The organism is Sagittula sp., assembly GCF_052825245.1.
Map to the genome: position 1 here is coordinate 1 of NZ_JBRBWD010000002.1, position 56559 is coordinate 56559.

General features: G+C 66.7%; 51 protein-coding genes (1 of these 51 only partly in view). 23 read left to right on the plus strand and 28 right to left on the minus strand.

What is annotated here, in order from left to right:
• Positions 1–282: 282 nt before the first annotated feature.
• From ACU0DV_RS00095 to ACU0DV_RS00105, 3 genes are all read right to left on the minus strand, one after another.
• Entirely contained in the window at positions 283–1191 is a 909-nt protein-coding gene (locus tag ACU0DV_RS00095) for a LysR family transcriptional regulator (protein WP_446240520.1), read from the minus strand.
• A gap of 102 nt (positions 1192–1293) precedes the next feature.
• The gene (locus tag ACU0DV_RS00100) at positions 1294–2571 is read right to left on the minus strand and encodes an NAD(P)/FAD-dependent oxidoreductase (RefSeq protein WP_446240521.1); all 1278 of its coding nucleotides are present in this window, start codon (positions 2569–2571) and stop codon (positions 1294–1296) included.
• Positions 2568–2804: a hypothetical protein gene (locus ACU0DV_RS00105; protein WP_446240522.1), complete on the minus strand. Its 237-nt coding sequence runs from the start codon at positions 2802–2804 to the stop codon at positions 2568–2570. The genes ACU0DV_RS00100 and ACU0DV_RS00105 overlap by 4 nt, the downstream gene beginning before the upstream one ends.
• 95 nt (positions 2805–2899) lie before the next feature.
• Here ACU0DV_RS00105 and ACU0DV_RS00110 point away from each other — a divergent pair, with 95 nt between their 5' ends.
• The 8 genes from ACU0DV_RS00110 to ACU0DV_RS00145 all read left to right on the plus strand — a co-directional run bounded on the left by ACU0DV_RS00110 (position 2900) and on the right by ACU0DV_RS00145 (position 11287).
• Positions 2900–3805, plus strand: coding sequence for a LysR substrate-binding domain-containing protein (locus ACU0DV_RS00110; RefSeq protein ID WP_446240523.1), 906 nt, complete (start codon positions 2900–2902; stop codon positions 3803–3805).
• Between the two features lie 546 nt (positions 3806–4351).
• Positions 4352–5851, plus strand: a complete 1500-nt coding sequence (locus ACU0DV_RS00115) for an ABC transporter substrate-binding protein (RefSeq protein WP_446240524.1) — start codon at positions 4352–4354, stop codon at positions 5849–5851.
• A gap of 56 nt (positions 5852–5907) precedes the next feature.
• A complete protein-coding gene (locus tag ACU0DV_RS00120; protein WP_446240525.1) occupies positions 5908–6849 on the plus strand; it encodes an ABC transporter permease in 942 nt (313 codons plus the stop codon).
• Positions 6849–7709 (plus strand): ABC transporter permease, encoded by an 861-nt coding sequence (locus ACU0DV_RS00125; RefSeq protein ID WP_100931551.1) that lies wholly within the window; start codon positions 6849–6851, stop codon positions 7707–7709. Before ACU0DV_RS00120 ends, ACU0DV_RS00125 begins: the two co-directional genes overlap by 1 nt.
• A gap of 3 nt (positions 7710–7712) precedes the next feature.
• Positions 7713–8828 (plus strand): amidohydrolase/deacetylase family metallohydrolase, encoded by a 1116-nt coding sequence (locus ACU0DV_RS00130; protein WP_446240526.1) that lies wholly within the window; start codon positions 7713–7715, stop codon positions 8826–8828.
• Complete coding sequence (locus ACU0DV_RS00135) at positions 8825–9820, plus strand: ABC transporter ATP-binding protein (RefSeq protein ID WP_446240527.1); 996 nt, start codon at positions 8825–8827, stop codon at positions 9818–9820. Before ACU0DV_RS00130 ends, ACU0DV_RS00135 begins: the two co-directional genes overlap by 4 nt.
• The gene (locus ACU0DV_RS00140; RefSeq protein WP_446240528.1) at positions 9817–10776 is read left to right on the plus strand and encodes an ABC transporter ATP-binding protein; all 960 of its coding nucleotides are present in this window, start codon (positions 9817–9819) and stop codon (positions 10774–10776) included. Before ACU0DV_RS00135 ends, ACU0DV_RS00140 begins: the two co-directional genes overlap by 4 nt.
• The gene (locus tag ACU0DV_RS00145; RefSeq protein ID WP_100931555.1) at positions 10766–11287 is read left to right on the plus strand and encodes a RidA family protein; all 522 of its coding nucleotides are present in this window, start codon (positions 10766–10768) and stop codon (positions 11285–11287) included. The genes ACU0DV_RS00140 and ACU0DV_RS00145 overlap by 11 nt, the downstream gene beginning before the upstream one ends.
• On the opposite strand, the gene ACU0DV_RS00150 is transcribed toward ACU0DV_RS00145, so the two are convergent.
• On the minus strand, positions 11278–12060 hold the full coding sequence (locus tag ACU0DV_RS00150; RefSeq protein WP_254698524.1) for an IclR family transcriptional regulator: 783 nt from the start codon (positions 12058–12060) through the stop codon (positions 11278–11280). The two genes, ACU0DV_RS00145 and ACU0DV_RS00150, sit on opposite strands and share 10 nt — an antisense overlap.
• Before the next feature lie 68 nt (positions 12061–12128).
• Here ACU0DV_RS00150 and ACU0DV_RS00155 point away from each other — a divergent pair, with 68 nt between their 5' ends.
• A complete protein-coding gene (locus ACU0DV_RS00155) occupies positions 12129–13346 on the plus strand; it encodes an aminotransferase class V-fold PLP-dependent enzyme (RefSeq protein WP_446240529.1) in 1218 nt (405 codons plus the stop codon).
• Between the two features lie 164 nt (positions 13347–13510).
• Here ACU0DV_RS00155 and ACU0DV_RS00160 read toward each other — a convergent pair whose 3' ends face one another.
• The 4 genes from ACU0DV_RS00160 to ACU0DV_RS00175 form a co-directional block, all read right to left on the minus strand.
• Positions 13511–14278, minus strand: a complete 768-nt coding sequence (locus ACU0DV_RS00160) for an IclR family transcriptional regulator (RefSeq protein WP_370314014.1) — start codon at positions 14276–14278, stop codon at positions 13511–13513.
• Positions 14279–14408: 130 nt separating this feature from the next.
• The gene (locus ACU0DV_RS00165) at positions 14409–15494 is read right to left on the minus strand and encodes an extracellular solute-binding protein (protein WP_446240530.1); all 1086 of its coding nucleotides are present in this window, start codon (positions 15492–15494) and stop codon (positions 14409–14411) included.
• Between the two features lie 47 nt (positions 15495–15541).
• Complete coding sequence (locus ACU0DV_RS00170) at positions 15542–17317, minus strand: ABC transporter permease subunit (RefSeq protein WP_446240531.1); 1776 nt, start codon at positions 17315–17317, stop codon at positions 15542–15544.
• Complete coding sequence (locus ACU0DV_RS00175; protein ID WP_446273440.1) at positions 17314–18450, minus strand: ABC transporter ATP-binding protein; 1137 nt, start codon at positions 18448–18450, stop codon at positions 17314–17316. Before ACU0DV_RS00175 ends, ACU0DV_RS00170 begins: the two co-directional genes overlap by 4 nt.
• A gap of 229 nt (positions 18451–18679) precedes the next feature.
• Between ACU0DV_RS00175 and ACU0DV_RS00180 the strand changes: the two genes are divergently transcribed.
• The 9 genes from ACU0DV_RS00180 to ACU0DV_RS00220 are packed head-to-tail and all read left to right on the plus strand — an operon-like array spanning position 18680 to position 29242.
• On the plus strand, positions 18680–19501 hold the full coding sequence (locus tag ACU0DV_RS00180) for a CoA transferase subunit A (RefSeq protein WP_446240533.1): 822 nt from the start codon (positions 18680–18682) through the stop codon (positions 19499–19501).
• Positions 19498–20259: a CoA-transferase gene (locus tag ACU0DV_RS00185; RefSeq protein ID WP_446240534.1), complete on the plus strand. Its 762-nt coding sequence runs from the start codon at positions 19498–19500 to the stop codon at positions 20257–20259. Before ACU0DV_RS00180 ends, ACU0DV_RS00185 begins: the two co-directional genes overlap by 4 nt.
• A 25-nt stretch (positions 20260–20284) precedes the next feature.
• A complete protein-coding gene (locus ACU0DV_RS00190; RefSeq protein ID WP_446240535.1) occupies positions 20285–21481 on the plus strand; it encodes a CaiB/BaiF CoA transferase family protein in 1197 nt (398 codons plus the stop codon).
• A gap of 3 nt (positions 21482–21484) precedes the next feature.
• Positions 21485–22558 (plus strand): 2-hydroxyacid dehydrogenase, encoded by a 1074-nt coding sequence (locus tag ACU0DV_RS00195; RefSeq protein ID WP_446240536.1) that lies wholly within the window; start codon positions 21485–21487, stop codon positions 22556–22558.
• Between the two features lie 11 nt (positions 22559–22569).
• On the plus strand, positions 22570–23247 hold the full coding sequence (locus tag ACU0DV_RS00200; RefSeq protein WP_446269824.1) for a class II aldolase/adducin family protein: 678 nt from the start codon (positions 22570–22572) through the stop codon (positions 23245–23247).
• Between the two features lie 4 nt (positions 23248–23251).
• A complete protein-coding gene (locus tag ACU0DV_RS00205) occupies positions 23252–24769 on the plus strand; it encodes an FGGY family carbohydrate kinase (protein WP_446240538.1) in 1518 nt (505 codons plus the stop codon).
• Positions 24766–26337, plus strand: a complete 1572-nt coding sequence (locus tag ACU0DV_RS00210) for an acetolactate synthase large subunit (protein WP_446240539.1) — start codon at positions 24766–24768, stop codon at positions 26335–26337. Before ACU0DV_RS00205 ends, ACU0DV_RS00210 begins: the two co-directional genes overlap by 4 nt.
• 7 nt (positions 26338–26344) lie before the next feature.
• Positions 26345–28648: a molybdopterin-dependent oxidoreductase gene (locus tag ACU0DV_RS00215; protein ID WP_446240540.1), complete on the plus strand. Its 2304-nt coding sequence runs from the start codon at positions 26345–26347 to the stop codon at positions 28646–28648.
• Between the two features lie 24 nt (positions 28649–28672).
• Complete coding sequence (locus ACU0DV_RS00220; RefSeq protein WP_446240541.1) at positions 28673–29242, plus strand: peroxidase-related enzyme; 570 nt, start codon at positions 28673–28675, stop codon at positions 29240–29242.
• A gap of 182 nt (positions 29243–29424) precedes the next feature.
• Here the strand turns inward: ACU0DV_RS00220 and ACU0DV_RS00225 are convergent, their stop codons facing one another.
• The 10 genes from ACU0DV_RS00225 to ACU0DV_RS00270 form a co-directional block, all read right to left on the minus strand.
• Positions 29425–30111: a GntR family transcriptional regulator gene (locus ACU0DV_RS00225; RefSeq protein WP_446240542.1), complete on the minus strand. Its 687-nt coding sequence runs from the start codon at positions 30109–30111 to the stop codon at positions 29425–29427.
• 77 nt (positions 30112–30188) lie between these two features.
• On the minus strand, positions 30189–31010 hold the full coding sequence (locus ACU0DV_RS00230; RefSeq protein ID WP_100931569.1) for an HpcH/HpaI aldolase family protein: 822 nt from the start codon (positions 31008–31010) through the stop codon (positions 30189–30191).
• Positions 31007–32422 carry an FAD-binding oxidoreductase gene (locus tag ACU0DV_RS00235; protein ID WP_446240543.1) on the minus strand — a complete coding sequence of 472 codons (1416 nt, stop codon included), beginning with the start codon at positions 32420–32422 and terminating at the stop codon, positions 31007–31009. The genes ACU0DV_RS00230 and ACU0DV_RS00235 overlap by 4 nt, the downstream gene beginning before the upstream one ends.
• A 71-nt stretch (positions 32423–32493) precedes the next feature.
• Positions 32494–33498: a DctP family TRAP transporter solute-binding subunit gene (locus ACU0DV_RS00240; protein ID WP_283983671.1), complete on the minus strand. Its 1005-nt coding sequence runs from the start codon at positions 33496–33498 to the stop codon at positions 32494–32496.
• Positions 33499–33553: 55 nt separating this feature from the next.
• Positions 33554–34831, minus strand: coding sequence for a TRAP transporter large permease (locus ACU0DV_RS00245; RefSeq protein WP_100931484.1), 1278 nt, complete (start codon positions 34829–34831; stop codon positions 33554–33556).
• The gene (locus tag ACU0DV_RS00250; protein WP_446240544.1) at positions 34828–35328 is read right to left on the minus strand and encodes a TRAP transporter small permease; all 501 of its coding nucleotides are present in this window, start codon (positions 35326–35328) and stop codon (positions 34828–34830) included. Before ACU0DV_RS00250 ends, ACU0DV_RS00245 begins: the two co-directional genes overlap by 4 nt.
• Positions 35325–36032, minus strand: coding sequence for an SDR family NAD(P)-dependent oxidoreductase (locus ACU0DV_RS00255; protein WP_446240545.1), 708 nt, complete (start codon positions 36030–36032; stop codon positions 35325–35327). The genes ACU0DV_RS00250 and ACU0DV_RS00255 overlap by 4 nt, the downstream gene beginning before the upstream one ends.
• Positions 36029–36886, minus strand: a complete 858-nt coding sequence (locus tag ACU0DV_RS00260; RefSeq protein WP_446240546.1) for an isocitrate lyase/PEP mutase family protein — start codon at positions 36884–36886, stop codon at positions 36029–36031. The genes ACU0DV_RS00255 and ACU0DV_RS00260 overlap by 4 nt, the downstream gene beginning before the upstream one ends.
• A gap of 456 nt (positions 36887–37342) precedes the next feature.
• Positions 37343–38386 (minus strand): L-idonate 5-dehydrogenase, encoded by a 1044-nt coding sequence (locus tag ACU0DV_RS00265; RefSeq protein ID WP_446240547.1) that lies wholly within the window; start codon positions 38384–38386, stop codon positions 37343–37345.
• A 256-nt stretch (positions 38387–38642) separates the two neighbouring features.
• Positions 38643–39404, minus strand: coding sequence for a class I SAM-dependent methyltransferase (locus ACU0DV_RS00270; protein ID WP_446240548.1), 762 nt, complete (start codon positions 39402–39404; stop codon positions 38643–38645).
• 123 nt (positions 39405–39527) lie between these two features.
• Here ACU0DV_RS00270 and ACU0DV_RS00275 point away from each other — a divergent pair, with 123 nt between their 5' ends.
• Genes ACU0DV_RS00275 through ACU0DV_RS00285 form a run of 3 tightly spaced genes read left to right on the plus strand, consistent with a single transcriptional unit; the run spans position 39528 to position 42550 of the window.
• Positions 39528–40661, plus strand: coding sequence for an ABC transporter substrate-binding protein (locus tag ACU0DV_RS00275; RefSeq protein WP_283983667.1), 1134 nt, complete (start codon positions 39528–39530; stop codon positions 40659–40661).
• Between the two features lie 45 nt (positions 40662–40706).
• A complete protein-coding gene (locus tag ACU0DV_RS00280; protein WP_446240549.1) occupies positions 40707–41768 on the plus strand; it encodes a FecCD family ABC transporter permease in 1062 nt (353 codons plus the stop codon).
• Positions 41762–42550, plus strand: coding sequence for an ABC transporter ATP-binding protein (locus tag ACU0DV_RS00285; RefSeq protein WP_446240550.1), 789 nt, complete (start codon positions 41762–41764; stop codon positions 42548–42550). The genes ACU0DV_RS00280 and ACU0DV_RS00285 overlap by 7 nt, the downstream gene beginning before the upstream one ends.
• 140 nt (positions 42551–42690) lie before the next feature.
• On the opposite strand, the gene ACU0DV_RS00290 is transcribed toward ACU0DV_RS00285, so the two are convergent.
• Positions 42691–44223: an ABC transporter substrate-binding protein gene (locus tag ACU0DV_RS00290; protein ID WP_446240551.1), complete on the minus strand. Its 1533-nt coding sequence runs from the start codon at positions 44221–44223 to the stop codon at positions 42691–42693.
• 136 nt (positions 44224–44359) lie between these two features.
• Here ACU0DV_RS00290 and ACU0DV_RS00295 point away from each other — a divergent pair, with 136 nt between their 5' ends.
• Positions 44360–45289, plus strand: coding sequence for a LysR substrate-binding domain-containing protein (locus ACU0DV_RS00295; protein ID WP_446240552.1), 930 nt, complete (start codon positions 44360–44362; stop codon positions 45287–45289).
• Here the strand turns inward: ACU0DV_RS00295 and ACU0DV_RS00300 are convergent.
• The 9 genes from ACU0DV_RS00300 to ACU0DV_RS00340 form a co-directional block, all read right to left on the minus strand.
• Positions 45273–46655, minus strand: a complete 1383-nt coding sequence (locus tag ACU0DV_RS00300; protein WP_446240553.1) for a lyase family protein — start codon at positions 46653–46655, stop codon at positions 45273–45275. The genes ACU0DV_RS00295 and ACU0DV_RS00300 overlap by 17 nt on opposite strands.
• Positions 46652–48478: a dipeptide ABC transporter ATP-binding protein gene (locus ACU0DV_RS00305; protein ID WP_446240554.1), complete on the minus strand. Its 1827-nt coding sequence runs from the start codon at positions 48476–48478 to the stop codon at positions 46652–46654. Before ACU0DV_RS00305 ends, ACU0DV_RS00300 begins: the two co-directional genes overlap by 4 nt.
• Positions 48475–49392, minus strand: coding sequence for an ABC transporter permease (locus ACU0DV_RS00310; RefSeq protein WP_283983660.1), 918 nt, complete (start codon positions 49390–49392; stop codon positions 48475–48477). The genes ACU0DV_RS00305 and ACU0DV_RS00310 overlap by 4 nt, the downstream gene beginning before the upstream one ends.
• Positions 49389–50306 (minus strand): ABC transporter permease, encoded by a 918-nt coding sequence (locus ACU0DV_RS00315; RefSeq protein WP_100931497.1) that lies wholly within the window; start codon positions 50304–50306, stop codon positions 49389–49391. Before ACU0DV_RS00315 ends, ACU0DV_RS00310 begins: the two co-directional genes overlap by 4 nt.
• A gap of 56 nt (positions 50307–50362) precedes the next feature.
• Positions 50363–51853, minus strand: a complete 1491-nt coding sequence (locus ACU0DV_RS00320; RefSeq protein ID WP_446240555.1) for an ABC transporter substrate-binding protein — start codon at positions 51851–51853, stop codon at positions 50363–50365.
• Between the two features lie 355 nt (positions 51854–52208).
• Positions 52209–53315, minus strand: coding sequence for an N-acetylglucosamine-6-phosphate deacetylase (gene nagA, locus ACU0DV_RS00325; RefSeq protein WP_446240556.1), 1107 nt, complete (start codon positions 53313–53315; stop codon positions 52209–52211).
• Positions 53315–54340, minus strand: coding sequence for an SIS domain-containing protein (locus ACU0DV_RS00330; RefSeq protein WP_446240557.1), 1026 nt, complete (start codon positions 54338–54340; stop codon positions 53315–53317). Before ACU0DV_RS00330 ends, nagA begins: the two co-directional genes overlap by 1 nt.
• Complete coding sequence (locus ACU0DV_RS00335) at positions 54337–55101, minus strand: GntR family transcriptional regulator (RefSeq protein WP_100931501.1); 765 nt, start codon at positions 55099–55101, stop codon at positions 54337–54339. The genes ACU0DV_RS00330 and ACU0DV_RS00335 overlap by 4 nt, the downstream gene beginning before the upstream one ends.
• On the minus strand, positions 55098–55961 hold the full coding sequence (locus ACU0DV_RS00340; protein ID WP_446240558.1) for a BadF/BadG/BcrA/BcrD ATPase family protein: 864 nt from the start codon (positions 55959–55961) through the stop codon (positions 55098–55100). Before ACU0DV_RS00340 ends, ACU0DV_RS00335 begins: the two co-directional genes overlap by 4 nt.
• Positions 55962–56124: 163 nt before the next feature.
• On the opposite strand from ACU0DV_RS00340, the gene ACU0DV_RS00345 reads away from it, so the two are divergent.
• A protein-coding gene (locus ACU0DV_RS00345) for an N-acetylmuramic acid 6-phosphate etherase (protein ID WP_446240559.1) crosses the window boundary here: on the plus strand, positions 56125–56559 show its 5' portion. 432 nt of this gene lie beyond the right edge of the window; 435 of the gene's 867 nt are visible here — the first part of the coding sequence; the start codon lies at positions 56125–56127; the stop codon falls past the right edge of the window.

The window sequence follows — 56559 nt, forward strand, 5'->3', positions numbered from 1 at the left end:
ACGCCGCTCCAAGGAGGCCCGCAAAGCCAGCCAGGGCTGCGATACATGAGGTCTCCGCCCTGTCAGGCTTTGCTTCCCTCAGCGCCCAGGTGGGACATTTCTACTTTGCGGAACAAGAGACATTTCAACTTGGTTGCAACAGCGCCCCCTCAGCGGCGCATTCAAATTTGGGTTGGGACATCTCCGCTGTCTTGCTGGAAACAACGAGAACGGAGATGCCCCACACAGAGCTGGATTTGCGTGCAAAGCGCACCATCGAAGACCCGTTGGCCGGTTTGGGCACTACCCTCGGGCCAGCGGGCGGAACTGGACCTGTTCCACAAGCCAGTCGCAGAACGGCTTTACCTTTTCCTCGCGCCCTTCAGGGATCACCATGTGGTAGGCTTTCTGCGTTGCATGGGGCGCATCCAGAACGACCTTCAGCTCGCCGTCGGCGAGCTCCTTCTCGATGAGGTATCGGGGCAGAAGCGCATACCCGAGACCGGCCTTCGCCGCCTCAATGGTGAGCGTGAACTGGTCGAAGGTATGAGCGATGCGCGTAAGGGGCGCGTCGACCCCGCAGCGCCCGAACCAGTCCGACCAGAGGTTTGGGCGTTCCGACAGAACCAGTTTGGGCGCTTCGATCAGGTCTTCGGGCGCGGAGTCATGCGTCTGCCGCAGTGCGCCGCCCACGACCGGAACGACGATTTCGCTGCACAGGTAGATGCACCGGGCCCCCGGCCAGTTCGGGTCGCCGAAGTGTATCGCGAGGTCGCATTGCTCGGCGGCCAGGTTGAACAGGCCCTTTCTCGTGGTGATGTCGAAGCTCGTGTTCGGGGCCTTGCCGATGTAGTCGGCCAGACGCGGCGCAAGCCATCGCTGGGCAAAGGTCGGCAGAGCGTTGATGGTCAGCAGCGTGTGGCCCGCGTCGGCGGCCTTGGCGTGACGCATGGTGACCTCGGCCATGCGCAGAAGCTGTGTGACCTCCCGAAGAAACGTCTCGCCGGTCGGTGTCATGATGACCCGGCCACGGACCCGCTCGAACAGGGGATGGCCGATCTGCTCTTCCAGTTCGCGGACCTGACGGCTGACAGCGCTTTGCGTCAGGGCGAGCTCGTCTGCGGCGCGGGTGAAGTTGCCGTGGCGCGCGGCGCTCTCGAACGTCTGCAACAGGCGCATGTCGGGAAGCTCCCGCCGAGAAAGGGTGGTCATGTCCGCTGCTCCGTCTGACTGGAAGCGCCTTGGCAACACGGGCGCCGTTCCCGTCATACCTCGAAACCTACCCGATGGAGGAATGCAAGCGTCACGATGGGCTCACCCCATGAGGCCGGGCCGGGTTGCATGGGTCAGCGACGCACCGAATTCGTAATAGGCGCCCATCAACTTCTTGAAGCGTTCGGCGTACTTGCGGACAACCGGCAACGGCAGTGCGTCGGGACCTTCCCCCAGAAGCGCCTTGGCCGCAGCCGTGCCGATGACGGTGCCGGGGCAAATGCCCCGTCCGGAGTAGCCGAAGACGGCGTAGGCGTCGGGGCCGAACTCGACGACCTTCGGAATATGGTCCCGGGTCATCGCGATTTTGCCCCGCCAGTGGTGCTCGAATGGGACGTCGCCCAGATCGGGGTACAGGCGTTGCAACTTGCGGCGCGCCCATCGGGCATGGATCTGCGCGGCTGGGCCGTCGGTGTTTCCCATGCCTCCAACGATGAGCCGGCCGCTTTCGTCCGTGCGGATCGACGACATGACCAGTGCGGTGTCCCAGCATCCCTCGCGCCCGGGCAGGACCTTTGCCCGCTGCGCTTCGGTCAGCGGTGCCGTGGCGAATTGACAGTAGTTCACCACGACGTATTCCGGCGCATAAGCGCCTTCGGCCAGCGTGTGGTAGGCGTTCGTCGCAAGAAGCAGGCGCGGCGCGGTGACCACCTCGCCATTGGCATGGACCCGCCAGGACTTCCCTGCGCGTTCGACCCGGGTGACCGGGCTGTTCTGGTAGATCTGCGCCCCCAGTCCGAGGGCGGCCCGGGCCAGACCGTTGCAATAGGCCCGGGGCTGCACCGTGCCCGCCCTCGGATCCAGAAGCGCGCCGTGAAATTCGGTGCTGCCCGTGCGCCGGATCGTTTCGTCCCGATCGAGGAGCTGCAGAGGCGCCCCGAAGCGGTTGCCCTGTCGAAAGCGGTTCTCGAGGTCGCGGAAACCGCCGGGTGCATGCGCCAGATGCAGGGTGCCGTTCTGAACGGCTTCACAGGCGATCGCGAATTCCTGCACGAGGGAAAAGACCGTCGCGGGGCCTTGGCCCAACTCTTCGATCAGCCGCGTGCCCGCAGCCTCACCCATCGTTGCCACGACATCGTCCGGCGGCAGCCACAGCCCGGCATTCACCAGACCGACGTTGCGGCCGGAGCCGCCATGGGCAATCGTTTCGGCTTCGAGCACGATCACCGACGCACCTGACCGCGCGGCCTGAAGCGCGGCCGAGCAGCCGGTGAAGCCGCCACCGATCACCACGAGATCGGCCTCTTTGCCGGACGATAGCCGGGTCTCGGGGATGCCCTCGCCGTTCGTGTGTTCCCAAAGAATTCCTGCCGTGCTCATTGGGCTGTTCCCTTTGCCAGCGGCTGTTTCTGATCGACGGCCGGTTTCACGGCAGTCAGGCGAAATCGGTTGTCCATGTCGCAGGGCAGGACCACCGACGTGCTGTTGCACAAAAGGACGGTGTTCTGTCCCGAGGCGCTCAGCTTTGCGGCGCGGTCCGAAAGCTGAACGATTTCGGAAATCTCCAACGAATGAGTTCTCTGCGCGCGGCGGAACGTCGGAACAGTCTGCATCAGAGCAAGTCTCCCATGGGATTTCATGAGAAAGTGCCGTACGGAGGCGCGTCCGAAAAGTGATTTGTGCGCACGAACCTTGGAGCTTTTGTCACATGTCGATCCCGAGACGCTTTCTTCCGACGATCAGCAGCCTGCGTGCGCTTGAGGCCGTGGATCGCCTCGGGACCGCTGTCGCGGCGGCGCGGGACCTCGACCTGACGCATTCGGCAGTGAGCCGTCAGCTGAAGAGCCTGGAGGATCAGCTGGGCGTGAAACTTCTGATCCGCGAAGGCAAGGGGCTGCGCCTGACCTCGGCGGGGCGCAGCTACGCACGGTCCGTGCGGGACTGTCTGGCCGACCTCGCGCAGGCCAGCTTGCAGCTGCGTGCCGCGGGCGACCGAAATGCCCTGAGCCTGGCGATCCCGCTGACCTTCGGGCTCTATTGGCTCGATCCGCATCTGGGGGCGTTCCTGCAAGCGCACCCGGAGGTGCACATCAACCGGACCACGCGGAACAGCCCGTTCGATTTCGCCGCGGAGAAATTCGACGCGGCGATTCATTTCGGCACCGCGGACTGGCCGGGGGTCGAATTTCTTCCGCTCGCGCGCAATCGCCTTGTGCCGGTCGCGCGCCCGGACACGGCCCTGCCCGATACGGTGACCCCCGCCGATCTCCTCCGGATGCCCTTGCTGCACCTGTCGAGCCGGCCGGGCGCCTGGGAAAGCTGGTTCCTGCAGCAGGACGTGGCGCCGGGCCACCTGCGCGGCGCGCTGTTCGACCAGTTCCTGTCGCTTGCCAACGCGGCGACGTCGGGCCTTGGCGTGGCGCTCCTGCCGGATTTCCTCGCCGACCGGGAGCTTCAGTGCGGCCGGCTGGTGCAGGTGGGTCCGGCCTTCGAAGATCCGGGGAGCTTTTACTACCTTGTCTGGCCCCAGGAGGCCGAGCCAAGTGGCGAGCTGAGGTTGCTGATCGAGTTCCTGCGGCGGCGCAGCGATGTTCGGCCTGCCGAGAGCGCCTGAAACACGTATTGTGATGGGCCGGAATTTTTGAAGCGCGCCCGGATTGAGGTTCCCCTGAGAGAGGGCCGTTTCCCTCACGACTGCACCTGACGCGACCTGCAGCGGCACCTGGTCCGGGGCAATCCCGCTCTGTCGAGGCGGTGCTGATCTTTCGGCGCTTTTCGGGATGGGACGGTGTCGTCGGGCGGCTTCAACAGCGAAGGTTGTTGGCGAGAGTCGGCTTTCGAGATGGGTCAGAAGCTGTCCGTCGGTCTGAATGAACGGCAGATCGCCGCGTCCGACAGGGCCCGGGAAGCCGGGACGTCAGGGCGCCACGAAGAGCGCGGGCCAGTGGCGCAAAACAACGTGGTTCGATCAATAAACCAAGGCCTTTCATCCGCGGCATACAACCTCGATGGTCATCCTTGGCTGATGTTGGCCGCACCTGTTTTCTGGTTCGCCCAATCCCGCTATGATCTCCAGTTATGGAGTATAGTTGACTGCTGTGTACTGATTCCGACCTTATGAGGGGACAAGAACAAATCAAACAACCCAGGGAAAAACGTCATGATCCACCGTTCCAGACTCTTCCTGACCGCCGCTGCCACGGCGCTTCTTGCCGCGCCGCTGAGCGCCGAGACGCTCGATGTGGCCATCATCGGTGAGCCGGATACATTCGATCCGATGGTGTCCACGAAGGACGTCGTCAGCATCGTCACGCAGCACTTCGTGGAAACGCTCTTTACCTTCGACGACACATGGTCGGTCGTGCCTCTGCTGGCCGCCGACATGCCGGAGATCAGCGAGGACGGCCTGACCTACGTGATCCCGCTGCGCGAAGGCGTGACCTTCCATGACGGGTCTTCCATGGACAGCGCCGACGTGAAGGCGTCGCTCGACCGCTGGCTCGAAGTGGCGAGCCGGGGCAAGGGCATCGCCGACAAGGTCTCTTCCGTCGAGGCGACCGGGCCGAACGAGATCACCCTGACGCTCTCGACGCCCTATGCGCCCTTGATGTCGCTCTTGGCCTTCTCGAACTCTGCCGCCGCGATCTACCCCGAAGAGATCATCGCGCCCGAGATCGAGACCGTGATCGGCACCGGCCCCTACAAGCTGGAGGCGCATCAGCCCGACCAGTACACCCAGCTCGTCCGCTTTGACGGCTACACCCAGCCGACCGGGGCCGCCGAGCGCGCGCAGACGCCGGACGAGATCCGCTTCATCCCGGTGCCGGATGGCAACACCCGCGTCGAGGGTCTGCTCTCCGGGCAGTTTGCCTATGCCGACGGGCTGTCGACCGAGGCCTACGACCGCATCGCGGAGTCGGAAGGCGCGGAGCCGGTGCTGCTGGAGCCCTTCGGCTGGCCGGTCTTTGCGATCAACCACAAGAAAGGCCTGATGACGGACCTCACGATCCGCAAGGCCGTGCAGGCCGCCCTGCCCTTCGACGACATGCTGTTTGCCGCCTTCGGCGACGAAAAGTTCTTCCAGACCGACGGCGCGATGTACCCAGAGGGCTGGGCGTGGCGGTCGGATGCCGGTGTCGAGCTGTACAACCAGAACGACCAGGAGAAGGCCAAGGGTTACCTCGAAGAGGCGGGCTATGACGGTGCGCCGCTGCGCATCCTGACCTCGCGCCAGTACGAGTTCCACTACCAGATGGCCGAAGTCGCCCGCATGGCGCTTGAGATGGCTGGCTTCACCGTCCAGATGGACGTGGTGGACTGGGCGACGCTGGCGCAGAACCGCGACAACCCGGACCTGTGGGACATCTACATCACCCACTCGCCCTTCCTGCCGGAACCGGCGCTGACCTCCTCCTTCTTCGCCACAGCGCGTGAGGGCTGGAACAACCCGGACAAGAACGCGATCCTCGACCGCTTCACTTCGGAAAGCGATCCGGAGAAGCGCAAGGCAGTCTTTGCAGAGCTGCAGCAGATCGTGCTGGAAGACGTGGGCCTGATCAAGGTCGGCAACTTCAACGCGCTGCAGGGCAAGGCAGCGGGTCTGGAAGGCGTCGCGCCCTCGCCGTGGCCGGCCTTCTGGAACGCGAAGATGGCCGAGTGACCTGACAATCGGCCGGTCCCTTGCGGGGCCGGCCATTCCAGCCGGAACAAGAACACATGCGCAGATATCTGGCCAACCGCTTCGCAGGCATGATCGTGGTGATCTTTCTCGTGCTCACCATCGCCTTCGTGCTCGTCCGTCTCGCCCCGGGCGATCCGGCAAGCCTCATGCTCGGCCCCGATGCCACGCCCGAGGAAGTCGACGACCTGCGCGTCCGGCTTGGCCTCGACCGTCCGATCACGGTGCAATACTTCACCTTCCTCGCCAACGCCATGCAGGGCGACCTCGGCACCTCGCTGTTCTTCGACCAGCCGGTGGTGCAGGTGCTGGCGGACCGTGCGGAGCCTTCGATCTTCCTCGCGCTCTTCTCCCTCGTGGTGGCGCTGGTCATCGCGGCACCCATCGGCATCTGGGCCGCCTACCGGCGCGGGTCGGCCGGGGACCAGATATCGGTGACGTCTGCCATGCTTGCGGCCTCGGTCCCGTCCTTCCTGACCGGCCTGCTGTTCCAGCGGTTCCTGGCGACCGACCTCGGCTGGTTCCCGGTCTCGGGCTATGGCGGACCGGAGGCGGATTTCGCGACCCGCATGGGCCACCTGGTCCTGCCGGCCATCACGCTCGGCATCACCAATTCCGCGCTGATCCTGCGGTTCACCCGTGCCTCGATGCTGGACATTCTGGGCGAGGATTACGTGCGTACCGCCCGCGCCAAGGGCATGACCGAGCGCCGCGTGGTCCTGCGTCACGCGCTGAAGAATGCGGGCATCCCCATCATCACCGTGGTCGGCCTGACCTTTGCTCTGCTGGTGTCGGGTGCCGTGGTGACGGAGCGGGTGTTCAACCTGCCGGGCATGGGCAATCTCGTGGTCAACGCGGTGCTGCGGCGCGACTACCCGGTGATCCAGGGGACGCTGATCGTGGTCGCGGCGCTTTATGTGCTGGTGAACCTCGCCACCGATCTTCTTTACCTCGTCGTCGACAAACGGGTGAAATACTGATGAGCGGTTCCCTCTCCGAAGCGCCCCCGGGGCTCATGCGGCAACTCTCGGCGCGTCCCTCCGTCATGGGTGCGCTGGTGGTGTTCGTCCTGATCGTGCTCGCCTGTTTCCTTTTGCCCACGCTCGGGATCACCGAGATCGGCGGCATGTCCGTGCGCAGCCGCCTCTCGGCGCCCGGAACCGGCGGATACGTCCTTGGCGCCGATGCCTTCGGACGCGATCTGCTGGGCCGGCTGCTTGTCGCCGGCCAGACCTCGCTCATGATCGGCCTCGGTGTCGCGGTCCTGTCCACGCTGCTTGGCGTGATCCTAGGGCTTGTCGCCGGGTTCTTCCGCAAGCTGGACACCGCGCTGTCCCGGCTGATCGACGCGATGATGGCCTTCCCCGACATCCTGCTTGCGCTGTCGCTCGTGGCGATCTTCGGCGGCACCATGGGCAACGTCATCCTCGCGCTCTCCGTCGTCTACACGCCGCGCATCGCCCGTATCGTGCGGGCCTCCACCCTCGTCATCCGCGAACTGCCCTTCGTGGAGGCGGCCCGCGCCCTTGGCACCGGGACGCCCGCGATCATGCTGACCCACGTGCTGCGCAACATCCTCTCGCCGATCCTCGTGCAGGCCACCTTCATCTTCGCCTATGCCATGCTGGCGGAGGCGGGCCTCAGCTTCCTCGGCGTTGGTGTCGATCCCAAGACGCCGACCTGGGGCATCATGGTCAACGAAGGGCGGCAGTTCATCGACAACGCCTTCTTCCTCATCCTCTTCCCGGGCATCGCCATCGCGCTTTCCGTCCTGTCGCTCCAGATCGTCGGAGACGGCCTGCGCGATGCGCTCGATCCCAGACTTGCCAAGGAGACCTGACTTATGGCGCTCACCCTGACCAACTTCCGGGCCACCGGTTTCGACCGGGTGCCGGAGGCGATCCATGTCGCCGATGACGGCACCGTGGCGGCTTCTGCCATTGCTGACGCCGAGGTGCTCGACCTGAACGGCGCGTATCTCTCGCCGGGCTGGTGCGACCTGCACGTGCACGTCTGGCACGGTGGCACGGACATCTCCATCCGCGCGTCGGAGGCAGGCCGCCCCACCGGGGTCACCGCCATGGCCGACGCAGGGTCGGCGGGCGAGGCGAGCTTCCACGGGCTGCGCGAATACGTGATCGAGCCGCAGTCCGAGACCATCAAGGCCTTCCTCAACATCGGCTCCATCGGGCTTGTCGCCTGCAACCGCGTGCCGGAACTGATCGACTGGCGGTCGATCGACATCGACCGGACGCTGGAGGTGATCGAGGCCAACCGCGACGTGATCTGCGGTATCAAGGTGCGCGCGTCGGGCGTCATCGTGGGCAGCTGGGGCATCACCCCCGCCAAGATCGCCAAGCGCGTGGCCGAGATGACCAACCTGCCGCTCATGGTGCACGTGGGCGAGCCGCCCCCGCTGATCGACGAGGTGTTCGAGATCCTCTCGCCCGGCGACATCGTCACCCACTGTTTCAACGGCAAGCCCGCCGGGTCGATCCGCGACACCGAAGCGCTGTTCCGCATGGCGCAGGACCTCGCGGCGCGCGGCATCCTCATGGACATCGGCCACGGCGGCGCGTCGTTCAACTTCAAGACCGCCCGCGATTCCATCGCCGACGGCCTGCGGCCCTTCTCGATCTCGACCGACCTGCACAAGCATTCGATGGCGAGCCCGGTCTACGACATGGCGACGACGCTCTCGAAACTGCTGGCCGTGGGGCTTCCGTTCGATGACGTGATCGAGGCCTCGACCAACGCGCCGCGCTCCGTGCTGGGCCTGTCGGGCAAGGACGGGCTGACCCCGGGGATGCGCGCGGACTTCACCGTCTTCGACCTCGAGGACTGCGCCATCGACGTGCTGGACAGCCAAGGCAATGCCATGGTGATGGACAAGGTCTTCGAACCGCGCGGCACCGTGCTGGGCTGCGATTTCCAGCAGGCGGCGCGCAGGCTCCCATGACCGAACCGATCCTGACTGTCGACGGGCTCACCGTCGCCTTCGGCAAGGGGCGCCGCGAACTGACCGCCCTGCGCGACGTCAGCTTCAGCCTCGCGCGGGGGCAGACGCTGGCGCTGGTGGGCGAAAGCGGTTCGGGGAAGTCGGTGACCTCGCTGGCGCTGATGGGTCTGCTGCCGCCCTCGGGCCGGGTCGTGTCGGGCGACATGCGGTTCACCACGCGGGACGGGGTGAACCACGACCTGAACAGGCTCAGCCAGGCAGAGCGCCGGGCCCTGCGCGGTCCCGGCATGTCGATGATCTTCCAGGAGCCGATGAGTTCGCTCAACCCGCTGTTCACCGTCGGCGACCAGGTGGGGGAGATGCTGCTTCTGCACGAGGATCTCGACAGCAAGGCGATCCGCAAGCGGACCATCGAGATGCTGGACCTCGTGGAGATCCCCGGCGCGGCGCAGCGGGTGGATTCCTACGCGCACGAGCTTTCGGGCGGGATGCGGCAGCGCGTGATGATCGCCATGGCGATGATCTGCAACCCGGCGCTGCTGATCGCGGATGAGCCGACCACCGCGCTCGACGTGACGATCCAGGCGCAGATCCTCGACCTGATGCGACGCCTGCAGAAGGACATGGACATGACGATCCTGTTCATCACCCACGACATGGGCGTCGTTGCGGAAATGGCGGACGAGGTAGCCGTTATGTACTCGGGCACGGTGGTCGAACAGGCGGGCGTGGATGCGCTCTTCGATGCGCCGCGTCATCCTTACACGCAAGGGCTGCTGCACTCGATCCCGCACCCCGACCCGAGGGTTCAGGACCGTCTCGTGCCGATCCCCGGTTCGGTGCCGCCGCTCTCCGCCCGCCCGCCCGGCTGTGCCTTTGCGCCACGCTGCGCCTTTGCCCAGGACGCCTGCATGTCTCCGGTCCCGCTGGAGACCAAGGCCCCCGGCCACCGGTCCGCCTGCATCTTAGACCACGCGGGAGAAGCCGCATGAACCCGCTTGTCAGCCTGCGCAACCTCACGAAGCGGTTCCAGACCGGCTCCGGCACCGTCCACGCGGTCGAGGACGTGTCGCTGGACATCCCGAAGGGCGCGATCATGGGCCTCGTCGGCGAGAGCGGTTCCGGCAAGACCACGCTGGGCCGGACATTGCTGCGCCTTGTGGAACCGACCTCCGGGCAGGTGATCTTTGACGGGCAGGACATCACCGCCCTGCCCCCGCGCGAGATGCGCGAGATGCGCCGCCGGATGCAGATCATCTTCCAGGACCCGGTGTCCTCGCTCAACCCACGCCTCAAGGTCGGCGACCTCGTTGCCGAAGGGCTGAAGGCCTTCGATATCGGCACGCGGCGCGAACGGCGCGACCGTGTAGCCGCCCTGCTGGAGGAGGTTGGCCTGTCGGCCGACCACATGGACCGCTATCCTCATGCCTTCTCAGGCGGTCAGCGCCAGCGCATCGGCCTTGCCCGCACGCTCGCGCTCGAACCGGAGTTCATCGTGGCCGACGAAAGCGTCTCTGCGCTCGACGTCTCGATCCAGGCGCAGGTGCTGAACCTGCTGCTCGACCTGCGGGAAAAGCGCAACCTGACCATGCTGTTCATCGCCCACGACCTGTCCGTGGTGAATTACCTCTGCGACCAGGTGGCGGTGATGTATCTCGGGCGGCTGATGGAGGTGGGTCCGGTAACCGACGTGCACCGCGCCTCCGGCCATCCCTATACCCGCGCGCTCAATTCCGCGATTCCGCTGCCCGATCCGCGCGCGCCGCGCGACCGCGTGGCACTGCAGGGCGATATCCCGAGCCCGCTCTCGCCGCCCTCTGGCTGCGTCTTCCGCACGCGCTGTGCCTTTGCCGAAGAGAGCTGCGCGCGCGGAACGCCCGAGGCCCATGCGCTCGCCCCAGATCACCTGACCTATTGCAAGATTCCCGAGGTACGACATGTCCAGTGAACCCGCCACCCTCTCTGAAACCCCGGGCGCGGAGACACCGGAAGCGCGTCTGCACAGCCTGAACCTCGGCCTGCCTTCGCGTGCACCTACGCCCATCGGCGCCTTCACCAATGTGCGCGTGGCGGCGGGGCTCATCTATGTATCGGGCCAGGGCCCGGTGGAGGCGGACGGGACGCTCCGGCGCGGCAAGGTCGGCTCCGAAGTCACGGCTGAGGAGGCGCGGACCCATGCCCGCCTCGTCGCCATCAACATTCTCGCCGCGTTGCGCGACCACCTGGGATCGCTCGACCGGGTCAAGGGTGTGGTGAAACTGCTCGGCATGGTGAATGCCGATCCGGATTTCGAACGCCATCCCTTCGTGATCGACGGCGCATCAGACCTGCTTGGCGAGGTTTTCGGCGCTTCGGGCGTGCATTCGCGTTCCGCTTTCGGCGTGGGATCTCTGCCCAACCGCATCACGGTCGAGGTTGAGGCGATCTTCGAACTGGCCCCCGAGCAGGGTCAGCCGTGACGCAGGCCAAGCGCCTTTTCGACGTCCCGGGCCGCCGCCCGCACCTCGCGGGCCACCATCTCGAACTTCTCTTCCACCCGGTGCTTGGGCATCACCACGGAGAGGGTCAGCCGGCATTCGCCGTCGAAGTCCCGGATCGGCGCGGCGATGCAGGCGACCTGGTCTTCCGACGTGTCGATCTGCACCGAGAGTCCGTCGAGGAAGTCCTTGCGGCTGATCTCCGACAGGCGCTGCGGGTCGGTTTCGGCAAGCCCGGTGGACGACGGCCGCGCGCAGGCACGGAATACCTCGAGCCGCTTGGCGTCGGGCAGGTGCCCGATCAGGAGCCGTCCGGAGGCCGTCCAGTTCAGCGGAACCCGGGTGCCGACGTCGGAGGTGACGCGGAAAGGTCCGGCGGAGCCTTCGGCCATGGCAACGACCTGCATCATGCCCTCGTCGCGGGCGCATATCTGGACCATCTCGCGGACGCGTTCGTTCAGCGCGAACATCGCGCGTTCCGCCTCGCCAAACGCGTTCATCCGGGCGCGGTAGGTCAGCCCGTAACGCATCAGCCGCGGTCCGAGCCAGACGCGATCGTCCGAGGTGCGCGTCAGCATCGCCCGCTCGATCAGTTCGTCCACGATCTTGTAGACCGTCGAGGGCGGCGCGCCGCTGGCCTTCGCCAGTTCGTAGCCCGTCATCGGCCCGTGCCGCTCGGTCAGGATGTCGAGGATCTGCAGCGCGCGGTCGAGGCCGCTGGTGCGTGTGCGGCGGGGTTCGGGCGTGTCGCTCATACGGATCTCCATGATTGGGGATCATAAATCATAACTATGGAATACTGCGCAAGCTGAAAGGGTGTCCCATGCGGAAGAACGAAGAATACGGGGTGGACTGGAGCTGGCACGATGCCAACGGGCTGGGCCGCGTGGTCAATGTCTCGGGGACGATGACCTCGCTTGGCGGTTCGGTGACGAGCAAGAGGGTGGCCGAGGCTACGGCGGCGGTCATGCCGCGCTTCGTCAAGATGCATGAACTGCAGGCGCGGGCGTCCGAGGTGATCGCACGGCTGACCGGCGCCGAGGCGGGTTTCCTGACGGCCTCCGCCAGCGCGGGGATCACTCTTGCCATCGCCGGGTGCCTGACCGGGCTCGACCCTGCGAAAGTCGAGGCGCTGCCGCTGGAGCCGGGCCCGGACAATGGCGTGGCGGTGCAGATGGGGCATCTGTGCGAATACGGTGCGCCGGTGGCGCAGGCCGTGGCACTGGCTGGCGGCAAGCTGCATATCGTCGGTCAATCGACCCTGACCCGCGATTACCAGCTCGAAGCGGCGCTCGAAGGCGCCTGTGCCGCGCTCTACGTTGTCTCGCATCACGTGGTCGATTACGGGATGATGCCGCTCGACCGCTTCGTGGAGATCTGCCACGCAAAGGGCGTGCCGGTGATCGTCGATGCGGCCTCCGAATACGACCTGACCGGGATGCTGGCCAAGGGCGCGGACATCGCGATCTACTCCGGGCACAAGTTCCTCGGCGGTCCGACCTCGGGCATCGTCGCCGGGCGGCGGGATCTGGTGCGCGCGGCCTACCTGCAGAACATCGGGATCGGGCGCGGGATGAAGATCGGCAAGGAGAGCATCGCCGGCGCCATCGCCGCGATGGAGCAATGGCTGGAGCGCGACCATGCCGCCGTCCGGGCCGAGGAGACCCGGGCGCTGGAGATGTGGCAGGCGGCCTGCGCCCTGCCCGGCATCACAGCCCTGCCCCTGCCGGATCCCACCGACAACCCGCTCGAACGGCTGCGGGTTTTCGTCGATCCTGCAAAGGCGGGCGCCTCGGCCGCACAGTTCGCGGTGGCCTTCGGCCGGCTCGATCCGCCCATCGTGGTTCGGGGGCACGAGGTCGAGAAAGGTTACTTCGACCTCGATCCCTGCAACCTCACGCCGGGCCAGGCCGAGCTGGTGCGCGATGCGCTGCCCCGCGTCCTTTCGGCCCCGGAAGAGGCGTCGGCAATCGATGCGCGCGCCGCACATTCGGACACGCGCAACGGCGGCACGCAGTCCTATCTGGACTGGCTCTCCTGAGCCGGTTGCGGACAGCCGCTGGCGGTCTGCGCATGTGACGGCGGTGGAGGCATGGCGTGTCGAAATACGCGCCATGCCGAAGAAAGACCGAAGGGGTTGTCTAGCAGGGCGCCGGCGCTCGGCAATGCGGTTTGCCAATAGCCAGGCCCGCCAGCCGACCTTGGTCAACTCGTCGACCGGTCCGGTTCGATGTAGCCCAATGCCGCCGAAATCTTGCGGGCGGCCTCCACGACATGGGGGGCGAAGGCGTCAAGCTTCTCCTGGGTCATGCGCAGATCCGGGCCGGACACGCCGACCGCGCCCGCAAGATCGCCCTGCGGGCCGAGAACGGCGCAGGCGCAGGCCGCGATGCCCTCGCGCCATTCTCCGTGCGGGACCTGCGCAAATCCGGCGCGCCTCACCTCGTCGACGGAGCGGTACAGCGCGTCCATCGTGGTGATGGTGGTCGGGGTGAACGCCTCCAGCTTGTAGCGGAAGCGTTCAAGGTAGGAGTCCGGCATCTGGGCCAGCATCGCCTTGCCGGTGGCCATCGTGTAGGCGGGCGCCCTTTGCCCGACGTGGGTGTGCGCCCGGATGTGATGGCTGCTTTCGATCTTGTCGAGGTAGACGACATCGGTCTCGTCCAGGGTCGACAGGTGCACCGTCTCGCCGGTCAGCGCGGCCAGCCGTTCCATGGCGGGACGTGCGACACTGGTCAGGTCGATGCGACGGATCACCTGGCTGCCGAGCTCCCAGATCTTGGTCGTCAGCTCGTAACCGGAATGCCTGGGGTCCTGCCGCACGTAGCCGTGCATGGACAGCGTGGTCAGGAGCCTGTGGACGTTGCTCTTGGTCAGCTCGAGCTCTGCAGCCAGTTCCGTCACGCCGCGCGGTCCGTCGCTGTAGGCCAGTGCCTCGATCAGCCGAAGCCCCTTGATGAATGCCTTGTCCATGTCCCCCACTTCGTCTTCTGGCCGGTCCCTGTCGGGCAGGTGTCCGGTCCGCAGCACCATGCCAGCAGGCGGCCTTGCAAGGCAACGGCCGCAGTTTCACCCGCGGCCGCCCTATTGCCGTGGCCTTTGCCTACTGCGCAAGCAGCGCGTTCAGCTGTTCCTGGCCGTATTCCTCGTTGGTCATGTCGCCGTGACCCGAGGCGGCGCCCCAGTATTCCGGGCTCCACTCGATGGCCTTCTCCATGTTCTCGGGACGGTTGGCCCAGTAGCGGCTGATCTCCGGGTCGGCCTTTTCGTAGACCAGCGAAGAGGGCAGCGCGACCGGGTAAGTCGAGGTCAGTTCCGCCGCACGTTCCGCATCAAGCCGCCAGGACAGCAGCTTCAGCGCATTCTCGTAGTTCGGAGCGCCCTTCGGGATCGAGAAGAAGTCGTAGTACACGAAACCCTCGTTCCACTCCACTTCGATCGGCGCGCCTTCGAGCGCGAGGATCGAGGTCGAGCCGGTGTAGGCCATGCACATGTCCGCCTCGCCATCCAGCAGAAGCTGCGGCGACTGCGCCGAGGTGGTCCACCACTTCGTCACATGCGGCTTGATTTCCTCCAGCTTGGCGAGCGCCCTGTCCATGTCGAGCGGATAGAGGTCTTCCTTCGCCACGCCATCGGCCATCAGCGCCGCTTCCATGTTGAAACGCGGCCATGCAGGCATGCAGCGCTTGCCCGGGAAGGCTTCGACATCCCAGAAGTCCGCCCAGCTGTCGGGCACGTTGTCGCCGCTGTAGACGTCGGTGTTGTAGACCAGCCCGACACCGATGACCTGCAGGGCCACGCCCTTGGGGCGCTTGAGGTTGTCAGGCATCGTCGCCAGCGTTTCCTTCGCCTCGTCGGAGAGCGCGTCATAGTCGATGTCGGCAAGGCAGCAGTCGCCCAGCAGCTTGGTCTCCTGGTCGAAGATGAAGGTCAAGTCCCACTCGGCCTTTCCGGCTTCGACCTGCGCCTTGATCCGCGGGCCGGAGCGGGCTTCCTGGACGGTGATCACGTCGATGCCGGTCTCGTCCTCGAAGCTGTCGTACATCACCGAGCGCAGGGCGTCGCCGTAGCTGCCGCCGGGGTCCTGCATGATCACCTCGTCCGCCGTGGCGGTCTGGACAGAGACCCCCAGCAGGGCCGTGATCGCCAGCGCCGAGGCGCCCGTCCGTCTCCAGTTGTTACCAGTCATGTCTTCTCCTCCTTCATTGATCGTTGTGGTCTTGTCGTTGTCGGTCTTCAGCGGGCCCGGGTCAGAACCGGGCGCGCCAGGATGATGCCGCCGACCACCAGCAGGACCTCGAGGGTCGAGACCACGGCGAGGACCGGGTTGAGCTGGTAGTTGATGTCCCCCCAGAGCATCAGCGGCAGGGTCTTCATCCGCGGGCTGGACAGGAACAGCGTCAGGACCAGCTCGTCGAAGGAATGCAGGAAGGCAAAGAACACCGCGGCCCCGATCCCCGGCGCGATGGCCGGGAGCGTCACGGTGCGGAACACCGTCAGGGGAGAGGCGCCATGCACCGCGGCGCTCTGTTCGAGCTGGCGGTCGACACCCTGCAGCGAGGCCGCGACGATCACCACCACGATGGGAATGCCGTTGATCGAGTGTGCGGCGGCAAGGCCCCAGTAGGTGCCCACCATGTCGAACTTCAGGAACAGGCTGTAGAGCGACAGGCCCAGCACCACGGGCGGCACGATCATCGGGCTGACAAGCAGCAGCATCAGGGTCGACTTGTGCCGGATCGTGCTGCGGACGATCCCCATGGCCGCGGCCGCGCCCAGCGTGACCGAGATCCCGGCCGAGATCACCGCGATCCCGAGGGAGTTCCAGAAGGCCGACATCCAGTTGCGGTCGGAGAAGAACTTCTCGTACCAGCGCAGCGAATAGTCGGGTGGCGGGAAGGTCAGGTAGCTGGCCTTGCTGAACGAGATGATCATGACCACGACAATCGGCAGGACCAGCGTCGCCACGATCAGGCCGCCGACGATCCGGACCGTCCAGGCTCCCCAGCGCGCATTCAGATGCCCCATCAGGCGCAGGACCGGCCAGCCGATGCGGTCGGCGGCGGTTGCCCGCAGACCTCGGGGGCGTTTCCCGGGGGTGCGGATGTGCTTGAGCTTCGGCGCGGGCTGACGGTTGCCGCCCCAGATGAACTCGAAGCCAAGGAACCGGCCCGCGACGGCCACCGTGATCAGCGTGATGACCAGAAGCACCACGGCCAGTGCCTGCAGGAAACCTTCGCCGGTGATCGTGTCTGCCTGCTGCGTGATGTGCATGGCGAACATCATGTCGCCGGGCCCACCCAGCAGGGTCGGCGTGATGAAGAATCCCAGCGCCTGGACAAAGACCAGCAGGAAGCCCGCCCCGATCCCGGGCAGGGTCAGCGGCAGAAGCACGCGCCAGAAGGCGGCCAATGGTCCCGCCCCGTTCGCCAGCGCCGCACGCAGCAGCGCAGGGTCGAGGCGCGACAGGCTGGAATAGATGCTCAGCACCATGATCGGCAGAAGCACCGCCGACATCCCCAGGAGAACGCTGCCCCGGTTGAACAGCAGTCCCAGCGGCTCGTCGAAGGCGCCGATCCAGACCGCGAACTTGTTGATCGGGCCGTTCCGTCCCAGCAGCACCATCCAGGCGTATGTGCGGATCAGGATGGCGATGAAATACGGCAGGATGATCGCCGTCGCGACGAGAACCTGGGTGATCCCCTTGGTCCGCTGGATCAGCAGCGCCGCGGGCAATCCGAAGATCGCGCAAAGCAGCGCCACGGTGAAGGCGATACGCATCGTGCGCACGAGCGAGTCGAGGTAGAGCGGCGTCGAGAAGACCCGGGCAAGGTCGGCCCACCAGGGCGCGCCTTCGACACTGGTCCGCACCAGGTCGACAAGCGGCATCAGGTACATGAAGCCCAGGAAGGCCAGGGCCGGGACCAGCAGCATGGCAGGGTCGGTCAGCCGCGCCTTCACCCGCTCGGCGACCGGGCGGCGCGGAAAGGCAGAGGCGGAAAGATCGGTCATGCGATCACCCAGCCGTCTTCGGCGCCCCAGCTGACATGCTGCACGCTGCCGATTGCCGGCAGGGCATGGCCCGCGCGGTCGGGGCATCGCACCAGAAGCAGCTCGCCGCTGTCCAGTTCGATCTCGATCCGCAAAACCTCGCCCAGAAACAGCGCCGAGACGACCCGCGCGGGGATCGTGCCCGGTCCCGAGGTGTCGGTCAGGCGCAGACGTTCTGGCCGCACGAGCACGGTGACATTGCGGCCCGTGACCTCATCCCGCGATTCCGCGCGGAACTGGTGGCCGGTGCGGGTCCGCAGCGTCAGGGCCCCCCCTTCGCGGCGCAGGATCTCGGCCTCGATCAGGTTGCTTTCACCGACGAAGCCCGCGACGAAGCGGTTGCGCGGGCGGCGGTAGATCTCTTCCGGCGAAGCGACCTGCACGATCTTGCCCTGCTCCATCACCGCGATGCGATCCGACATGGTCAGCGCCTCGCTCTGGTCGTGGGTCACGAAGAGGAACGTGCTGCCGATGGCCTGGTGCAGGGCGCGGATCTCGATCTGGATCTCTTCGCGCAGGCGGCGATCCAGCGCGCTCAGCGGCTCGTCCATCAGCACGACCTTCGGCCGCATCACGATGGCGCGCGCGATGGCGACACGCTGCTGCTGCCCGCCCGACATCTCGGAGGGCTGTTTGGACGCGTGTTCGGACAGGCGCATCATGTCCAGCGTCTCGGCCACGCGGCGATCGCTCTCGGCGCGGTTCACGCCCGCCATGCGCATCGGGAAGGCCACGTTCTGGGCGACGGTCATGTTCGGGAACAGCGCGTAGCTCTGGAAGACCATGCCGAAGCCGCGCTTGTGCACCGGCACGCCATGGATCGGCTTGCCGTCGACGACGATCCCGCCGCTGTCGATCGACTGGAACCCGGCAAGGAGGTTCAGCAGCGTGGTCTTGCCGCTGCCGGAGGGGCCGAGGAGCGTCACGAATTCCCCCGGTTCGATGTCGAGCGATATACGGTCCGCTGCCGTGAAGGCCCCGTATCGCTTGGTCACCTCGCGGATGGAAATGCTGGATCCGATTGCGCTTGAACTCATGGGTCCTGCCGCCGGCGGGTCGAGAGCCGCGATTTCTTCCTGCTGAGCCAGGGTCACCTTCACCTCCTCCGTGTTCCAAATTATAGAACATTGTATTGCCAAATATCATTCGTTCGGATTCTCGATCTGTCAATGTCTGATTTCAGGCCAAGATTTCGGGGAGAGACGGCATGTTCCGGGCCATTGACACGCCACCTGACGCCGGTCTACCTTTATTTCCGGATTACTGTTCTGAATTGTGGAACATCTTGCGCTGCGGCGCGGCAATATCGGAGAAGGGCGCCCCATGCTGAACGATCTGAAGGACATGGCGCTGCGGCTGCGCAGCGGAATGCGCATAGCCTTGCCCGTCGATTACGCCGGCGTTGCCATGGCGATGACGCGCCCGATGATCGACAGCGGCCTGCGCGACCTGCGGCTTGTCTGCGTGCCGACGGGCGGTCTGCAGGTGGATATGCTGATCGGTGCCGGCTGCGTGGCCGAGGTGGAGACCAGTGCCGTCAGCCTTGGCGAAGCGGGCGGTGCGCCCCGCTTCAATGCTGCCGTTAAGGCGGGCAGCCTCAGGGTCATCGACGCCACGTGTCCCGCGGTCCACGCGGGCCTGATCGCCGCGCAGAAGGGGGCGCCGTTCCTGTCCATCCGCGGCCTCATCGGGTCTGACGTCCTGAAGAACCGGCCCGACTGGAAGGTCATCGACAACCCCTTTTCGGACAAGCCCGACCCCGTGACGCTGATTCCGGCGATCCATCCGGACGTGGCTATCTTTCACGCCCCCATGGCTGATCGGTACGGCAACGTCTGGATCGGGCGGCGGCGCGAACTCGCAACGATGGCCTACGCCTCGGCAGAGAGCCTCGTGACCGTCGACCGCATCTACGAGGGCAACCTGCTGGAGGATGAAACCCTCGCCGCCGGAGTGCTTCCCGCCCTCTATGTGGCCGCGATCGCGCATGTGCCGCGCGGCACATGGCCTTACGGGCTGTGGGGCGAATACCCGACCGACACCGAGTCGCTGATGTCCTACGCAGCAGCCGCGCGGACGCAGGAGGGGTTCGACGCATGGATGGCAGAGCCCGCCAACTGGCAGCGAAAGGAGGTCACCGCATGACTGCCCTCCCCCGCGAAACCCTGATCTTCACCATCGCGCGCCTGCTGGAAGGCGTCCGTCATGTCGCCGTGGGCGCGTCCTCGCCAATTCCCGCAGCGGGCGCGATGTTGTGCCGGGCCCTGGCAGAGCTGGAGCGCCATGTGCGGCTTTCGATCCTCGGCTCGGCCGAGCACAACTTCTTCACCAACGGATCATGCGAACTGTTCGACTGCGCGGGCCAGGGGCGTATCGACGCGTTCTTTCTCGGCGGCGGTCAGATCGACGGGCAGGCCAACGTCAACCTAGTGGGTGTCGGCGATTATCCAACGACGAAGGTGCGCTGGCCGGGGTCCTTCGGGTCCGCCTACCTCTATTACGTGGTGCCGCGCGTCATCCTCTTCCGCGAGGAACACAGTCCCCGGGTTCTGGTCGACAAGGTCGATTTCGTCTCGGCCCCGGGCACCAGCCCGGAAGACGTCTACAGGCCCGGCGGTCCGGTCGCCCTGCTGACCAGCAAGGCGCTGTTCTCCTTCGACAAGGCGCAGGCCCGCTTTTCCCTGCAATCGGCCCACGAAGGGGAGAGCGCCGACAGCATCCGCGCCGAGACCGGGTTCGACTACGACGCGGCGGAACGGACGCCCCGGACCTCCACCCCGGATGCGCAGACGCTCGCGCTGCTGCGGGGGCGGGTGCTGGACGAGGTGTCGGAAACCTACCCCGCGTTCGCCGCCGCATGGCGGCAGGACATCGATGCACAGGCGCACTTGCAAGATGCGTGACCACGAAACGACCACGGAGACCCCGATGCAGCCACACAGTTCCCTTTCCGGCCTTCGGGTCATCGATGCCAGCCGGGTCCTGGGTGGGCCGTACTGCGGACAGATCCTCGCCGACCACGGCGCCGACGTGATCAAGCTGGAGCCGCCCGCCGGGGACGAAACGCGCGGCTGGGGGCCGCCCTTCCGCGACGGGGCGGCCAGCTATTTCCACGGGCTGAACCGGAACAAGCGCGGCATCTCCGTCGACCTGTCGCAAGAGGCCGGCCGGGAGCTTCTGCTGGAGCTGCTGGCCGACGCCGATGTGTTCATCGAGAACTTCAAGACCGGCACGCTGGAACGCTGGGGGCTGGGCACCGATGAGCTGCAGGCCCGCTTTCCCCGGCTGATCCATGCGCGTGTCTCCGGTTTCGGCGCGGACGGACCGATGGGCGGCCTGCCCGGCTACGATGCGGCGATCCAGGCGGTCTGCGGCATCATGAGCGTCAACGGAGAGGCGGGCGGCACACCGCTGCGCGCCGGTCTGCCCGTGGTCGACATGGTGACCGGCCTGAATGCGGCGCTGGGAATCTGCATGGCGCTGCACGAACGCAATGGCAGCGGCAAAGGCCAGTTCGTCGAAACCACGCTGTATGACTGCGGGGTCTCGCTGCTGCATCCCCACCTGCCCAACTATTACATGTCCGGAAAGGTGGCGCAGCCCACTGGCAATGCGCATCCCAACATCTGCCCCTATGACACCTACGCGACCGGGAGCGATCCGATCTTCCTCGCCGTGGGCAACAACCGGCAGTTCGTGAAGCTGTGCCAGACCGTCGGGGCGCCGGAGATCGCGGACGATCCGCGCTTTGCCAGCAACGCCGACCGGCTGGCCCATGCCGCGGCCCTGAAAGAGGCGCTGGAAAAGGAGATGTCGGCGCATGACGGCGAGACGCTGGCCCAGACGCTGATCCGCGCCGGGGTGCCCTGCGGTGCGGTCCGCAGCATCGATCAGGTGGTCGACGATCCCCATACGCGGCACCGGGAAATGGTCGTCGACATCGGCGCCTATCGCGGCACCGGCAGTCCGGTGAAACTGTCCCGCACGCCGGTTCGGTACCATTCCGCCCCGCCCCGCTTTGCCCAGCACACCGCCGAAGTCCTGACAGAGCGCGGCATTGACCCGGAACGCTTCCGCTCCGTGTTGCCAGGGCTGAGCGACAGCCGCACCGCCGAGGAGGTCTGAGCCATGACGACCCTGACGTCTCCCCGTCCGCAGACGAAGCCGCTGACCATCGGCGTGATCGGCGACGGCTTCATGAAGCCCGAGCAGTTCCGCACAGCTCTTGCGGCGCGCCTTTCCGACACCCCGACCGAGTTCCGGCAGATGGAGCTGGACTGGCCGCTGAAGCTGAAGTCGACCAAGCACGACCCCTCCCTGCCCGTGGCGGAATTCGTTGGAAGGCCAGAGGATTACTTCTCTTTCCTCGAAGGGCTCGACATCCTCGTCACCCATCTGGCGCCCATCACCGCCGACAGCCTGAAACATGCGCCGGACCTGCGGCTGATCGCCGTGTCGCGCGGCGGCCCGGTGAACATCGAGATGCCGGCAGCCCGGGCGCGCGGCATCACCGTGGTGAACACCCCCGGACGGAACGCCTCTGCCGTTGCGGAATTCACCGTTGCCTCGCTTTTGGCCGAGACGCGCAACCTCGTGCGTGGGCACATGGCGGTGCGCAACGGCAGCTTCAGCCGGGACTATTACCACTACGACAACGCCGGACCGGAACTTTGCGAGCTGACCGTGGGTATCGTGGGCTTCGGCGACATCGGCACCCGCGTCGCGAAGCTGTTGCAGCCCTTCGGTTGCGGCATCCTGATCTACGATCCCTTCAAGGACCTGACCCCCGAGGAACAGGCTGCCGGGTTGCGCAAGCTGCCGCTGGACGACCTCATGGCGCAGGCCGACGTGGTCACCCTGCACCCGCGCGTCACGCCCGAGACCATGGGCATGATCAGCCGCGAGCGGATCGCGGCGATGAAACCCGGCGGCTACATCGTGAACACCACGAGGGGTCAGGTGCTCGACTACGACGCGCTCTACGATGCGCTCCGCTCGGGCCATCTGCGCGGCGCGGCGCTGGACACCTTCACCCCTGAACCGCCGCCTGCCGACATGCCCCTGTTGCAACTGCCGAACGTCACTCTGTCCCCGCATATCGCCGGCGCATCGCGCTTCTCCGCGACGAAGGCGGCGACGATGATCGCCGAGGACGTGGCACGCTTTCTCGCGGGGGACCGCCCGCATCACCTGTGTACCTGAAGGACCATCCGATGACCGACGAAGAGCTGAACCTGCGTACCGAGCTGATCGAAGCCTGCCGCGCCATGAATGGCCTCGGCATCAACAAGGGGACCTCCGGCAACATCAGCGTGCGCCATGGCGACGGCTTCCTGATCTCGCCCACGGGCATTCCCTACGACCAGCTTCGGCCGGAGCATGTCGTGGCGATGAACTGGGATGCCTCCTACGAGGGGGACGTGCTGCCGTCGAGCGAGTGGCGCTTTCACCGCGACATCCTGCAGGCGCGGTCTGACCTGAACGCCGTGGTGCACACCCATTCGACCCATGCCACCAGCGTGTCGATCCTTGGCCGGGACATTCCCGCTATCCACTACGTGATCGCCGCGGCGGGGGGCGAAAGCATCCGCTGCGCGCCCTACGAGCTGTTCGGCACACAGGAGCTGGCGGACCGGGTTGTCGAAGCCTTGGAGGGCCGCCGCGCCTGCCTGATGGCGCACCACGGGGTCATCGCCGGGCACATCAACATCGCCAAGGCCCTGTCGCTGGCCGTCACGGTTGAGGAGCTCGCCCACCAGTACCTGCTGCTGCTGCCGAACGGCGAGCCTCCGGTCCTGTCGAGCGCGCAGATCGCCGAGGTGCTGGAGAAATTCAAGACTTACGGCCAGCAGAGCAAGTCCGCTGAAGCCGCCCTGCGCAAGGCGTCCTGACACCATGCGACCGCGCATCATCTTCTGTCTCGACAGCGGCACCACCTCGGTCAAGGCGGCGGCCTTCGACCTTTCGGGCCGCCTTGTGGCGGAGGTCGAACGTCCCAACGATGCGATGCGGCGGCAGGGCGACCGGGTGGAGCAGGACATGCCCCGGACGCTTGCCCTGGCGTGGGATGTGCTGCGCAGCTGCGCCAAGAAGGCAGAGGGCAGTCCGGAAGGGCTGGTTCTGACCGGTCAGGGCGACGGCCTGTGGGCGCTGGATGCCGCTGGCGCGCCCGTCGGGCCAGCCCTGACATGGCTGGACGGAAGGGCGCGCGGGATGGTGGCGGAGCTGGAGAAGGCCGTCGACCGGGTCGAGGCCATCACCGCCTCGCGCCCGACGGCCGCCGCTCAGAGCCTGCAACTGCTCTGGCTGCAGCGCCACGAACCGGACCGGCTGGCGCGTATCCACCATGCCTTGCGCCTGAAGGAATGGCTGTTCCACGAACTGACCGGACAGCTCGTCGGAGAGCCCACCGTCGTCTTGCCGCTCTGGGGCAACTGGCGCACCGGCGCCTTGTCCAGGGACGTGCAGGATGCCCTGGGGCTGGACCGCGGAATCGAACTGCTGCCCGAGATGAAGGCGGTCGGCGAGGCGCGCGCACCGCTGACCTCCGCTGCCGCCGCGCTGACGGGTCTGCCTGACGGCCTGCCCGTCCTGATGGGACCGGGCGACGTGCAGGCCACCCTGATCGGCATCGGGCTGGGCACGCGAAAGGAAGTGTCGAACGCCTCGGTCTTCGGCACGTCCGCCATCCATGCCTGCCTGCGCGCCGACCCTGACGGAATGCCGGAAACGCCGCGCGGAGCAATGATCCAGAAGTTCGTGATCGGTGAAGGTTACCTTTGCGTCCATCCGTGTTTCAACGGCGCAAGCCTGTTGTCACACCTCGCGGATCGCTTCGCGAACCTGCCCGAGCGCGTGGCGCCGACGCGTTCGGGGATTGTCCTGCACCCCTTCATGGCCCCGGGCGGAGAGCGCACGCCATGGACCGAACCGCAGGCCAGCACAGCGATCTTCGGCCTGACCTCCGCCACGACGCCCGAACAGATCGCCTGGGCCGGGCGGGAGGCGCTCTCCTTCGCCGCGCGCACCAGCCACGACATGATGGGCACGGGTGAAGGCGCGCTGGCGCTTGGCGGCGGGCTCGCCCGGGATGCGGCCTTTGCCGGGTTCCTTGCCACCGTGACAGGCCGCACGGTCCTGCGCAGTCCGACCTCCCACGCGGGTCCGCGCGGACTGGCCGCCGTGGCGGCGAAACATCTGCTGGGGGCCTCGAACGACGACATCGCCGACCTTTGGATTGGCGCTCCGGAAGAACGCGTGCAACCGGCAACCGGGCCGGAGGCGGACTATGCCCGGGCCAAATTCGACCTGTTCCGCGACACGCTCGCGGATGCCGCGCGTCACTGGACACGGCTGGCGGCGCTTGGTGCAATGAACGACCCAGACACAGAGAACGACAGGGAAATCGCATGACCATCGATACCGGCATCACCGCCAGCACCACCGGGGCGGACATTCTCTGCGAGACGCTGCTGGCCAACGGCATCGACACCTGCTTTGCCAACCCGGGCACGTCCGAAATGCACTTCGTTGCCGCGCTGGACCGGCAGCCCGCGATGCGCTGCGTGCTGGGCCTGTTCGAAGGCGTGGTGACCGGCGCGGCGGATGGCTATGCGCGCATGGCCGACAAGCCCGCGGCGACGCTGCTGCACCTCGGGCCCGGTCTGGCCAATGCGCTGGCCAACATCCACAATGCGAAGCGGGCGGGCACGGCGATGGTCAACGTGGTGGGCGATCACGCCAGCCATCACCTTGCGCTGGACGCGCCGCTGACCTCCGACATCGAAAGTCTCGCGCGCCCGATGTCCCACTGGGTCGGACGCGCCGACGCGGATTCCCTGAAGACAAAGACCGAAGAGGCCATCCAGGCCGCCCGTTCCGGCAACGGCCAGATCGCAACGCTGATCCTGCCCGCCGATGCGGCATGGTCTGAAACTGCGCCGGTTCCGGCGGTCGTGCTCGCACCGCCCTCGCCCGCCAAACCCGATCCGGATCGTATCCGCGCGGCGGCAGAGGCGCTGCGTGCCGGGCGCGAGACGACGATCCTCGTGTCCGGCAGGGCGCTCCGTGCGGACATTCTGGACATCCTCGACCGCATTGCGCAGGCAAGCGGTGCGCGGCTGATGGCCCAGCAATCCAACGGCCGGATGCAACGCGGCGCGGGGCGCATCGCGCTGGACCGCGTGCCCTACAAGGTCGACGACGCGCTGGCCTGCTTTGCCACGACGGAGCAGGTCATCCTGATCGGTGCCAAGGCGCCTGTGGCCTTCTTTGCCTACCCCGGCAAGCCCGGAAAGATGCTGCCCGAGACCTGCAAGGTGATCGACATGGCCGATGCGGCCACCGATCTGGCCGCCGCCGTTGACGCCCTCGGGCAGGAGGTCGGCATGGCCCCTGCCCCTCGCCACGTGGCGCGTGACGCCGCCCCCCTGGCCACGGGCAAACTGACGCCGGAGGCCATCGCCCTGGCGCTGGCGCATCACATGCCGGAGCAGGCGATCATCTGCGACGAGTCCGTCTCGTCGGGTCGCGACTTCTTCCGCCACGCCTATGGCGCCGCGCCCCACGAGTTCCTGCAACTGACCGGCGGCGCCATCGGCCTCGGCCTGCCCATGGCAACCGGCGCAGCCGTCGCCTGCCCGGATCGCAAGGTGGTCAGCCTGCAGGCGGACGGATCGGGCATGTATACGGTCCAGGCGCTCTGGACCCAGGCGCGCGAGGCGCTGGACGTGGTGACCATCGTCTTTGCCAATCGTCGCTACGCGATCCTGCACGGCGAACTGAAGAACGTCGGCGCCGGTGTTGCGGGCGAAAACGCCCGGAAGATGCTGGACCTCGACAATCCCGCGCTCGACTGGGTGGGCATGTCCCGCGCCATGGGGGTGGAGGCCGCAAGGGCCGAAAGCGCCGAGAGCTTCGCCGACCTGCTCAAGACGGCCTGCTCCCGCCGCGGTCCATTTCTCATCGAAGCCGTGATCTGAGACCGCGATGACCATCCGACGCATTCCGCACTGCAGCCACTGGGGCGCCTACACGCTGCTGGTGGAAGAGGACCGCATCATCGGCGTGGAGCCGTTGCCGCAGGATCCCGCCCCCTCTCCGATCATCCACTCCGTCCCGGAATGGGCCAAACCGGACCGCCGCGTCCTGCGCCCGATGGTGCGCGAGGGCTGGCTTGAGCACGGGCCGGGTTCAACCGGCAGGGCGCGTGGTTCGGACCGGCTGATCCCCGTGTCCTGGGATCAAGCCCTGGACCTCGTGAGCAAGGAGATCACGCGGGTTTCGAAGCAACATGGAAACGAGTCGATCTTTGCCGGATCCTACGGCTGGACAAGCTGCGGGCGCTTCCATCACGCCTCTTCCCTGCTGAAACGGCTGATGAACCTCGTCGGCGGCTACACCGGTCATGTGGATACCTATTCCATTGCCGCCGGGCCGGTGATCCTGCGTCACGTTCTGGGGGACGACGGCGCCTGCGGTGGCGAGGCCAACACGCTGGAAAGCATCGCCGCGCATACGGAAACGCTCGTGGTGTTCGGCGCGCTCAGCCCGCGCACCGCGCAGAACGAGGCGGGCGGCATCGGCACGCACCGGCTTGAGGACAGCCTGCGTGCTATCCGCGACCGGGGGGTGAAGGTGGTTGTCGTCTCGCCTCTGCGCGATGACATGCCCGGCTGGATGGACGTGGACTGGTGGCCGATCCGCCCGAACACGGACACGGCGCTGATGCTGGGACTGGCGGGCGAGCTTCTGGCTGCCGGGCGGCACGATGCGGGCTTCCTGTCGACATACACCAGCGGGGCAGACGAATTTCTCGCCTACCTGTCCGGTGATACCGACGGGCAGCGCAAGGACGCGGACTGGGCAGCGCAGATCACGGGACTGGACGCCGGGCGGATACGTGCCCTGGCGCGGCAGATGCCGGACACGCGGACCATGCTCACCGTCAGCTGGAGCCTCCAGCGCGCGCACCACGGCGAACAGCCGTTCTGGGCAGCGCTCGGGCTGGCTGCGATGCTCGGCCAGATCGGTCTGCCCGGGGGTGGTGTCGGCTATGGCTACGGATCGCTCGGCGGCGTCGGCGCGGCGATGTCCGCAGGCAAGTCACCCGCCATGAGCAAGGGGCGCGACGTTCTGCGCAGCTTCATCCCCGTGGCACGGATCGCGGACATGCTGCTGAACCCCGGCGCGTCCTATACCTACGAAGGCAAGACGCGGCGCTATCCCGATGCGCGGCTGGTCTACTGGGCCGGCGGCAACCCCTTCCACCACCACCAGGACCTGAACCGCCTGTCCGAAGCGTGGACGCGGCCCGAAACGATCATCGTCCAGGACCCGATGATGACCGCGACGGCCCGCCGCGCCGACATCCTCCTCCCCGCCTCGACCTCGATCGAGCGCAACGACATCGCGGGCAACAAGCGATCCGACCTCGTGCTGGCGATGCAGCAGGCCATCGACCCACTTGGCGAGGCGAAATCCGACTTCGACATCTTCTGCCTGCTGGCCGACCGGCTGGGCGTCCGCGATGCCTTTGACGAGGGCCGGGACGAGATGGGCTGGCTGCGCCACATCTACGATCTGACCCGGAGGGACGCGGCCGACAGGCTGGGCTTCGACATGCCCCCCTTCGAGGACTTCTGGACCAAGGGGCATGCGCCCTGCCCCCGGCGTCCGGACGTGCCGCACCTTTCCGACTTCCGGGCGGAGCCGGAGGCGAACCGCCTGAATACGGAAAGCGGGCGCATCGTCCTTGGCAGCCGGCAGCTCGGCCAGCTCGCGCTGCCCGATTGTCCGGCGCATCCCGCATGGCAGCCGCCTGCCGAATGGCTGGGCGGGGCGGCCGAGGACGAACTCCACCTCGTTTCTCACCAGCCGCAGGGGCGCCTTCACAGCCAGCTTGAAACCGGAGGCAGCAGCCGGGCGGAAAAGCGGAATGGCCGTGAACAGGTGCGCCTTCACCCCGAGGATGCCGCAAAGCGCGGCATCACGGACGGCGCGACGGTGCGCCTGTGGAACGCCCGGGGGGCCTGCCTTGCGACCGCCCGGGTGACGGACACGCAGCGACCGGGCGTCGCCGTCCTGCCCACCGGTGCCTGGCTGACAGGGGACGCAGACGGCACGGACCTGTCCGGCAATCCAAATGTGCTGACCCTGGACATCGGCAGTTCCGCTTTCGGGCAGGGCTGCGCGGCGCACACGTGCCTCGTCCGCATCGATCCGCACGACGAAAACCCCGGCGACGCGATGGACATCTATGCCGCGCAGATCGCCGCCGTGACCGACACCTGAAACGCTCCCGAAGGAAGGACCAACATGCTCGATACACCCGTCAGCCGGTTCCCGGTGCCCGACCTCGCCGACATGCCCGAGGATATCCGCAGCCGCATCGAGGCGGTGCAGGAGAAGTCCGGGTTCGTCCCCAACGTATTTCTGACGCTGGCGCACAGGCCGGACGAATTCCGCGCCTTCTTTGCCTACCATGACGCGCTGATGGACAAGCCGAGCGGCCTGACCAAGGCCGAGCGCGAGATGATCGTGGTGGCCACCTCCAACGCGAACCAGTGCCAGTACTGCGTGGTGGCCCATGGCGCGATCCTGCGTATCCGGGCCAAGGATCCGCTGATCGCCGACCAGGTGGCGGTCAACTACCGCAAGGCCGACATCACCGAAAGGCAGAAGGCGATGCTCGATTTCGCCATGAAGGTCTCTGCCCGCGCCTACGAAGTGGGCGACGCCGACGTCGAGGCGTTGCAGGCGCACGGATTCACCGAGGAAGACATCTGGGACATCGGCGCGGTCTCGGCCTTCTTCGGCATGTCGAACCGGCTGGCGAACCTGACCAACATGCGGCCCAACCCGGAATTCTACGCCATGGCGCGGTGATCCCGATCCGCGTCCGGCCGAGTGGGGGCCAGGAGCCAGAACTACACCCGCACGCGCTGAAGCTGACGCCGCAAGGTGGGCGCGGGCGGGCGGGTCACATGAACCCGTACGTCATTTCCTGCGGCGGACAAATGTGCCCGTCGCCCATGATCCCTGAGCGTCCAAGGTCTTTCGACCGGCAATCAGGCAAGCGGATCGAGGCGGGAGAGTTCGTCGATGGCGTCTGCACGGATCGAGGTGATGTGCTTGCCCAGTACGTCGTGCACCGTTTCCCAGTCGCCCTGCCGCAGCCCTTCCACGATGGCGACATGCTGGTCGAAGCTGTCCTCGCGCCGTTGCTTGAACCGGGCATTGAGCGCGGTGCGGATGGTGGCGATGCGTGCCTCGACGAGGTGAAAGGCATTCTGCACGAGGCTGTTGCCGCAATGGTCGAAGAACAGATTGTGGAACTCGGTGTCGATGCGGACATAGCCTATCTCATCACCCGCCAGCATCCGTTCGCGCATCCGCTCAACCGCGTCGTCGAGCGCAGCAAGGAAGCCTTCGCGGTTGGCGTCCATCGACAGCCGCAGCGCCTCGCGTTCCAGCATCAGGCGATAGTCGCAGATCTCGCCCACCTCTTCGGCTGTCGGCACGAAGACGAAACTGCCGCGTTTCGGGATGATCGTGACTAGGCCGGTGAACTGCAACGCGTTGAGCGCATCGCGGACCGGCGACCGGCTGACGCCGAAGACCGTGGCGAGCTTGTCTTCCGAGATGTTCTCGCCAAAGACGAAATGCCCGTCAATGATGGCCTGACGCAGACGCTCGACCACGATCTCGGTCAGCGTCTTCGGCGTTTCGATCTGCATCCCGGGTCTTGCGGGCATCTGGCGGGGCTGTCCTTCTGGCTGTTTTCGGGGTTCCGCCGTCTTAGCACGGCGGCCCCCCTGTTCAAAAGCGCGGATCAGTAGCGGCGCGGGGCTGCGGCGGTGGCGTCCACCACGTTGCGCCCAAGCTCGGCATCGCGCGCGGCGGCACTGGTACGGATTCCTTCGACAAGCACGGAAATGTCATTCACACCGGCAACCAGACCGAACCCCTTCTGCCGCAGGGTCGCGAAGTCGCGTCCGCCACCCGGAACGGTTGCCAGAAGCTTGCCCGCGCCCAGCACCTTGGCCTCGACCTCTGCAAAGGCGGCCTGCGGCGTGGCGTGGTCCATGTCCTCGATGTGGCCCAGCGTTGCTGCAAGGTCGTTCGGGCCGAGGAAAATGCCGTCGATGCCCTCGACACCGGCGATCTCCGCCAGCGCCGACACGCTCTCCGGCGTCTCGCATTGCACGAACACCAGCACGTCCTCGTTCGCCGTGCGGGATGCATAGTCCGGACGCGTGCCGTAATCCGATCCGCGCACGATGGGGGCAGCATACCCGCGGCCGATGCCACCCGTGCCGCGCACCGGGTAATGGCAGGACCGCGCGATCTGCTGGGCCTGTTCCACCGTGTTCACCATCGGCACGACGATCGAGCGGAAGCCGCGATCAAGCACCTTCTTCAGCATCGTGTCGGTGCCTTCCGGCACGCGCAGGATCACCTCGCCGCCCGCGGCCTCAACCGCCCGCGCCACGGAAACCCAGGTTTCGAGGTCGCCGATGCCGTGCTCACCGTCGATCAGGACGACCGGCCAGCCGTGCCGCACCAGGATTTCCGCGATGTCGGGGCAGCCAAGTTCGGCCCAGGCCGCGGTGATGAACTCGCCTTCGAGAAGGCGTGTCTTCAGGGAATTCATGTCTTGTCTCCATTTGGGGTGTCGATGACTTTCCCCGGGTTGAGCAGCCCCGCCGGGTCCAGCGCGGCCTTGATGCGGGCCATGAGCGCCAGTTCCTCGGCAGAGCGGGTATAAGGCAGGTAGCGTTTCTTCAGCAGGCCTATGCCATGTTCGGCCGAAACCGTCCCTCCGAAGTCGCGCACCGTGTTGTAGACGATGCCGCTGATGCGGTCCATCGGCTGCTCGGTCACGGCGCGGTCCAGAGCCACGATATGCAGGTTGCCGTCGCCGATATGGCCATAGTAGACGCTCAGCGCCTCCGGCATTTCGGCGATCAGCCGCGCCCGGCAGGCGTCGGCGAACTCGTCCATCCGCTTCACCGGCAGTCCGATGTCGTAGGCGCAATGCGGGCCGAGCTTCGTCATGAACTCGGCGCAGGCATCGCGCAGGCCCCAGAAGCGTTTCACATCCGAAAGGCTCTGGCTGATGGCCGCGTCCTCCACGATCCCCGCCTCGTAGACCTTCTCGATCCAGTTCATGAACCGCGGACCGTCGATTTCCTCGTCCAGACCCTGCGCCTCCAGCAGGACATAGACCTTGTGTTCACCGTCCAGCGGCGAGCGGACGCCCACCGTCTCCGTCACGACCTGCCAGTAGTCCGACCACATGACCTCGAAGGCCGACAGCATCGGCCCCAGACCGCGGCGCGCCTCTGCCAAGAGCTTCAGCACATCGTCGTAGGACCCCAGCCCGCAGAGCGCGGCGTTCACGCAGCCGGGCTTCGGGTGCATCCGCAGCACGGCGCGCGTCACGATACCCAGCGTGCCTTCGGAGCCGATGAACAACTGCTTGAGGTCGTAACCCGCGTTGTTCTTCAGCATCTTGTTCAGGCCGGAGACGAGCGTCCCGTCCGGCAGCACGTATTCGAGGCCGAGGATCATCTCGCGGGTCATGCCGTAGCGGATCACCCGGTTGCCGCCCGCATTGGTGCCGATGTTGCCGCCGATCAGGCAGGAGCCGCGCGCGCCAAGGTCCAGCGGGATGAAGAAGCCGGCTTCGTCCGCGGCCTTCTGGATCACCTCGAGCGGTGTGCCCGCCCGCACCGTCATGGTGGAGGAGGCCGGGTCGATTTCCTCGATCCCCGAGAAGCGTTCCAGCGAGATCATCACCGCGCCGTCGATGGGGTGCGCACCACCGGCCAGCCCTGTCAGCCCACCCTGCGGCACCATGGTCGCGCCGGCCTCCGCACAGAGCCGGACGGCCTCTGCCACGGCCTCCGGCGTGTCCGGGCGCAGAACGGCCAGCGGCCTCACGTCGGCCAGGAAGGACGTGTCGTGCAGGTTGCGCGCGGGAATGTCGGTCCCCGACAGCAGCGCGGGCCCGGGAAAGGCTTCGGCGAGGCGGGACAGAAAGGAAGCGGTGTCGAGCGGCATCGATTTGAAATCCTTGAGAAAGGGTGGGCTGGCGCCTTGGGGGAGTGAAAGCGACGCCAGCCCGGTCTGGCTCAGTTGCGGATCTTGGCCAGCTCTTCCATGAGCCGATCGAAGTTTTCCTTGCCGACGGACTCCATCGAGGTCTCGTAGACCGGGGTCACCAGCTCGCGCAGCTTCGCCATCTCTTCGGCCGGCATCTCGGAGATCTCCATGCCTTCGGAGGTCAGCTTGTCGGCGGATTCGCCCACGGCCGCACGGGACCGCTCGATCTGCGCGTCGCGCGCCGATGTGGCACAGGACTGCACCAGCGCCTGCTCGTCCGCGTTGAGGCTTTCCCAGACGCCCCGGTTCACCAGAACCGGGTTCGGGGAATAGGCGTGGCGCGTCAGGGTCAAGTATTTCTGCACCTCGTAGAACTTCGTCGCCTCGATCAGCGGCAGCGGGTTTTCCTGCCCGTCGACGGCGCCGGTCTCGAGCGCGGTGAAGACCTCGCCGAAGGCCATCGGCACCGGGTTCGCGCCAAGACGGCGGAAGGTGTCGAGGAAGATCGGGTTCTGCATCACGCGGAAGTTCAGCCCCTCGAAGTCCGACACGGCCTTGATCGGGTGCTTGGAGTTGGTGGCGTTGCGGAAGCCGTTTTCCCACATCGACAGCATCACCAGGTCATGCTGCGGCATCTTCTCGGCCACGTAGTCGAAGAACGGGCCGGTCATGATCGCGTCGACCTCTGCGTCGTTCTCGAACATGAACGGCAGGGTGAACACGCCAAGCGCCGGTTCGATGCCCGCGATGGCCGCGGAGCCGGTCACCACCATCTCGATGGAGCCGGAGCGGGTCGCCTGCGTGGCATCCGCGTCGTCGCCAAGCTGGCCGGAATAGAAGCCCTTCAGCTTCATCTTGCCGTCGGAGCCTTCCTCCATGCACTCGCTCATCGCCGCGATGCCGGTGGCAATCGGGTGATCCTTGGCCGCGCCGCTCGAAATCTTGAACGTGTGCTTGCCGTAATCGGCGGCGAGCGCCGGGGTGGTGAACGCCGTGGCGCAGAGGGCCATGGCCGCAAGGGTCTTCAGTTTCATTTTCAGTCTCCTCCTTGGTATTTTTTGTGTCGCAGTCGGTGTCGGTTCTTCTTGTTCAGCGCAGCCAGTTCAGCGGCGTCAGAACGAGTTGCGGGAAGAGCACCAGCAGCGCGAGAACGGTGATCTGGGCGAAGAGGAAGGGCGCCGCCCCCTTCGCCACGCGGTGCAGCGGCACGCCCGACACCCCCGCCGAGACCGAGAGCACGATGCCCACGGGCGGCGTCACGAGGCCGATGGCGCAGTTGATGACGAAGAGCACGCCGAAGTAGATCGGGTCGATCCCCGCCTCTTCGACCACCGGCAGGAGCACGGGCGCGAGGATCAGGATTGTCGGCCCCATGTCGAGCATCGTCCCGATCATCAGCACCAGCGCCATGATGACGATCAGCAGCAGCGTCGGACTGTCCACCAGCGGCCCCACGAGGTCGAGCACGATGCCTGACAGGTCCGCCAGCGTGATGAACCATGCCGTGGCCAGTGCCGCCGCCGCCAGCATCATCACCACCGCCGTGGTGAGGGCCGCATCCCGGAAGACCCGGAAAAGCTGGCTCACCTTCAGTTCGCGGTGGATGACCATGCCGACGAAGATGGCGTAGACGGCAGCGATCACCGCGGCCTCGGTCGGAGTGACGACGCCGAAGCGGATGCCGCCGAGGATGATCACCGGCATGCCCAGCGACCACAGCGCGTGGCGCGTCTCGCGCAGGCGCACGCCCCAGCCCTGCCGCGGTTGCGGTGCCACGTTGTCGCGCCGCGCGACGATCAGCCAGGCCACGATGGCGCCGATGCCCATCATCACGCCCGGGACGATGCCCGCCATGAAGAGCTGCGTGATCGACAGGTTGGTCGCCACGGCGAAGATGATGTAGGCGATGGAGGGCGGGATGATCGGGGCGATCACGCCGCCGGAGGCCATGAGCCCGACGGAGCGCGCCTCGTCATGGCCGGACTGCTTCATCATCGGCAGCATGATCGCGATGAGCGCAGCCGAATCCGCCGCCGCCGACCCGGACAGCGATGCCAGGATGATCGCGGCAAAGATCGCCACCACACCAAGCCCGCCGCGCACATGCCCGACGAAGGCCATGGCGAAACCGATGATCCGCTTGGACATACCGCCCGCGTTCATCAGTTCACCCGCAAGCAGGAAGAACGGGATCGCGAGGAGCGAGAAGTTGTTCGCGCCGACGACCATCCGCTGCGACACGACCTGCGCGTCGAAGAGGTCCATCTGGAAGCCCATCACGGCGGCACAGATCAGCAGCGCGAAGGCCACCGGAACGCCGATGCAGAGCGTGACACCCAGCGTGACGATAAACAGGACGAGAGTCATTCCGTCACCTCCCGGCCCGACTTCGGGATGCCGGTCAGGCGGCCTGTGGCGTATCCGACCATGCGCAACCCGGCCATAAGCCCGATCAGCGCGGACATCGGGATCAGCACGCCGAAGACCCAGATCATCGACATGCGCGTGACCGGGGCGATGTTGGTGGCGTTGACATGGAACTGCTGCACCGTGCCGACGAAGACCATGACGCAGACGGCAAGGACCAGCCCGTTCGCCAGCGTCAGGAGGGCGCGGCGCACCGGCGGGCTGACCGTCGTCACCACCAGGTCAAAACCCATGTGCATGTTGTGGCGCATCGCCACGATGGCGCCGAGGAAGATCAGCCAGACAAAGAAGAAGCGCGACAGCTCCTCGCTCACGTCGATGCCGGACCCGAAGCCGTAGCGCAGGACGACATTGGCAAAGACCATGATCGTCATGCCTGCCAGCAGCAGCACCAGCAGCACTTCCAGCAGCCTGAAGAACCCGTCGATCAGCTTCACCGCCGTCCTCCCGCAACCTTGAGGATTTCGCCCGTCACGTAAGGCGCGTCGAACAGCAGCCATTCGGCCGTGCCCGCGACCTCGTCCGCCGTGCCGAGCCGGCCCAGCGGGATGCCCTCCGCGGCCTGCGCGCGGGCATTCGGCGCCGTCATCACCGCGTCCTGAATCGGCGTGTCGATGATGCCCGGGGCCAGCGCGTTGACCCTCAGGTCAGGCGCGAAGTCCCGCGCCATGGCCCGTGTCAGCGCCATGATCGCGCCCTTGGACGCGCCATAAGCGGCAAATCCCGGCGCGCCGCCGTTCTCCCCCGCGATGGAAGAGAGGTTGACGATCGCCGCTTGCGGATGCGGGACACGCGCCTTCATGAAGGCCTGCGTCACCATCATCAGCCCGACGACGTTGACGTCGAGGATGCCTTGCAGATGCTCCGCGTCGAGCGCGCCCCATTCCATGCGTTGCCCGAGGACGCCCGCGTTGTTCACGAGGTGCGTGACACCTTCAAGCGGGGCACCGGCGATGGCACCCGCATCGGACACATCGACAACGGCGGTCTCGACAGCCGCGCCAAGCTCCTGCTGCGCCGCCGTGAGTGCCTGGCCGGAAATGTCCCACAGAATCGCCCGCGCGCCGCGCGACACAACCCGCTGCGCAACGGCAAGACCGATGCCCGAGCCCGCCCCGGTGATCAGGACCGTCGCGGTCATTCGCCGTGCCTGTGGGCAAAGTCCTGGTGGTTCGCCAGGTCGACGATCTCGCAGAATTCCGCGTAGGTCAAAGCATCGCCGCCCCCGGGGAGCCCCGTGCTCTTGAGCCGCGCCAGCGCGGTGGCGCTTGCCCGGGCCGCCGCAAAGAGGGCCGTGACCGCATACATCACGATGGAGAAACCCATATCCCGCACATCCTCGATGGAAACCGACGCGGCATCCGTGCCGTCGACGAGGCTCAGCACCTTCGGCCCCTCGACCCGGCGGGCAATCGCCTCGACCTCGGCACGGGTCTTCACCCCGTCGACGAAAACGAGATCGACACCGGCATCCCGATACCGAGCCGCACGGGCCACCGCCTCGTCGAGCCCGAGCGGCTGCAGCGCGTCGGTGCGCCCGATTATGAGGATATCGCCCGTTCCGCGCGCCTCGACGGCGGCTTTCAGGCGGTGCGCGCCCTCCTCGGGCGACACGAGCCTTACGCCTGCCAACTGGCCGCAGCGCTTGGGGGAAAGCTGGTCCTCGATGTGCATCGCGGCGACGCCGCCCTGCAGGTATTCCTCGACCGTGCGCGCGACGTTGAGTGCGCCGCCGTAGCCCGTGTCGGCATCCGCGATCACCGGGATGTCCACCGCGCGCACCATGGCGCGGGCATGATCTGCCATCTCTGTCTGGGTCATCAGGCCGAGGTCGGGTTTGCCCAGGCGGGCCGCCGTCGCGCCAAGCCCGGTCATGTAGACAGCGTCGAACCCATGCCCCTGCACCAGTCGTGCGGTAAGCGCATCGGGCGCCCCCGGCGCGACGGTGAGCAGGCCAGTATCAAGCCGGGTCCGCAGTGCATTTTCGCGGGTCATTCTGTCTCCTCCCGGGTTTGAACGGCCTCCTCTGCCGCCCTTCCCTCGTTTCGTGATGTTTAACATGTTACGTGTGACGTATGTCAATACCCGAACGCGGAGAGACGTGATCCGCCATGATCTGCGGACAGTCAGGGACTTTAGCGGGAGGATTGGGCCGCCGTGTATCGGCAGCTGTCAGCGCCCACGCGGCCCGACGACGATTGTGGAAAGAACGATCGTCCACGATCGGTTGAAACGACGCAGCTGTAGAAAGCGCCATCTGGCCTGCGTTCACGACATCGTCGGCGGATCAGTGCAGAGGCTTACCTGGACCCGCACCCCCTCGGGCAGCAGCAGAGCAGTGTGTCGCCGGGGCATGCACCATGGCAGAGACCGCACGCCGCAACCCTGACAGCCTCGCATCAATACCGTCACGCACCGCCATGAACCGCAACAGTCAGGACTTCCCGCGCCTCAGCCGCCGGAGAAGCGGATCTGCACCTTCATGGCGCGGGACTTGTCCGCTGCGAGGTCGAAGGCTGCGACGGCCTCCTCCATCTCGTAGACCCCGGTCAGCAGCGGACTCAGGTCGATGCGCCCGTCCGAGATGACACGCGCCGCGGTGGCGAATTCCTCGTGGAAACGGAAGGTGCCCTTCAGGGTCAATTCCTTGGCGACAGTCAGTTGCAGCGGCAGCGGCGCATCGCCACCCATGCCCACAAGCACGATCCGGCCGCCGGCCCGCGTGATGTCGAGCAGCCCGCGCAACGCGGGCGCAGCCCCGGAACATTCGAAACCGACATCCACCTGCCCCTTGTCCCGCTTCAGCGGCTCCATCGCATCGGACCCGGCGGCAAGATTGATCGTCTCGTCGGCCCCCATCGCGCGGGCAATGGCGAGCGGCGTGTCCGAAATGTCGGCGGCCACGATCCGCGTCGCCCCGGCCAGCCGCGCGGCGGCGACGGTGAGGCATCCGATCGGACCGCATCCGGCGACAAAGACCGTCTGCCCGACCAGAGACCCCGCCTGCCGCACCGCATGCAGGCATACGGCGAGCGGCTCCGTCATGGCGGCATGGGCCAGATCGGCCCCCGGATCGAAGCGTTCGAGAAGCTGCACAGGCGCCGTCAGGGTTTCACGGAACAGCCCCTGTTCGTGCGGCATGCGCATGGCCGATCCGTTGAACCGCATGTCGAGGCACTGGTTCGGTTGTCCGCGCAGGCAATAGGCACAGGCCCCGCAGGGCCGCGACGGGTTCACCGCGACCTTGTCGCCCACGCGCAGACCCTCGACGCCTGCGCCAAGGGCGGTGACGACACCGGATACCTCGTGCCCCAGCGCCATCGGCTGCTGAACCCGGATCGCACCGAAGCCGCCGTGCAGGTAGTAATGCAGGTCCGATCCGCAGATGCCGCCATTCGCGACAGCGACCTGGGCCTCGCCCGGACCGGGCGGCAGGGCGTCCTCGAAGGGATCGACCCGCAGATCGCGCGCGCCATGGATGACAACCGCTTTCATGCGCGCACCTCCCGGACAGGGATAGACGGGATGCCGGAGGACCGGCGTGACATGAGCGGTGCGGGTTTCACGTTTGGCAGCCTATCCAGGGGAAATTTCGGGGCGCGGGCGTAACCGCGGACGGGTCTTGATACCAAGCGCCGGTGACAGCGTTCAAGCTTTCATCTTGCAGCGCATTGCAAAGCTCCGCCCCCGACCTCCAACGCGGCCAGACCGATCGGCCGTTCGCTGCCGCATCCCCTTCGATCCATACCTCCTACGGTTCGATCCCCTCCGGCTTCGTTGCCCGGATCAGGTAGCGATGTTCGGACAGACGCAGCAGCGACTTGCGCCAACCCAGATTCGACCTCTGTGCGCGGTGTATGCGCCCCAGCCGCTTGTCTGTACGCAGATCCGTGAACCCGGCCTGGGCCAGCAGGTCCGACACCGACGACGCCCGCGCCCCTTGAGAGAAATGTACCCGCTGCAAAATCCGCTGATGACGATCCATACGCCCGCGATCCACCGTCCTGCCACGCAGGAGAAATCGGGCCAACAGCCCCCTAGTGACAAAATCGCCGTCCACCAGCAGAAGCGTGCCGCCCGGCGCCAGCACCCGGTACCATTCGGCAAAGGCGCTCGCGGGGTCGACCAGTGTCCAGACCAGATGGCGCGTGACGATCACGTCCATAGAGCCCGAGGGCAGCATCGTCCGTTCGGCATCCGCCTGCAGAAAGGTCACATCCGGCAGCTTCATCCGCGCCCGCTCCAGCATCGGTTCGGCCCAGTCGAGCCCGGTCACCTCGAACCCGAGCCCCTTGCACAGCCGCGATATTTCCCCGGTTCCGCTGGCGAGATCCAGCAGCCGCCGGCCGCGCGCCGGGCCGAGGTGCTTGCGGAACAGGGCCTCCCACGCGGCCATCTCGGCTCCGTCTTCGATCTTGTGGCCGGGATCGTTGTCGAAGGTCGCGGCCCGGTCGGACCAGTAGTCCCGGATCTCGTCGCGGATGTCCCGATTGCTGTGAGGATGACTGTTCATTGAACCTTCCGTCTTTGCTTTCCAGCGGATTTCCTTTAGCCAATGATTTTTGTCAACTTATATCTTGACTAAAATACTCGGATAACACATCCCAAGGGCAGTTCACGATACGAGGAAGCGAACATGACCCTGAAACGGATGCTTGGCGCCACTGCGCTGGCCTTCCTGCCCGCCCTTCAGGCGGTGGCCGATCCCATCACCGTGACCGATATCGTCGGGCGCGAGGTCACGCTGGACGGGCCCGCCGACCGCGTGATCCTCGGCGAGGGCCGGCAGATCTTCTTTGCCGCCGTGCTCGACAGGGACGACCCGTTCAAACGCGTCGTCGGCTGGCGTGACGACCTTCTGCAGGCGGCCCCCGAAAGCTACGAGATGTACGCCGAGAAGTTCCCGGAGCTTACGGAGATCCCGACCTTCGGCGGCTTCAAGGACGGCACCTTCGACATCGAGCAGGCGGTGGCGCTGGACCCGGACGTGATGATCCTGAACCTCGAGGCCAAGGCCGCCACCGATGAAGCGGGCTACGAGGAAAAGCTGGCCAAGGTCGGCATCCCGATCGTCTACGTCGACTTCCGTGAAAAACCGTTCGAGCACACCGCACAGTCGATGCACATCATCGGCGAACTCTTCGGCAAGGAGGACCGCGCGGCGGAATTCAACGCCTTCTACGAAGAACAGATTGCGCGCGTGACGGACGTGATCGCCGCGCAGGACGACCTCGACCGCCCGCTGGTCTTCGTCGACCGCGCAGGCGGTTACTCCGAAGACTGCTGCATGTCCTTCGGCCACGGCAACTTCGGCACCTTCGTCGAACTGGCGGGGGGCGAGAACATGGCCAAGCCCTTCATCCCCGGCACCTTCGGCACGATCAACGCAGAGCAGATCATCGCGTCCGATCCCGACCAGATCGTCGTGACGGGCGGCAACTGGGAAGCCTACGTGCCCGGCGGTTCCTGGGTCGGGGTCGGCCCCGGATCGGACGAGGACGAGGCGCGTGCAAAGCTGGCCGCGCTGATGGAGCGCCCCGGCTTCACCGGCGTCAAGGCGGTGGAAGACGGACAGGTCCACGCGATCTGGCACCAGTTCTACAACAACCCCTACAGCTTTGTCGCCGTGCAGCGGCTCGCGACCTGGCTGCACCCGGATCTGTTCCCGGATCTCGATCCCGATGCGACGCTGGTCGAACTGCACGAACGGTTCCTGCCGGTCGACTACCACCCGGGCTACTGGGTGTCTCTGGCGCCGACCACGCACTGACCTGACGGGGCAGCCTGCGGGCCGCCCCCAACTTCCGGAGAACCCATGGCTGCGCTCACGACGAATGCCCCCACCCACGCCGCCAGCTACCGCGGGCTGGTCGCCCGGCGGATCGCGATCCTCAGCGGCCTGACCGTTCTTCTGATGCTGTCGCTTGCAGTAGATGTCTCGCTCGGCCCGGCCCGCTATGGCCTTTGGGACGTGTTGCATACCGTCCTTGCCCCCGGCGCCGCGGATGTGCAGATGCGCGTGGTGATCTGGGACATCCGGATGCCCATGGCGCTGCTGGCGGTCGTCGTGGGCGCCAGCCTGTCGCTCGCGGGCGCGCAGATGCAGACGATCCTCGCGAACCCGCTGGCCAGCCCCTTCACCCTCGGCCTGTCAGCGGCCGCAAGCTTCGGCGCGGCGCTGGCCATGGTGCTGGGCGTCGCGCTCTTCCCGACGGCCATCGCGCTGATGGTCCCGATCAACGCCTTCGCCATGGCCATGGCGGCGGCGCTGCTGATCTTCGGCCTGTCGACGATGCGCGGCGTGACGGTGGAAACCATCGTCCTTCTGGGCATCGCGTTGGTCTTCAGCTTCAACGCGGCGCTGGCCCTGCTTCAGTACTTCGCGTCCGAGCAGGCGCTGTCGGCGGTGGTGTTCTGGACCATGGGCAGCCTGACCAAGGCGACCTGGCCCAAGGTCGCCGTCGTAACCGCAATCCTGCTGATCTGCACACCACTGTTCGCGCGCCGGGCCTGGGCGCTGACCGCCATCCGGCTGGGCGAGACCCGGGCGGCGGCAATGGGCGTTCCGGTGAAGCGCCTGCGGCTCGAGGCGCTGTTCCTCGTGTCGCTTCTGGCCGCCGTGCCGGTGTCCTTCGTCGGCACCATCGGGTTCATCGGCATCGTCGGCCCGCACGTGGCGCGCCTGCTGCTGGGAGAAGACCAGCGCTTCTTCCTGCCCGGTGCCATGCTGTCCGGCGCGCTGATCCTCTCGGCGACCTCTGTCCTGTCCAAGGCGATCCTGCCCGGCGCGGTCCTGCCCATCGGTATCATCACGGCGCTGGTCGGCGTGCCGTTCTTTGCCGCGCTGATCCTGACGAAAGGCCGCAAGTCATGGTAAGCCTCGCTCTCGACCGCGTCGGTGCCCGCTACGGTCGCCGCCAGATCCTGTCCGACGTCTCCACCCCCGATATACCGGGCGGCGCCCTGACCGCGCTGGTCGGCGCAAACGCCGCCGGGAAGTCCACCCTCTTCCGCCGCATTGCCGGACAATTGCGCGGTGCCGGAGAGGTGCGCCTTTCCGGGGCGGAGGACACCGACCTGCGCTACATGCCGCAGGACACCGCCATGAGCGCGGCGCTGACCGTCTATGAATCCGTCATCCTCGCCCTGAAACAGGGGGGCGGAAGCTGGCGCCTGTCCACAGCCGAGCTGGCTGCGGTGGACGAGGTGCTGCACCGCTTCGGCGTGGCGCATCTGGCGAACCGGCAGTTGCCGGAACTCTCCGGCGGCCAGCGGCAGGCGGTCAGCGTCGCGCAGACGCTGGTAACGCGGCCCAGGGTCGTTCTGATGGACGAACCGACCTCGGCGCTGGACCTCTACCGGCAATACGAGGTGCTGGATGCGCTGCACCGCTACGCGGAGGACACCGGCGCGGTGGTCATCCTCGCGCTGCACGACCTCAACCAGGTGATGCGCGCCTGCAGGACGGTGATGGCCCTGGCCGGGGGCCGCATCCTTGCCACCGGGCCGACGCTAGAGGTCCTGACGCCAGAGCTGATCGGCACGCTTTACGGCATTGACAGCCGGGTTGAGCGGTGTTCGCGCGGTTGTCCGATGATGATCGTGGACGGACCGGCGCGGTCGACGGAGCGGCAGGACGAAGCGGCCACCGCGTCCTGAGCCCCTTCAAAGGCGACGACCCGTACCTCATACGGTGCGGGTTTCCCAGTCGCCACTGGCACGGACCTGAGCGTTAGACAAACTTCCGTCGCGCCCTGAAGGCAATGCCGGGACGGATGAGACCGCCCCGGCCATCCGCATCACTCGCCCCAGGAGGCCTTGTAGAGCCGCGGAAACCCGTCGTCGTCCGTCGGAAAGTCCAGATCCGGGTCGGTCAGGTAGTTCACCGAGTACGACCACAGCGGCACCCAGTACACCTGGTCGGTGATCCGCGCGTGGATCTTGGCGAAGAGGTCGGCCTGCTCGTCCGCGTCCAGCGAAACGTAGGCGTCCGTCACCATCTGCGCGAGTTCGGCGTCGCCGGACAGGTTGCGGTCGCTGTCCGGGTCGAAGTGCTGCCGGATCGGCGGCGCCGTGTCCCCGCCCCATGTCCCGAAGTACGACGAGATCTGCCGGTTGGCGCGGGCCACGTTGAGGCTGTCCAGCTTGACCTGCCGCAGCGTGGCGTCGATGCCCACCTCGTTCAGGTCCGCGACGATGGCTTCGCCCATGGGCTTGTCGCGATAGCCCCAAAGCTCCATCTCGAACCCGTCTTCATACCCGGCCTCCGCCAGCAACTGGCGCGCCTTTTCGGGATCGTATGCGTAGGTCGTAACCTGCTGGTTGCAACCGAGCTCCGAGGGGTGGCAGGCGCCGTCGATGGCGGCCGCCGCGCCGCCGATCAGGGCTGCGGCGATCTCCTCGCGGTCGATGGCATGGGCCACGGCGCGGCGAACATTGAGGTCGGTCAGCGGCCCGTCCGGTTCGGCCAGCCCGCCGGCATCGAGGATCAGGAAACCGATACGCCGGTCGGGACCCGACAGGTGCTTGACCTGCGGCATGTTGCCGAGGTTCTCGGCCACGTCGCGCGGCACGTCGTAGATCCAGTCGATGCTGCCCGAGATCAGTTCCGCCTGCTGGGTCCCTTCGTCGGGCAGCGAACGGATGACGATGGTCCCGATGGAGGGATCGCCCTTCGGGCTGCCATCGTAGTAGCCCGAGAAGCGTTCCAGCACGAGTTCGTCGCCCGGTTCGAAGGACGTGACCTTGTAGGGCCCAAGCCCCACCGGCCCGCCCGACGCCGCGTTCACGTCGATGGTGCCATCGGTCCCGTATGTGCCGGCTTTGCGGATCGGCACCCGGATCGCCATGTCCTGCAGGGCCAGCGGATACTGCTGCTTGAAATGGAACCGGACCTTGTAGGGCTCCAGCACCTCGGCGCGGTCGAACCAGACCTCGATCCGCGCGCCGGACAGGCTCTGCGACTCCCCGGAGGCCACCGTGTTGTAGGTGTAGGCGACGTCCTCGGCGGTCATTTCGGTGCCGTCGTGAAACAGGATGCCCTCGCGCAGCGTGACGTCCAGCGTCACCGGATCGACCTGCGTGTAATCGGACGCCAGCGCAGGTGCGTAGCTGCCGTCGGAAGGATTGATCGCGAGAAGCGTCTCGTCGATCAGTTCCGAGATGATGATGTACTCGCGCTTCGTCGTGAAATTGTAGTCGAGGTTGATGATGTCCTCGGTGAAGGCGACACGCATGGTGTCGTCCGACTTGTCCGCAAGGGCCGTGCCCGCCAGCAGCGGGGCCGCAGCAATCAGACAGGCCGAAACAAGCCCGGTCCTATTTCGTATCATTGTTATCCTCCTCCCGAGGCCGCGCATTGTTCAAGGGTCTCATTGGTGCGGCTGAGGAAAGGTTAGCTTGCGGCCGCATTTGACAAAATTGCTGTCTTGATGCCTTCTGTTGCAAGAAACGCAACAGAAAGTGGCGATGAACCTGCGTGGCCTCCAGCTCTTTCGGGACATCGTGGTCACCGGCACCCTGTCGGAGGCTGCGAACAGATCGAACATGTCGCATTCGGCCGCCAGCCGCCTGCTGACGCAGCTCGAATACCAGCTCGGGCTGACCCTGTTCTCGCGGTCGCGCCGCGCGCTGGAACTGACCGAACACGGCACGTTGTTCTACCAGCAGATATCCAACACGCTCGACGGGCTGAAGGAGATCCCGCACATCGCCCGCGACATCGCGAGCCGGGGCAACCGGACCCTGTCCATCGTGGCGGCGGCCCCGCTGGCGAACGGGCTGGTGGTGCCGGCGCTGGCGCGGATCTACGCAGCCGCGGGCAACAGCAACTGCAACATCCAGGTCGAAAGCCGGTTCGCCATCGAGAGCAAGGTGGCCGCGGGCGGCTACGACGTGGGGCTGATCTCTCTTCCGGTGGAGAACGAGATCGTGCCGCTGGACATCGTCCCGATCCTGCGCGCGCGCCTGTGCATCCTGCTGCCCCGCGACCATCCGCTGGCAGAACTGCAGGAGATCCCGGTGGATCGGCTGGCCGAAGAACCGTTCGTGACCCTGGCCGCAGGTCAGCGGTGGCGGGTGCGGCTCGATGAACTGATGGGCAGCGCGGGCTACCGGCCGCGGATCCTGTTCCAGACGGGTTCGACCGTTGTGACCATCGAAATGGTGCGCAGTGGCATCGGCCTGACCCTCAGCGATCTGGTCTTCTTCCCCGCCATCCTGCACGACCGCCATGTGCTGCGGCCGGTGGAAGGCGACAACTGGATCACCTACGCCGCGATCTTTGCCAAGGGATCGCGGCCCGTCCTGGCAGAGCCGTTCCTCGACGCGCTGAGCGACCACGTCGAGGAACAGCGCGCCACCTACCCGGCGGTGGCGGACCTCATGTACCTGATCTGACGAGGCCCAGCCGGTCCGCGATGGCACGCGCCATGTCGGCTGCCTCCCGCGCGATGCGTTCGCTGTCTCCGCAGTACTCCGCGGGGTCGAGCGCCAGACGGATCTCGTCGCGCGTCAGATGGTCCGCGATGGCGGCATCCGATTGCAGGATTTCGACGACGCTCTCCCCGTCCGCCCGAGGTTTTCCAAGCGCGTGATGCACCATGTCGTGCGCATTCGCGCGCCCGGTCCTGGGCGCCAGCTTCATCATCAGGTTCTCGGTCGCGATCCCGCCCTGGGTCAGGCGGGTGTTGAGCTCCATCCGGACCACGTCGACGGAGGTGCGCGACAGCAGGACATGGAAGCCTTCGCTCAGTTGCCAGGCCAGCGGCACGGCCCGATCCAGCATCGACCCCAGCAACTGGTTGACCGCCGCGTCGCCCTCGTGGCTCGTCCGCCCGGTTTCCAGCGCCATGGCCGACATGTTCCGCAGCTCGGCGGCTTCGGACAGGACGCGGACCACGAATTTAGGATTGATCTTGTGCGGCATGGTCGACGAGCCGACCGTGCCCTCCTCCAGCCGCTCGGCAAGCTCGCCCACCTCCTGCGTCATCAGCAGGTAGATTTCGCCCGCGATCCGCTCGATCGTCATGGCCAGCAGGCAAAGCTGGATGACGTAATCCGCGAAAAGGTCGTTGACCGCGCGGCCGGGCACCAGCAGGTCGCGCAACCCCAGCCGTTCGGCAAGACGGCGGTGCAGCTCCTGCCCCTCCGGCCCGTAGGCGTGGAAGGCGCCGACCGCGCCCCCGAATGGCAGCGAGAACAGCCGGTCCGCGCCGCCGTCCAGCCGCTGCACCGCACGGCCCAGTTCCTCGATCCAGCCCGCGACCTTGAACCCGAAGGTGATCGGCAGCGCGTGCTGGCGGTTGGTGCGGCCCGCCATCAGGGTCGTGGCGTGTTCGTCGGCCAGCCCGGCCAGCAGCCGCAGCGCCGTGGCGAGATTGGTCCGGATCGCCTCGTCCGCCTCGCGGATCAGCAGGATGCGGCCCGTCTGCATGACGTTCTGCGTCGTGGCGCCCCAATGCACGTAACTGCCCGCCTCACCGGCGGCCTCCGCCAGCAGCCTCGTGAGCGACATGACCGGCGCCATCGTCCGGCGGATGTGTCGTTCCAGAACATCGGCGCCGATCTGGTCGACGGTCGCGGCCTGCCGGATCTGCGTGGCCGCCCAGTCCGGGATCATCCCCATCTCGGCCTGGATCTCTGCCAGCGCGGCCTCCACGTCCAGCCAGGATTGCCAGAGCGATTCACGGGAAAACAGGGTCTGCGGAGTCAGCGCGCCACCGGGCCGTCCGCTGTGCTCAAGACCGCTTACGGGCGAATTCATTGCACGTCCTCATGTTCCGGCGAGATGGCATCGAAGCGGGGCGCCGCGGCCACCAGCCGGCGCGTGTACGCGTTCGCAGGCGCGCGCAGGACCTGCCGCGCATCGCCCTCCTCGACCATCCGGCCATCGAGCATCACCACCACCCGGTCGGCGATCTGGTGCACCACCGCCATGTCGTGGGTGATGAACAGGTTGGTCAGGCCCATCTCGGCCTTCAGATCGTCGAGCAGGTTCAGGATCTGCGCCTGGATCGAGACGTCGAGCGCGGAGGTCGGCTCATCGCAAACGAGGATCTCCGGCCTGGTGACAAGCGCCCGGGCAATCGCCACCCTCTGCCGCTGGCCGCCCGACAACTGCGAAGGATAGGCGTGCAGCAACCGTCGCGGCAGCCCCACCAGATCCAGCGCGTCGCGGACCTTCGCCTGACGTGTGGCCGCATCGTATTCCCCGGTCAGCTGCAGCGGCCAGGCGATGATATCCGCAAGCCGCCGCCGCGGGTTGAGCGAGGAATAGGGATCCTGGAACACCGGCTGGACGAACCGGGCGCGTTCCTTCGTCGAAAGGCTTGCGACCGGACGTCCCAGCATGAAGACCTCTCCCGAGGTTGGCTCGTCGAGGCCCAGCAGGATGCGCGCCAGCGTCGACTTGCCCGATCCGCTTTCGCCGATGATAGCGAGCGTTTCGCCCTTGCGCAGGTCCACGGTCAGACCGTCCAGCGCCCTGATCTCGCGCATCGGGCCGAACATGCCCCGCCGCGACTGGTAGACCCGGGTGATGTTGCGCGCCGACAGCACCGCCTCGGCATCCGGCGCAGGCTTGGCCGCGCGGAGGGGCGTGAGCGACGTTTCCACCGCGGGCGGCGTTTCCAGCACGCAGCGGCAGGTATGCCCGGCGTCATGCTCGCGCACCGGCGGGCGGTGCGCGGTACAGGCGGCGTGGGCATGTGCGCACCTGGGGGCAAAGATGCAGGCCGTCGGTTCCTCCATCACGGTCGACACCACCCCGGGGATCGCGCCGAGACGGCCGGGCGACCCCGAAAGCTGCGGGATCGCGTTCAGGAGCGACTGGGTATACGGATGCGAAGGCTTGCGCAGCACCGCATCCGCCGGCCCCTGTTCTACGATTTCCCCGCCGTACATGACCGCAACCGCATCGGTGCGCTGCGCGACCACTGCCAGGTCGTGCGAGATCAGGATCATGCCCATGTCGCGTTCGCGCCGCAGATCGTCCAGCAGGTCGAGGATCTGCGCCTGCACCGTCACGTCGAGCGCGGTCGTCGGCTCGTCCGCGATCAGCAGTTTCGGGTCGAGCATCAAAGTCATCGCGATCATCACACGCTGACGCTGGCCGCCCGACATCTGGTGCGGGTACTGCGACATCCGGCCCTCGGGGTCGGGAATGCCCACGCGGTCTAGCAGCGCAATCGCCTTCTTCCGCGCCTCGCCCGACGACATCAGCCCGCGATAGACCGCGGCCTCGGTCATCTGGCGCCCGATGGTGTAGACCGGATTGAGCGAGGTCATCGGCTCCTGGAAGATCATGCCGATGCCGGTGCCCGGGACCGTATGGGCGAACCGGCGGTCGTCGAGCGTCGCGAGGTCCAGACCGTCGAACCGAAGCACCTCAGCCTCGCAGGTTGCGCTGCGCGGCAGAAGCCGCATCAGCGCCAGCGCCGTCATGGACTTGCCCGACCCGCTTTCGCCGACGATGCCAAGCGACTCACCCTTCTCCAGCGTCAGGGTGGTGTCGCGCACCGCGCGTAGCCGGCCATGCGGCAGGCGGATGCTCACGTTCAGGTTGGCGATTTCGAGAAAGCTCGTCATTCGTTGCGCCCCTCCGGCGAAGTGATGTCCCGCAATCCGTCACCCATCAGGTTCGCCCCGATGACCAGCAGGAACAGGCAGATGCCGGGCAGCACCACCAGCCACGGGCGGAAGAACATGGATTGCTTGCCCTCGGCGATCATCAGGCCCCAGGAGGGCGTGGGCGGCTGGATGCCGACCCCGAGGAAGGACAGGCTCGATTCCGCGAGGATCGCGATGCCCAGTTCGAAGGTGAAGATCACGATGATCTGCGGCACGAGGTTGGGCAGGATCTCGTGCAGGATGATTTTCGGCGCGCTGGCCCCCGACGAGGCCGCCGCCGCGACGAAATCGAGGTTGCGCAGGCGCTGCGTGGCCGAACGGGTGACCACCAGGTAATAGGTCCAGTGCAGCACACCGACGATCCCGATCACCACCCAGATCGACGGGCCGATGATGAAGACCAGCGCCATGGCCAGCAGAAGACCCGGCAGCGCAAGCTGGGCGGTCAGCAGAAAGCTGATGGCGTGATCGACCCAGCCGCCGAAGTACCCGGCGAGCACCCCCGCCGTGACCCCGATCAGCAGCCCGATGCTGGCCGCGCCGATGCCGATGGTGATCGAGATGCGCGTGCCGTAGATCAGCCGGCTGAGATAATCGCGCCCGTTCTGGTCCGTGCCCAGCAGGTACTCGGGCGATCCGCCCTCGCCCCAGAACGGCGGCAGCATCCGCGCCGAAAGGTTCTGCGCAAAGGGATCGTGCGGCGCCAGCAGCGGCGCGAAGATCGCGACCAGCGTCATCAGGGCGATGAGGCCCGCGCCGATCAGGAAGCCGGTGTGGCCGAACATCCTCTGGCGGAACACCTGGCCCGGGGAAAGGCCCTCGGCTTCGGGCCGGGTTTCGACGGCCGCGATTGAGATATCCGTGTCGGTCATCCGATTCTGATCCTCGGGTCGAGCGCCGCATTCAGGATGTCGGCGAGCAGGTTCATGGCTACGAAGACGATTGCGAAGACGAAGATCAGCATCTGTACCGTCGGGATGTCGGCCCCGAGGATGGATTCCAGCGCCAGCCGCCCCAGCCCGTTGATCGCAAAGATGCTCTCGGTGATGACCGAGCCTCCGAACTTCTGGCCCAGTTGCACCGCCAGCACCGAGATCACCGGCAGGATGGCGTTGCGCAGGGCATGCCGCCGCAGGAGCGTGGTGCCGCGAAAGCCCTTGGACCGGGCGGTGCGGATGTAGTCGGCGCTCATCACCTCGATCAGCCCGGTCCGTGTCAGCCGCATCACCGCGGGCACCGAGGAGGCGCCCAGCACGATCGCGGGCAGCACGAAGTGATACCAGGTGTTGTCGCCCGAGACCGGGAAGATGGGGATCATCACCGCGAAGAGGATGATCATGATCAGGCCAAGCCAGAAATTCGGGATGGCCTGCGCCGAGACCGCGACCCCCAGCGCCATGCGGTCGATCCACGAATTGGGGTTGAGACCGGCCAGCGCACCGAGCGGAATGGCGATCACGATGGTGACCAGCAGTGCCGACAGCGCCAGCGTCAGCGTCTCGTCGGCGCGGTCGGCGACCAGTTCGGCCACCGGCTTGTGCCAGTAGTAGCTTTCGCCGAAGTCGCCGGTCGCCACCCCGGCCAGCCACGACACGTACCGCTCGTATATCGGCCGATCGAGGCCGTAGCGGGCGCGGATCGTCTCGACGACGTCGGGCGTGGCATCCTCGCCCGCGATGGCCTGCGCGGGGTCGGAGGCGACGTTCAGCAGAAGGAACGCCGCGAGGGAGACCGTGAAGGCGACGAGGATCGCGAGCAGGCTCTTGAGTGCGATGTATTTGAGCATGTCTTATCGTGTCCTGCGGGAAGCGGGCGGGCGGTTGCCCGCCCGCGGTTCCGGTTTCATTTCCAGCTGGCCTGCTGCAGCCGGGGAAGGCCGTCGGGGCTGAGCGGGAAATCGAGGTCAGAGGCGACGAGATAATTCGCCGTGTAGGACACCAGCGGCGCCCAGTAGGCCTGATCCGCGATCCGGCCCAGGGCCTCCGTATAGAAGGCCTTGCGCTCTTGGGGATCGGCGGTCTGCTCGGCGGCGGCGACCATCCCGGACAGTGCGTCGTCGCCGGTCAGGTTACGGTCGGAGTCGCCGAAGTGGATCTGCGCAATCGCCGCCGTGTCGGCGGTCCCGCCCGACCCCCACGTCCCGATGTAGGCCGCGATGTCGCGGGAAGCGCGCGCCTGGTTCAGGCTCTCCAGCTTCACGTAGCGCAGGTTGACGTCGATCCCCGCCGCCGCAAGATCGGACGCCACCGCCTCTGCCACCGGCTTGTCGCGGTAGGCCCAGAGGTCGAGCGGAAAGCCATCGGGGTAGCCCGCCTCGGCCAGCAGCGCCTTTGCCTTTTCCGGATCGTATTCATAGCGCGTCACCGATTGGTCGCAGCCGAACTGGGCGGGGTGGCAGGCGGTGTGGATCGGTTCGGACGATCCGCCCATCAGGAACTCCGCGATCTCCGGCGTGTTGATCGCGTGATTGATCGCCTGGCGCACCTTCACGTCGGTCAGCGGCCCTTCGGGATCGGTCCAGCCCGCGGCATCCAGAACCACGAAGCCGACGCGAAGGTCCGGCCCGCTCAGGTACTCCACCGCCGGATGGGCGCCTGCTGCTGCGGCCACGTCCTCGGGCACCTTGAACATCCAGTCGATCCCGCCGGACATCAGCTCCGCCTGCTGGGTGCCGATGTCGGGGATGTTGCGCACCACGATGGTCTCGATGGCCGGGGCCTCGCCGAAATAGCCGTCGAACCGTTTCAAAACCAGCTCGGTCGCCGGCTCGAAGCTTTCGACGCGATAGGGGCCCGTCGCCACAAGGTCGCTCGACATGGCGTCGCGGTCGATCTCGCCGCCCGCGTCGTAGGTGCCGTCCTTGCGCAGCATGATCCTGCTGGCCATGTCGCGCAGCACAAGCGGATAGACCGATGTCATGTGGAACCGGACACGGTCCGGCGCCACGACCTCGGCGCTCTCCAGCCAGCGCTCCACCACGCCCGTCGCGTTCGCCTCGCTGTCGGGATTGCGCAGCCAGTTGTAGGTGTAGGCCACGTCCTCGGCGGTCAGCTTGCTGCCGTCGTGAAACAGGACATCGTCGCGCAAAATGACGTCGAGCGTTGTGTCATCGACCCATTCGAAACCCGATGCAACGGACGGCTCCACATCCTGTGTTTCGGGATCGAACTCGAACAGCTTGGCGTCGGTGAGCTGCGCAAGGATGATGTATTCGCGCTTGGTGGTGTAGTTGTAGTCGAGATTGAGGATCTCCTCGGCCATCGCAACGCGAAGGGTGTCGTCCTCCGGTCCCGCCCAGGCCGTTGCCCCCGCCATCGCCAGCACTCCGGCCATCGAACGGCAAAGCGTCCTTTTCGATATTCTGAACATGTGTCCTCCCCAAAATCCTTGTCCGCCGCGCCGGAGCGCGTCTCCCGTCATAAGGTTAGCCAATCGGCGGGATGACCAATATTGCAAATATCGGTCTGTTTGTTGCGTTTCTGACAAAGGTCACAACCGGGGAGGGCCGCCCTGCAGGCAGCGAGGGCCGGGCAGCACGCCACCATTGGTGGCCACGGCAAACCGGCTTCCATGCATCGGAAATCCATGTGGGTCGGCGGCACAGGCGCTGAGACGAGGGCACACATGGCCTCCGTCCGATCTTCAAGCACACCAATTCGGCACCCCGGCTACGAGGGTCCGATACCCGTCAGAGCGGGACGAAGCGCCCTTCGGGGTCCAGCCGGATGCCGTCGAAGCGGTCGCCCGGCTTGAAATGACCCGCGTTCCCGGCGGCCCTGAGCAGCCGCGCCGGCAGGCAGGTCGCCATCGCCAGCGCCCGGATGCGCGGCACGCCGATCCCGTCCAGCACCTTCAGCGCGGTCGGCATGTCGAGGTCGGCCCCGGCAAGCGTCCCGTCCTCCAGCGTCAGCCGCCCGTCGCGGCGCAGCACGCGGCGCCCGTTCAGAACGTATTCGGTGATGTCGGAGCCCACCGGCGGCATGGCGTCGGTCACGAGGAACAAGGCCCCCTGCTCCTTGTGCGCGTTCAGCGCAATGCGCAGCGCGGCGGTGTGCACGTGGATGCCGTCGGCGATGATCCCGGCGGACACGTCGGGCCGGTCAAGGATCGCCCCCACCATGCCCGGCGCGCGGTTGCCCATCTGGCTCATCGCGTTGAACAGATGCGTGGCGCAGCGCACGCCCGCGTCGAAATAGGCGCAGGCGGTCTCGTAGCTGCAATCGGTATGCCCCAGCGACAGGATCACCCCGGCGCGCACCAGCCTGTGCACCATGTCCAGCGGCACGGATTCAGGTGCGATCGTCACCTTCAGGTTCGGCAGGCGGGCGGCGGCATCGGTCAGCACCGCGGCATCGGCCTCCGTCATCGGACGGATAAGGGCGGGGTCGTGCGCCCCCTTGCGGACCAGCGACAGGTGCGGCCCTTCGAGATGCAGACCCACGATCCCCGGCACGCCCTGCGCCACCCCCTGCTCCACCGCGTCGATAGCGGCGCGCACCTTGTCCGGCGTGTCGGTGATCAGCGTCGGCAGGATATGCGTCGTGCCGGTACGGGCGTGTGCCTCCGCGATGGTGCGCAGCCCCTCGACCGTGGTCTCTTCGTTGAACAGCACGCCACCGCCGCCGTTCACCTGCAGGTCGACGAACCCCGGAAGGATCGTCCCGTCGAGGCGTTCGGCCTCCGGTGCGTCCTTCAGCGGCAAGATGGCCTTCAGCCGCCCTTCCTCCACCGCCAGCGCGTGCTCGGTCAGGTGGCGGACGCCGTCGAAGATCTCGGGGGCGTGCAGGTAGCGCATCACGTGGTCTCCGTCACCTTGCGCAGGTGGCGCGGCGCGTCGGGATTCACCCCGCGCGCCACGGCGACCTGTTCGACCATCGCGTAAAACGATGCGATCAACGAGATCGGATCGGTCAGCGGATGGCCCGTGCGCACCGCGGGCAACGCCGTCGCGGTGGTTGCCTTGCGCGAGGTGGTAAAGACCTTCGCGCCCTTCGCGGCCACCTGTTCGGCCACGTCGATCAGCGCGCCCTGGGCCGCGTCCTGCACCGCCAGCGCGATCACCGGGAAGCCGCGCTCGACGATGCTGACCGGACCGTGCAGCACCTCTGCCGAGGAATAGCTTTCGGCGTGCAGCTGGCAGGTTTCCTTGAACTTCAGCGCCGCCTCGTTCGAGAAGGCAAAGACCGGCCCGCGCCCGAGACAATAGAGCGAGTCTGTCGTCTGCAGCTCTGCGGCAAGCGGCGACCAGTCGGCGGAGACGGCCTCTGCCAGTGCCTGAGGCAGGCCATGGATCGCCGCCCTAAGCGCGTCGTCCTGCACCAGTTCCGCCAGCAGCCAGACGCCCGCGACCGCCGAGTTCACGAAGGTCTTCGTGGCCGCAACCGACAGCTCCGGCCCGGCGTGCAACGCAAGCGCGTGGTCCGAGACCTCTGCCAGCCGGGAATCAAGGTGGTTGGTCAGCCCGACCGTCAGCGCGCCTTCCTCCTGCATCATCCGCACCATGGCGACGATGTCCGGGCTCATCCCCGATTGCGACACGGCAAGGCAGGCCGCGCCCTTTACCTTCAGCCGCGCCCCGTAGATCGAGGCGACCGACGGCCCGACAGAGGCCACGGGCAGCCCGGCGAGGATTTCGGCCACGTACTTGAAGTAGGTTGCGGCATGGTCCGAAGAGCCGCGCGCCACGGTGACGAAGAACGCCGGGTCGCGCGCGCGCAGCGCCTCTGCCGCGCCCCGGATCGCGTCGCCGCCACGGCTCAGCAGCCGCTCCACCGCATCGGGGATTTCCAGCACTTCGCGCCGCATGTGGGTCTCGGTCATCGGTCTTCCTTCTGCAGGCGCAGTTCGGCGACGAAGGTATAGGCATCGCCGCGGTAGAGGGATTGGGTGAATTCGCAGACCCGCCCGGAGGCGAGGCTGGAGGTCCGTTCGATCCTCAGCCCTGCGCTTCCGGGAGCAAGGTCCAGCAAGGCGGCGTCCGGCCCGTCGACGATCACGGCGGTGATCTTCTGCAGCGCCACCACCGGCCGCGTGCCATGGGCGTCGAGCACGGCGTAAAGCGACTGGGTGACCTCCAGCGGGTTGGGCAGGATGTCGGTCGGCAGAGAGGCGCGCTCGATAGCCATCGGCGCACCGTCCGCCAGCCGCAGCCGCGCGATGCGGGCGACGGAATCGCCTTCCTTAAGCGACAGCGCCTCGACCTCCTCAGGGGTCGGCATGAAAAAACCGCGCTCCAGCCATTGCACCGTGACGCTCATGCCGCGGCGGGCCATGTCCTCGGTGAAGGAGGTGAGGCGCGACAGGGTCTGGTTCACCTTCGCCGGGGTCGAGGCGACGAAGGACCCGGACCCCTGCCGCTGCACGATCCGGCCCTCGTCCACCAGCGACTGGATCGCCTTGCGGACGGTGACGCGGCTGAACTCGGTGATCGTGGCGATCTCGCGCTCGGGCGGCAGCGGGCTGCCCGGGGCCAGAAGCCCGCCGTCCACGCCCTCGGACAGGCGGTTGCGGAGCTGCAGGTAGCGCGGCCCGGCCTCGGGCCTGTACCAGTCGTGCGGCTTCAGGAAGTCGACCACGCTCATGCCGGGATCCTCCGCGCCAGCGCCAGCGCCCCGTCGAGCGCGCTGCCCTTCGGGGCGATCAGCGTCAGGTCGTCGAGGTAGGGCGCATAGTGCACGCCCACCCCGCCGGTCAGGCACAGCGGTTCGCCCGCGCGGTGCCCCAGCCCGTCGAGCGCGAACCGCAGGAAGGTCGCGCCCTGCCACATCAGCGACAGGCCCGCGCTGTCCCCGGCCTTCGCGGCCTCCACGATGCGCGGGGCATAGGCGGCGTAATCATGTGCAAAGGCGCGGCGGCCAAAGGCGACGAGGCCCGGCGGCCCGCCGATCTCGTCCAGCACGGCACGCGCCAGCGGCGACTCCGCCACCAGCCCGTCGCTCACGTGCAGGGCCAGCTTCATCAGCTCGTGCCCCAGCCACGCGCCCGACGCCTGATCCGAAAGCTGGAAGCCCCAGCCGCCGACACTGCGCGAGACGCCCCCGGCCTGCCGGGCAAAGAAGCTGCCGGTGCCGATGGCGGCCAGCGCCCCGTCCTGCGGCCCGAGCGCACCGGCAAGCATGGTGTCGCTGTCCTCGGTCACGGTGACCCGCCGCAGCGGCAGCGCGGCGGCCACGCGGTCGCCCACTTCCACCGAGATCACCCCCGCCAGCCCCGCGTGCGCGGGCACCTCCGCCAGATCGGCGACCGTCACGCCCGCACCGACGCAGGCAATGTCGAGCGCCGCGCAAAGGTGACGAACCGTGCCGTCGAAATCGGTGGTGGCGTTGGCAGGCCCGCCCTCGCCCCGGCCGAGGATGGCGCCGGAGGCATCGCAGATCGCCACGCGACAGCCGCTTCCGCCGCCGTCCAGTCCGATCGCAAAGGGTGTGGGTGCCTCTGTCATGGCGCAAGCAATACCACGAGGCTGCGCGCATGGGAACACCAAAACAATACCAATAGCCGCAAATTTGCGCCGGACAGGACCAATTGAAAAGAGTTCTTGCTTAAAGGTATTGTTTAGGTATGGTCTTTAAAAACTGCCACCCGACTCACCGAAGGCTGCCGCCATGACCTCCATCGACGCCCTGCGCCCTGATGCGGCCTTGCGCACCATGCTGGATGCGCAGACCGACGCCGCGCGTGCTGTCGGGAACGCCCTGCCGGGGATCGAGGAGGCCGCGCGCCGCATGGCCGACACCCTGCGCAATGGCGGGACCGTGGTCTATGCCGCCGCCGGAAGCTCGGGCCTGATGGCGCTGGCGGACGCCTGCGAACTGCCCGGCACCTACGGCATCGACCCGGCGCAGGTCCGCATCGTCATGGCGGGCGGCATTCCCACCGACGCGCGGATGCCCGGCCATACCGAAGACGACACAGCCGAGGCAGAGGCGGCCGCCGCCGCCATGTCGCCCGGCGACCTGCTGATCGCCATCTCCGCCTCCGGCACCACGCCGCAGGCGCTGGCGATGACGCGGGCCGCGCAGGCAAAGGGCATCGCCGTG

Bases quoted from the DNA above. Each gene is read 5' to 3' on its own strand.
- ACU0DV_RS00095 (WP_446240520.1), bottom strand. From the start codon at position 1,191: ATGACCACCCTTTCTCGGCGGGAGCTTCCCGACATGCGCCTGTTGCAG.
- ACU0DV_RS00100 (WP_446240521.1), bottom strand. From the start codon at position 2,571: ATGAGCACGGCAGGAATTCTTTGGGAACACACGAACGGCGAGGGCATC.
- ACU0DV_RS00105 (WP_446240522.1), bottom strand. From the start codon at position 2,804: ATGCAGACTGTTCCGACGTTCCGCCGCGCGCAGAGAACTCATTCGTTG.
- ACU0DV_RS00110 (WP_446240523.1), top strand. From the start codon at position 2,900: ATGTCGATCCCGAGACGCTTTCTTCCGACGATCAGCAGCCTGCGTGCG.
- ACU0DV_RS00115 (WP_446240524.1), top strand. From the start codon at position 4,352: ATGATCCACCGTTCCAGACTCTTCCTGACCGCCGCTGCCACGGCGCTT.
- ACU0DV_RS00120 (WP_446240525.1), top strand. From the start codon at position 5,908: ATGCGCAGATATCTGGCCAACCGCTTCGCAGGCATGATCGTGGTGATC.
- ACU0DV_RS00125 (WP_100931551.1), top strand. From the start codon at position 6,849: ATGAGCGGTTCCCTCTCCGAAGCGCCCCCGGGGCTCATGCGGCAACTC.
- ACU0DV_RS00130 (WP_446240526.1), top strand. From the start codon at position 7,713: ATGGCGCTCACCCTGACCAACTTCCGGGCCACCGGTTTCGACCGGGTG.
- ACU0DV_RS00135 (WP_446240527.1), top strand. From the start codon at position 8,825: ATGACCGAACCGATCCTGACTGTCGACGGGCTCACCGTCGCCTTCGGC.
- ACU0DV_RS00140 (WP_446240528.1), top strand. From the start codon at position 9,817: ATGAACCCGCTTGTCAGCCTGCGCAACCTCACGAAGCGGTTCCAGACC.
- ACU0DV_RS00145 (WP_100931555.1), top strand. From the start codon at position 10,766: ATGTCCAGTGAACCCGCCACCCTCTCTGAAACCCCGGGCGCGGAGACA.
- ACU0DV_RS00150 (WP_254698524.1), bottom strand. From the start codon at position 12,060: ATGAGCGACACGCCCGAACCCCGCCGCACACGCACCAGCGGCCTCGAC.
- ACU0DV_RS00155 (WP_446240529.1), top strand. From the start codon at position 12,129: ATGCGGAAGAACGAAGAATACGGGGTGGACTGGAGCTGGCACGATGCC.
- ACU0DV_RS00160 (WP_370314014.1), bottom strand. From the start codon at position 14,278: ATGGACAAGGCATTCATCAAGGGGCTTCGGCTGATCGAGGCACTGGCC.
- ACU0DV_RS00165 (WP_446240530.1), bottom strand. From the start codon at position 15,494: ATGACTGGTAACAACTGGAGACGGACGGGCGCCTCGGCGCTGGCGATC.
- ACU0DV_RS00170 (WP_446240531.1), bottom strand. From the start codon at position 17,317: ATGACCGATCTTTCCGCCTCTGCCTTTCCGCGCCGCCCGGTCGCCGAG.
- ACU0DV_RS00180 (WP_446240533.1), top strand. From the start codon at position 18,680: ATGCTGAACGATCTGAAGGACATGGCGCTGCGGCTGCGCAGCGGAATG.
- ACU0DV_RS00185 (WP_446240534.1), top strand. From the start codon at position 19,498: ATGACTGCCCTCCCCCGCGAAACCCTGATCTTCACCATCGCGCGCCTG.
- ACU0DV_RS00190 (WP_446240535.1), top strand. From the start codon at position 20,285: ATGCAGCCACACAGTTCCCTTTCCGGCCTTCGGGTCATCGATGCCAGC.
- ACU0DV_RS00195 (WP_446240536.1), top strand. From the start codon at position 21,485: ATGACGACCCTGACGTCTCCCCGTCCGCAGACGAAGCCGCTGACCATC.
- ACU0DV_RS00200 (WP_446269824.1), top strand. From the start codon at position 22,570: ATGACCGACGAAGAGCTGAACCTGCGTACCGAGCTGATCGAAGCCTGC.
- ACU0DV_RS00205 (WP_446240538.1), top strand. From the start codon at position 23,252: ATGCGACCGCGCATCATCTTCTGTCTCGACAGCGGCACCACCTCGGTC.
- ACU0DV_RS00210 (WP_446240539.1), top strand. From the start codon at position 24,766: ATGACCATCGATACCGGCATCACCGCCAGCACCACCGGGGCGGACATT.
- ACU0DV_RS00215 (WP_446240540.1), top strand. From the start codon at position 26,345: ATGACCATCCGACGCATTCCGCACTGCAGCCACTGGGGCGCCTACACG.
- ACU0DV_RS00220 (WP_446240541.1), top strand. From the start codon at position 28,673: ATGCTCGATACACCCGTCAGCCGGTTCCCGGTGCCCGACCTCGCCGAC.
- ACU0DV_RS00225 (WP_446240542.1), bottom strand. From the start codon at position 30,111: ATGCCCGCAAGACCCGGGATGCAGATCGAAACGCCGAAGACGCTGACC.
- ACU0DV_RS00230 (WP_100931569.1), bottom strand. From the start codon at position 31,010: ATGAATTCCCTGAAGACACGCCTTCTCGAAGGCGAGTTCATCACCGCG.
- ACU0DV_RS00235 (WP_446240543.1), bottom strand. From the start codon at position 32,422: ATGCCGCTCGACACCGCTTCCTTTCTGTCCCGCCTCGCCGAAGCCTTT.
- ACU0DV_RS00240 (WP_283983671.1), bottom strand. From the start codon at position 33,498: ATGAAACTGAAGACCCTTGCGGCCATGGCCCTCTGCGCCACGGCGTTC.
- ACU0DV_RS00245 (WP_100931484.1), bottom strand. From the start codon at position 34,831: ATGACTCTCGTCCTGTTTATCGTCACGCTGGGTGTCACGCTCTGCATC.
- ACU0DV_RS00255 (WP_446240545.1), bottom strand. From the start codon at position 36,032: ATGACCGCGACGGTCCTGATCACCGGGGCGGGCTCGGGCATCGGTCTT.
- ACU0DV_RS00260 (WP_446240546.1), bottom strand. From the start codon at position 36,886: ATGACCCGCGAAAATGCACTGCGGACCCGGCTTGATACTGGCCTGCTC.
- ACU0DV_RS00265 (WP_446240547.1), bottom strand. From the start codon at position 38,386: ATGAAAGCGGTTGTCATCCATGGCGCGCGCGATCTGCGGGTCGATCCC.
- ACU0DV_RS00270 (WP_446240548.1), bottom strand. From the start codon at position 39,404: ATGAACAGTCATCCTCACAGCAATCGGGACATCCGCGACGAGATCCGG.
- ACU0DV_RS00275 (WP_283983667.1), top strand. From the start codon at position 39,528: ATGACCCTGAAACGGATGCTTGGCGCCACTGCGCTGGCCTTCCTGCCC.
- ACU0DV_RS00280 (WP_446240549.1), top strand. From the start codon at position 40,707: ATGGCTGCGCTCACGACGAATGCCCCCACCCACGCCGCCAGCTACCGC.
- ACU0DV_RS00285 (WP_446240550.1), top strand. From the start codon at position 41,762: ATGGTAAGCCTCGCTCTCGACCGCGTCGGTGCCCGCTACGGTCGCCGC.
- ACU0DV_RS00290 (WP_446240551.1), bottom strand. From the start codon at position 44,223: ATGATACGAAATAGGACCGGGCTTGTTTCGGCCTGTCTGATTGCTGCG.
- ACU0DV_RS00295 (WP_446240552.1), top strand. From the start codon at position 44,360: ATGAACCTGCGTGGCCTCCAGCTCTTTCGGGACATCGTGGTCACCGGC.
- ACU0DV_RS00300 (WP_446240553.1), bottom strand. From the start codon at position 46,655: ATGAATTCGCCCGTAAGCGGTCTTGAGCACAGCGGACGGCCCGGTGGC.
- ACU0DV_RS00305 (WP_446240554.1), bottom strand. From the start codon at position 48,478: ATGACGAGCTTTCTCGAAATCGCCAACCTGAACGTGAGCATCCGCCTG.
- ACU0DV_RS00310 (WP_283983660.1), bottom strand. From the start codon at position 49,392: ATGACCGACACGGATATCTCAATCGCGGCCGTCGAAACCCGGCCCGAA.
- ACU0DV_RS00315 (WP_100931497.1), bottom strand. From the start codon at position 50,306: ATGCTCAAATACATCGCACTCAAGAGCCTGCTCGCGATCCTCGTCGCC.
- ACU0DV_RS00320 (WP_446240555.1), bottom strand. From the start codon at position 51,853: ATGGCCGGAGTGCTGGCGATGGCGGGGGCAACGGCCTGGGCGGGACCG.
- nagA (WP_446240556.1), bottom strand. From the start codon at position 53,315: ATGCGCTACCTGCACGCCCCCGAGATCTTCGACGGCGTCCGCCACCTG.
- ACU0DV_RS00330 (WP_446240557.1), bottom strand. From the start codon at position 54,340: ATGACCGAGACCCACATGCGGCGCGAAGTGCTGGAAATCCCCGATGCG.
- ACU0DV_RS00335 (WP_100931501.1), bottom strand. From the start codon at position 55,101: ATGAGCGTGGTCGACTTCCTGAAGCCGCACGACTGGTACAGGCCCGAG.
- ACU0DV_RS00340 (WP_446240558.1), bottom strand. From the start codon at position 55,961: ATGACAGAGGCACCCACACCCTTTGCGATCGGACTGGACGGCGGCGGA.